The 54,118-nt window shown below is 61.8% G+C and carries 48 protein-coding genes; 23 read left to right on the top strand and 25 right to left on the bottom strand.

The features are described 5' to 3' along the window. Positions 1 to 375 precede the first annotated feature (375 nt). The gene (locus HX830_RS29310) at positions 376 to 849 is read right to left on the bottom strand and encodes a Panacea domain-containing protein (RefSeq protein WP_152736645.1); all 474 of its coding nucleotides are present in this window, start codon (positions 847 to 849) and stop codon (positions 376 to 378) included. 508 nt (positions 850 to 1,357) lie between these two features. Here HX830_RS29310 and HX830_RS29305 point away from each other — a divergent pair. Beyond that, positions 1,358 to 1,780, top strand: a complete 423-nt coding sequence (locus HX830_RS29305; RefSeq protein ID WP_152736644.1) for a hypothetical protein — start codon at positions 1,358 to 1,360, stop codon at positions 1,778 to 1,780. 104 nt (positions 1,781 to 1,884) lie between these two features. On the opposite strand, the gene HX830_RS29300 is transcribed toward HX830_RS29305, so the two are convergent. Continuing rightward, a complete protein-coding gene (locus HX830_RS29300; protein WP_177104165.1) occupies positions 1,885 to 2,352 on the bottom strand; it encodes a helix-turn-helix domain-containing protein in 468 nt (155 codons plus the stop codon). A 172-nt stretch (positions 2,353 to 2,524) separates the two neighbouring features. On the opposite strand from HX830_RS29300, the gene HX830_RS29295 reads away from it, so the two are divergent. The 3 genes from HX830_RS29295 to HX830_RS29285 all read left to right on the top strand — a co-directional run bounded on the left by HX830_RS29295 (position 2,525) and on the right by HX830_RS29285 (position 7,850). Continuing rightward, complete coding sequence (locus HX830_RS29295; RefSeq protein ID WP_247263079.1) at positions 2,525 to 2,863, top strand: hypothetical protein; 339 nt, start codon at positions 2,525 to 2,527, stop codon at positions 2,861 to 2,863. Between the two features lie 257 nt (positions 2,864 to 3,120). Further along, entirely contained in the window at positions 3,121 to 7,566 is a 4,446-nt protein-coding gene (locus HX830_RS29290; protein ID WP_177104155.1) for an RHS repeat-associated core domain-containing protein, read from the top strand. Between the two features lie 2 nt (positions 7,567 to 7,568). Continuing rightward, positions 7,569 to 7,850, top strand: coding sequence for a hypothetical protein (locus HX830_RS29285; protein ID WP_177104153.1), 282 nt, complete (start codon positions 7,569 to 7,571; stop codon positions 7,848 to 7,850). 468 nt (positions 7,851 to 8,318) lie between these two features. Here the strand turns inward: HX830_RS29285 and HX830_RS29280 are convergent, their stop codons facing one another. From HX830_RS29280 to HX830_RS29270, 3 genes are all read right to left on the bottom strand, one after another. Then, the gene (locus HX830_RS29280) at positions 8,319 to 8,594 is read right to left on the bottom strand and encodes an HU family DNA-binding protein (protein ID WP_040071769.1); all 276 of its coding nucleotides are present in this window, start codon (positions 8,592 to 8,594) and stop codon (positions 8,319 to 8,321) included. A 188-nt stretch (positions 8,595 to 8,782) separates the two neighbouring features. After that, positions 8,783 to 9,931, bottom strand: coding sequence for an NAD(P)/FAD-dependent oxidoreductase (locus tag HX830_RS29275; RefSeq protein ID WP_177104151.1), 1,149 nt, complete (start codon positions 9,929 to 9,931; stop codon positions 8,783 to 8,785). A 43-nt stretch (positions 9,932 to 9,974) separates the two neighbouring features. Continuing rightward, complete coding sequence (locus HX830_RS29270; protein WP_103499396.1) at positions 9,975 to 10,142, bottom strand: rubredoxin; 168 nt, start codon at positions 10,140 to 10,142, stop codon at positions 9,975 to 9,977. A 203-nt stretch (positions 10,143 to 10,345) separates the two neighbouring features. On the opposite strand from HX830_RS29270, the gene HX830_RS29265 reads away from it, so the two are divergent. Both HX830_RS29265 and ubiA read left to right on the top strand, forming a co-directional pair. Further along, a complete protein-coding gene (locus HX830_RS29265) occupies positions 10,346 to 10,909 on the top strand; it encodes a chorismate lyase (protein WP_177104150.1) in 564 nt (187 codons plus the stop codon). Next, positions 10,909 to 11,799 (top strand): 4-hydroxybenzoate octaprenyltransferase, encoded by an 891-nt coding sequence (gene ubiA, locus HX830_RS29260; RefSeq protein ID WP_177104148.1) that lies wholly within the window; start codon positions 10,909 to 10,911, stop codon positions 11,797 to 11,799. The genes HX830_RS29265 and ubiA overlap by 1 nt, the downstream gene beginning before the upstream one ends. A 139-nt stretch (positions 11,800 to 11,938) precedes the next feature. Here the strand turns inward: ubiA and HX830_RS29255 are convergent, their stop codons facing one another. Beyond that, positions 11,939 to 12,316: a COG4315 family predicted lipoprotein gene (locus tag HX830_RS29255; protein ID WP_177104146.1), complete on the bottom strand. Its 378-nt coding sequence runs from the start codon at positions 12,314 to 12,316 to the stop codon at positions 11,939 to 11,941. 154 nt (positions 12,317 to 12,470) lie between these two features. Here HX830_RS29255 and phoB point away from each other — a divergent pair, with 154 nt between their 5' ends. From phoB to HX830_RS29240, 3 genes are all read left to right on the top strand, one after another. Continuing rightward, on the top strand, positions 12,471 to 13,160 hold the full coding sequence (phoB, locus tag HX830_RS29250) for a phosphate regulon transcriptional regulator PhoB (protein WP_003176964.1): 690 nt from the start codon (positions 12,471 to 12,473) through the stop codon (positions 13,158 to 13,160). Between the two features lie 106 nt (positions 13,161 to 13,266). Further along, positions 13,267 to 14,589, top strand: a complete 1,323-nt coding sequence (phoR, locus tag HX830_RS29245) for a phosphate regulon sensor histidine kinase PhoR (protein ID WP_177104144.1) — start codon at positions 13,267 to 13,269, stop codon at positions 14,587 to 14,589. 137 nt (positions 14,590 to 14,726) lie between these two features. Next, positions 14,727 to 16,070, top strand: coding sequence for a hemolysin family protein (locus HX830_RS29240; RefSeq protein WP_177104142.1), 1,344 nt, complete (start codon positions 14,727 to 14,729; stop codon positions 16,068 to 16,070). 6 nt (positions 16,071 to 16,076) lie between these two features. On the opposite strand, the gene HX830_RS29235 is transcribed toward HX830_RS29240, so the two are convergent. The 9 genes from HX830_RS29235 to HX830_RS29195 form a co-directional block, all read right to left on the bottom strand. Further along, a complete protein-coding gene (locus HX830_RS29235) occupies positions 16,077 to 16,970 on the bottom strand; it encodes a peptidoglycan DD-metalloendopeptidase family protein (RefSeq protein WP_177104140.1) in 894 nt (297 codons plus the stop codon). A gap of 64 nt (positions 16,971 to 17,034) precedes the next feature. Beyond that, positions 17,035 to 17,340, bottom strand: a complete 306-nt coding sequence (locus tag HX830_RS29230; RefSeq protein ID WP_177104138.1) for a helix-turn-helix domain-containing protein — start codon at positions 17,338 to 17,340, stop codon at positions 17,035 to 17,037. Then, positions 17,337 to 17,669, bottom strand: coding sequence for a type II toxin-antitoxin system RelE/ParE family toxin (locus HX830_RS29225; protein WP_177104136.1), 333 nt, complete (start codon positions 17,667 to 17,669; stop codon positions 17,337 to 17,339). The genes HX830_RS29230 and HX830_RS29225 overlap by 4 nt, the downstream gene beginning before the upstream one ends. A 247-nt stretch (positions 17,670 to 17,916) precedes the next feature. Next, positions 17,917 to 18,843: a response regulator gene (locus HX830_RS29220; protein ID WP_177104134.1), complete on the bottom strand. Its 927-nt coding sequence runs from the start codon at positions 18,841 to 18,843 to the stop codon at positions 17,917 to 17,919. Between the two features lie 160 nt (positions 18,844 to 19,003). Further along, positions 19,004 to 19,765, bottom strand: coding sequence for a phosphate signaling complex protein PhoU (gene phoU / locus HX830_RS29215; RefSeq protein WP_100939820.1), 762 nt, complete (start codon positions 19,763 to 19,765; stop codon positions 19,004 to 19,006). A 114-nt stretch (positions 19,766 to 19,879) separates the two neighbouring features. Continuing rightward, positions 19,880 to 20,713 (bottom strand): phosphate ABC transporter ATP-binding protein PstB, encoded by an 834-nt coding sequence (pstB, locus tag HX830_RS29210; protein ID WP_103499406.1) that lies wholly within the window; start codon positions 20,711 to 20,713, stop codon positions 19,880 to 19,882. A 160-nt stretch (positions 20,714 to 20,873) separates the two neighbouring features. Then, positions 20,874 to 22,544: a phosphate ABC transporter permease PstA gene (pstA, locus tag HX830_RS29205; RefSeq protein WP_103499407.1), complete on the bottom strand. Its 1,671-nt coding sequence runs from the start codon at positions 22,542 to 22,544 to the stop codon at positions 20,874 to 20,876. Positions 22,545 to 22,559: 15 nt separating this feature from the next. Then, positions 22,560 to 24,593, bottom strand: a complete 2,034-nt coding sequence (locus HX830_RS29200; RefSeq protein ID WP_177104163.1) for an ABC transporter permease subunit — start codon at positions 24,591 to 24,593, stop codon at positions 22,560 to 22,562. Positions 24,594 to 25,009: 416 nt separating this feature from the next. After that, complete coding sequence (locus HX830_RS29195; protein ID WP_103499409.1) at positions 25,010 to 25,999, bottom strand: phosphate ABC transporter substrate-binding protein PstS; 990 nt, start codon at positions 25,997 to 25,999, stop codon at positions 25,010 to 25,012. Between the two features lie 340 nt (positions 26,000 to 26,339). On the opposite strand from HX830_RS29195, the gene HX830_RS29190 reads away from it, so the two are divergent. Continuing rightward, complete coding sequence (locus tag HX830_RS29190; RefSeq protein WP_152736632.1) at positions 26,340 to 27,398, top strand: helix-turn-helix domain-containing protein; 1,059 nt, start codon at positions 26,340 to 26,342, stop codon at positions 27,396 to 27,398. Beyond that, the gene (locus tag HX830_RS29185) at positions 27,395 to 27,886 is read left to right on the top strand and encodes a type II toxin-antitoxin system VapC family toxin (RefSeq protein WP_152736631.1); all 492 of its coding nucleotides are present in this window, start codon (positions 27,395 to 27,397) and stop codon (positions 27,884 to 27,886) included. The genes HX830_RS29190 and HX830_RS29185 overlap by 4 nt, the downstream gene beginning before the upstream one ends. Before the next feature lie 20 nt (positions 27,887 to 27,906). Here the strand turns inward: HX830_RS29185 and HX830_RS29180 are convergent, their stop codons facing one another. Further along, positions 27,907 to 29,196: an MFS transporter gene (locus tag HX830_RS29180; protein ID WP_177104132.1), complete on the bottom strand. Its 1,290-nt coding sequence runs from the start codon at positions 29,194 to 29,196 to the stop codon at positions 27,907 to 27,909. 372 nt (positions 29,197 to 29,568) lie between these two features. Here HX830_RS29180 and HX830_RS29175 point away from each other — a divergent pair, with 372 nt between their 5' ends. Further along, positions 29,569 to 29,967: an acyl-CoA thioesterase gene (locus tag HX830_RS29175; RefSeq protein ID WP_040071787.1), complete on the top strand. Its 399-nt coding sequence runs from the start codon at positions 29,569 to 29,571 to the stop codon at positions 29,965 to 29,967. Positions 29,968 to 30,018: 51 nt separating this feature from the next. Beyond that, positions 30,019 to 30,921 (top strand): D-hexose-6-phosphate mutarotase, encoded by a 903-nt coding sequence (locus HX830_RS29170; RefSeq protein WP_177104130.1) that lies wholly within the window; start codon positions 30,019 to 30,021, stop codon positions 30,919 to 30,921. A 151-nt stretch (positions 30,922 to 31,072) separates the two neighbouring features. On the opposite strand, the gene HX830_RS29165 is transcribed toward HX830_RS29170, so the two are convergent. The 5 genes from HX830_RS29165 to HX830_RS29145 form a co-directional block, all read right to left on the bottom strand. Beyond that, entirely contained in the window at positions 31,073 to 31,609 is a 537-nt protein-coding gene (locus HX830_RS29165) for a DUF3299 domain-containing protein (RefSeq protein WP_177104128.1), read from the bottom strand. An 80-nt stretch (positions 31,610 to 31,689) separates the two neighbouring features. Beyond that, entirely contained in the window at positions 31,690 to 31,935 is a 246-nt protein-coding gene (locus HX830_RS29160) for a GlsB/YeaQ/YmgE family stress response membrane protein (RefSeq protein ID WP_103499413.1), read from the bottom strand. 106 nt (positions 31,936 to 32,041) lie between these two features. After that, positions 32,042 to 33,124, bottom strand: a complete 1,083-nt coding sequence (locus tag HX830_RS29155) for a 5-(carboxyamino)imidazole ribonucleotide synthase (RefSeq protein ID WP_103499414.1) — start codon at positions 33,122 to 33,124, stop codon at positions 32,042 to 32,044. Between the two features lie 11 nt (positions 33,125 to 33,135). Further along, the gene (gene purE / locus HX830_RS29150) at positions 33,136 to 33,627 is read right to left on the bottom strand and encodes a 5-(carboxyamino)imidazole ribonucleotide mutase (protein WP_040071792.1); all 492 of its coding nucleotides are present in this window, start codon (positions 33,625 to 33,627) and stop codon (positions 33,136 to 33,138) included. Between the two features lie 211 nt (positions 33,628 to 33,838). Further along, positions 33,839 to 34,756: a LysR substrate-binding domain-containing protein gene (locus HX830_RS29145; protein WP_177104126.1), complete on the bottom strand. Its 918-nt coding sequence runs from the start codon at positions 34,754 to 34,756 to the stop codon at positions 33,839 to 33,841. A 181-nt stretch (positions 34,757 to 34,937) separates the two neighbouring features. Between HX830_RS29145 and aspA the strand changes: the two genes are divergently transcribed. The 5 genes from aspA (at position 34,938) to HX830_RS29120 (ending at position 41,475) form a co-directional block, all read left to right on the top strand. After that, complete coding sequence (gene aspA / locus HX830_RS29140; protein WP_103499214.1) at positions 34,938 to 36,362, top strand: aspartate ammonia-lyase; 1,425 nt, start codon at positions 34,938 to 34,940, stop codon at positions 36,360 to 36,362. 395 nt (positions 36,363 to 36,757) lie between these two features. Next, positions 36,758 to 38,203 carry an alanine/glycine:cation symporter family protein gene (locus HX830_RS29135; protein ID WP_103499213.1) on the top strand — a complete coding sequence of 482 codons (1,446 nt, stop codon included), beginning with the start codon at positions 36,758 to 36,760 and terminating at the stop codon, positions 38,201 to 38,203. A gap of 133 nt (positions 38,204 to 38,336) precedes the next feature. After that, a complete protein-coding gene (locus HX830_RS29130; RefSeq protein ID WP_152736624.1) occupies positions 38,337 to 39,332 on the top strand; it encodes an asparaginase in 996 nt (331 codons plus the stop codon). 531 nt (positions 39,333 to 39,863) lie between these two features. Further along, entirely contained in the window at positions 39,864 to 40,259 is a 396-nt protein-coding gene (locus HX830_RS29125; protein ID WP_177104124.1) for a hypothetical protein, read from the top strand. A gap of 223 nt (positions 40,260 to 40,482) precedes the next feature. Then, the gene (locus tag HX830_RS29120) at positions 40,483 to 41,475 is read left to right on the top strand and encodes an AraC family transcriptional regulator (RefSeq protein ID WP_177104122.1); all 993 of its coding nucleotides are present in this window, start codon (positions 40,483 to 40,485) and stop codon (positions 41,473 to 41,475) included. 15 nt (positions 41,476 to 41,490) lie between these two features. On the opposite strand, the gene HX830_RS29115 is transcribed toward HX830_RS29120, so the two are convergent. Next, positions 41,491 to 44,025: an autotransporter outer membrane beta-barrel domain-containing protein gene (locus tag HX830_RS29115; RefSeq protein ID WP_177104120.1), complete on the bottom strand. Its 2,535-nt coding sequence runs from the start codon at positions 44,023 to 44,025 to the stop codon at positions 41,491 to 41,493. A gap of 300 nt (positions 44,026 to 44,325) precedes the next feature. Here HX830_RS29115 and HX830_RS29110 point away from each other — a divergent pair, with 300 nt between their 5' ends. Both HX830_RS29110 and HX830_RS29105 read left to right on the top strand, forming a co-directional pair. Then, positions 44,326 to 45,357, top strand: a complete 1,032-nt coding sequence (locus HX830_RS29110) for a histone deacetylase family protein (RefSeq protein WP_103499208.1) — start codon at positions 44,326 to 44,328, stop codon at positions 45,355 to 45,357. 12 nt (positions 45,358 to 45,369) lie between these two features. Continuing rightward, entirely contained in the window at positions 45,370 to 46,470 is a 1,101-nt protein-coding gene (locus tag HX830_RS29105) for a polyamine ABC transporter substrate-binding protein (RefSeq protein ID WP_152736621.1), read from the top strand. A gap of 38 nt (positions 46,471 to 46,508) precedes the next feature. On the opposite strand, the gene HX830_RS29100 is transcribed toward HX830_RS29105, so the two are convergent. Both HX830_RS29100 and pdxR read right to left on the bottom strand, forming a co-directional pair. Continuing rightward, positions 46,509 to 49,859 (bottom strand): dermonecrotic toxin domain-containing protein, encoded by a 3,351-nt coding sequence (locus tag HX830_RS29100; protein ID WP_177104110.1) that lies wholly within the window; start codon positions 49,857 to 49,859, stop codon positions 46,509 to 46,511. 86 nt (positions 49,860 to 49,945) lie between these two features. Further along, complete coding sequence (gene pdxR / locus HX830_RS29095; RefSeq protein WP_177104108.1) at positions 49,946 to 51,496, bottom strand: MocR-like pyridoxine biosynthesis transcription factor PdxR; 1,551 nt, start codon at positions 51,494 to 51,496, stop codon at positions 49,946 to 49,948. Between the two features lie 90 nt (positions 51,497 to 51,586). Here pdxR and HX830_RS29090 point away from each other — a divergent pair, with 90 nt between their 5' ends. Genes HX830_RS29090 through HX830_RS29080 form a run of 3 tightly spaced genes read left to right on the top strand, consistent with a single transcriptional unit; the run spans position 51,587 to position 53,355 of the window. Beyond that, positions 51,587 to 52,210 (top strand): FMN-binding negative transcriptional regulator, encoded by a 624-nt coding sequence (locus HX830_RS29090; protein WP_177104106.1) that lies wholly within the window; start codon positions 51,587 to 51,589, stop codon positions 52,208 to 52,210. Between the two features lie 9 nt (positions 52,211 to 52,219). Further along, complete coding sequence (locus HX830_RS29085; RefSeq protein WP_152736617.1) at positions 52,220 to 52,666, top strand: GNAT family N-acetyltransferase; 447 nt, start codon at positions 52,220 to 52,222, stop codon at positions 52,664 to 52,666. Positions 52,667 to 52,683: 17 nt separating this feature from the next. Continuing rightward, positions 52,684 to 53,355 carry a GNAT family N-acetyltransferase gene (locus HX830_RS29080; protein WP_177104104.1) on the top strand — a complete coding sequence of 224 codons (672 nt, stop codon included), beginning with the start codon at positions 52,684 to 52,686 and terminating at the stop codon, positions 53,353 to 53,355. 577 nt (positions 53,356 to 53,932) lie between these two features. Here HX830_RS29080 and HX830_RS31935 read toward each other — a convergent pair. Continuing rightward, positions 53,933 to 54,118: hypothetical protein (locus HX830_RS31935; RefSeq protein WP_218171429.1), on the bottom strand; the 186-nt coding region annotated here is incomplete at its 5' end.

The following is a 54,118-nucleotide window of genomic DNA, read 5'->3' as shown; positions in this document are numbered from 1 at the left end:
CCGGGGTTAGTAGACCACTACAGGACCACCTGCTTTCATGTCCTCAACCTTATAGGGCGTACAACCCAAACCCGCTTTATTCCGGCCCTTGCCTCCACTCCTGTATACGCTGTCCCACGTATGCCTACCTAGTGTTGCCAGAAAATTAGAAAATTGACCAAGCTCATCTTTTGTCCAAGCGGAGAAACACTCCCAATCTTTTTGGAAATACTTTAAAACCACGTACGGTTTTTATTTAATGGTCCCTCACGCGCGCCATCTTTCTTAAAGACGGGAAGGTCATATATTTTTCTTTCCAGCGCAGTGGTAGCAGCAACGTCTTCTTTCTCAATTATTCTTACTTCCTCGCTTACTTTATTCTTGGGTAACCTGCTGCTAGCCATCGATTTCCGCCGCATACTTCGCTCTGAAAAATTCGCAAATTTCAGATTTTGGCATAATGACCTCGCAGCGCTCCTCCGGGCTCAAACTACCTCGAGCTTTAACCCATGGCGCATCTTTGTGAGTCATGTCCTCAAGTGTTTTTGCAGGCAGGTCAGCGTAGGCGTCAAAAACCTGAACCAGTATGTCTTCGGCCTCAGCGGAAACGACTGGGATTTTTTGATCTTCGGGAGCTGGCAGAGGATTCCATCCGTGCTTCTTAAACTCCTGAAACACTTCAGGAACTACCGGCCCATGAGCCCAAGCCTGAATTTGTTCAGAAAAAAGTTCTTTACCAATAAGCGTCTGAGTCCAGGCTTCCGCATAATAAAGCAGCTTCTGAACTTTCAAATGTGTAATGAGATCGCCCGACTCAGCGCACTTCGCTATAAACCAATTCGCTACATCCAGAGCTTTGTGAAGCGCCATAATCATCCCTCCTGTTTACCACCACATATTCTCACCCACTCCATAGCGAGTCAATCTACCGAATTTCATGAGAGTCCTTTCTATTTTTTGCTCTACATTCCAGGAGCACTTATCCTACAAACCCTAGCGCCATCTCCTCAGCGAATCACAAATGACCGCTACGCCCCACTGGACAGGCGGCGAATCCTGATAACTCACGCCACGGCAATGAGTACCGCTCGCTATGCAAGTTTCATCACACGCTCACTTTGCGAATAAAAAAATGGGAGTCTGCGGTACAGACTTACCAATCCGACACCATGCTCGCCCCACCCGCCGCCAACAGATGAAACACCCCACAAAAAATATTCGTATTTCCCACATACTTCAGCGTATGAGGGATATCGCCTGCACCACCAGTGATAAGCTACCGTTTATTTGTCGCCGAAAACTCAGCGATACGGGGTTCGCAGCCCGGTTGTGAATAGGCACACAGCGTCGCAAAAGCGGCTGTTTAAGGAGCCTAACAATGACAAATAACATTACCCCCAATCTGCCTCTCACTCGCCAAGCACCTAGCACGGTCGAAAAGGCGGTATATCTGCGTAAAATCTCTGACGTCCCTTCCAGCGAGGCTGAGTCGGGTCCGGCAAATACGCCAGGATTACTCAGTGCCCTCGCCGTCACTTCCTCCAAACCCGTCATCCCCGAAGATCCCTGCAAGCCCACGCTGTTTGCCATCCAACCGGGCATCAATGCCCAGGATGCGCTGACCTACGTGTCGCGACTGCTCGAAACAGCGGAACTCAATGGCGACGAAATCAGCCTGCATACCAACCCCGTCGAACGAGCGCTGTTCTGGGGCATGCTGCATTCGGTGGAAGTGGCTCGGGCGGTGGTGGATGCATTGCTGGAGGGTTCGTCCTCGCCCAATCCTGCGTCGCCTTCATAAACTTCCCAGGCGGTAAGCAGAGTCTTATCCGCCCCCTCTGAAAATCCCGGTAACAATCAGCCTGTCATTTCTCAGCGCGTTATCGGGATAACACCTCGCTCAAACTAAACAACACCCTGCATAAAAAATTCAGCAGGGACTTTAAAAAACTCGGAAAATTTCTTTACCTGCGCAACAGTCATTTTTCTTTTATCGTTCAAAATCTCAGAAATCGCACTTTGAGTCGCAATGGCAGAAAGATCCTTTTGCTTAATCCCTCTTTCATCCATCAGAAATGCCAACGCTTGCGACTGAGAGGAATAAGGGACCAGAACCGTTTCGGTCTCATATTCATACACACGATCAGCCACCAACTCCGCAAAGCGCGCAGCCGCATGATCTTCGCTGTCCGCATGTGAGTAAAGCTCATCAATCAACGCCATTCGATCTTTAAGATCACTGTCATCTTTGATTTTTTCATGGCATTCGGATAACAACCGAGCAGAGCTTGCTACCTGATCGTTCAGCTTTTCAAACATGGCGGAAATACCCTCTACGAGAATCATATATTTTTCAAATATCCAAACCATCATCCTAAATGATCGAAACCCCGCGCGGCCCCAACGGAAAAACAATGAAACGCTCTGGTGCAGAGTGCTACTACCAGACCAGTCGTCGCTCACCCGCCCCTTCAAAAGCACCATCCCCAGCGTGGTCTATCCTTGAGTCGTCACTAGAGCCGGACCTCGACACAGGAGACAGCGAATGGATGCACGAGAAAGAGCGTTGATGCGGGCCAGCGTGGCCTTGGGGTTGCTGATCAGCACCCTGAAGAAGCACGATCTGGAAGCCCCCCTTTCCCTGGACGATCCACATTTCAAGGAGCTGATCACTCACCTGCGGGACAACTTGCTGGAGGCGCAGGCGGACGAGAGCGTTTCCAGTGTCATGGTCTCGATCAACAAGGCCTTCACCGATGGCGTGCGGCTCAATGCCCGCAGCGTGGGTAGCTTGTTGACGGCGCTGAAGAAGGTCGATGGGCTGCTCATCGAGGCCGGCGAGAGGCATGCTCCGTTGCAGCTGCTTCAGGTGAATGCAGGCTGAAATACAACCCTTGTAGGAGCCGGCTTGCCGGCGATGAGGCCCGCAAGCCTCGCGCCGTCTATCCGGACGTCATCGCCGGCAAGCCGGCTCCCACAAAAGCGGGTGCGGCGTTTGTGAGAGCGTGCGCCCGCTATTTGCTCGACAACTGTGATCCACCCCCGCAATCGCAGTAGGAATAATTTCCCACCAACATCAGATCATTCATACTCCGCACCGCTCTTGACCTGATGATGGACCACCTGTCTTGATGACCTTTCATGTCTGACCCGCTCTGGGCTGCCCGCCTGGGCGACGCGTTGTCCCATACCTCGATGATGGCCGATATTCTCGGCGGTGTGCTCGAGGTCGCGGCCAACGTCGCCATCGGCGCACTGGCCACCGCAGCCGTGGTTGCCGCCACCGGGATCACCGTCGCCACCGGCGGGCTCGGGGCCTGTGTGCTCGGAGCCGTGGTCGGGGTCATTGTCGGCGTGGCGATGAGCAAGACCGGCGCCGACAAGGGCCTGAGCAAGATGTGCGAGGGCATCGGCAACGCGCTCTTTCCGCCCACGGTGCAGGCCACCATCCTCACCGGCTCCACCGACACCCTGATCAACTCGATTCCCGCCGCCCGCGCCGCCGGTGCGGTGCCGTCCCATGTCGAAGCGGCCGGTACACCGGACAGCGAGGAACCCGCCCCTGAAGCCAGCTACCTGGATATCGCCAAGGGCTTCTTTGCCCAGATGTGGCGACCCACGGTGGCAACGCCCGCCCCCGGCGCCGTGCCCAAGCCGCTGGACCTGGTGACCTGCATGAAGCATCCGCCGATGCCGCCGCAGTTTCTCGCCGAAGGCTCGAAAAAGGTCAGCATCAACGGTCAGCCCGCCGTGCGCAGTGGCGACCGCAGCACCTGTGACGCCACCGTCGTTTCGTCCGGGCTGATCTCACCCAATGTCACCATCGGCGGCGGCTCGGTGGTGGTACGCGAAATCCGCAGTGGCAAGACACCCGGCATCGGCCTGGCGATCACCGCGCTGATGATGCTCAAGGGCAGCAAGGGCAAATTTCTCAGCAACCTGCCGTGCATGTTGCTGGCCGGGGTCAACTCCTTCGTCACCAGCCAGGCCATCGGCGCGCTGACCAATGCCATCGTCGGTTCGCCCAACCCGGTACACGCCGCCACCGGGGCCAAGGTGCTGGGCGGCCTCGACGACCTGGATTTCGCCCTGCCAGGGCTACTGCCCCTGGAGTGGCAACGCTTCTACAACAGCCATGACGAACGTCGCAACGGGCTGTTCGGGGCGGGTTGGAGCGTGCCTTATGAGGTTTGCGTCGAGATTACGGCTCACCCCGAAGGCGGCGAGCGACTGATCTATATCGACGAACAGGCCCGCCGCCTCGACATGGGCTCGATCGCACCGGGCAGCGCGGTGTTCAGTCCCGGTGAAGGCCTGAGCGTCCGGCGCCATGGCAACGGCCAGTTGCTGATCGAGAGCGACGAGGGACTTTACCGACTGTTCGATCCAGCCCCAGGCGAACCTGGCCGTCTGCGCCTGAGCCAATTGGGCGACCGTAACGACAACCGAATCTATCTCGACTACGACGAGTCGGGGCGGTTGATTCGGCTGCGCGACACTTTCGATCTGGTGCAAGTGGAACCGATCTACAGCTCCCAGCGGCCACGCCGAATCAGCCGGATCGAACGCGTCTATCCCGACCAGTCCCGCGAAGTGCTGGTGCACTACGACTACGACGTACAAGGTGATCTGGCACACGTTCGCGATATCACCGGGCAGGTGCAGCGAAGCTTCGCCTACAACGCCGAGCGACGTCTGATCGAACATCGACTCCCCGTCGGCTTGCGCTGTTTCTACCAGTGGGCCAGGGTTCAGGAGCGGGAATGGCGAGTCATCCGGCACTGGACCGACGATGGCGACGATTACCACTTCGACTACGACCTGGACGCTGGTATCACCCGTGTCACCGATGGCCTGGGGCGGGTCGGTACCCGGTATTGGAATCCGCAACACCAGATTACCCGCTACACCGACGCCCTGGGCCACACCTGGTCCTTCGAGTGGAACGATGAACGCCAGTTGCTCGGCGCGACCGACCCCGGGGGCGGGCAATACCAGTTCAGCTACGACGAAGCCGGCAACCTCAGTGAAACCGTCGACCCACTGGGTCGCAGCGAATCGACCGTGTGGCTGGAACACTGGGCACTGCCGCGAGTGGAAACCGATAGCGCCGGCAACAGTTGGCACTACCACTACGATCCGCGTGGAAATTGCACAAGGGAAGTTGACCCGCTGGGGCAGGTCACGCGCTATCGCCACGATGCCCACGGTCAGACGGTAGAAATCATCGACCCCGCCGGCAAGAGCAAAAAGCTACGCTGGAACAATTTCGGCCAGGTGGTCGAGCACATCGACTGCACAGGCCACCCCACGCGGTTGAACTATGACGCTCGCGGCTTGCTCAGCAGCGTCACCGACGCTCTCGGTGAACGCACGGAGTATCGGTACGATGCCCTGGGCCGCTTGCTTGGCAGCCAGTGGCCGGACGGGCGTGCCGATCAGTATCGGCGCAATGCTGGCGGGCAGGTCAGCAGCTATACCGATCCCGAGGGGCAAACCACGCACTACCGTCATGATCGACGCGGCCAGGTACGCCAGCGGATCGACGCCCAGGGACGGCAAGTGGAGTTCAGCTACGACCACTACGGCCGTTTGCTGGCCCTGACCAACGAGAACGGTGAGCGCTACCAATTTGCCTGGGATTCCAACAATCGTCTGACCGAGCAACGGGACCTGGACGGCAGCGCTCGTCGCTTCGATTACGATGCACTGAACCAGGTCAGCGTCGTGCAGCTCATCCCGGCACCAGTACCGCCACGCTCCATGGAGCCTGTGGTGCACCGGCTCGAGCGTGACGCCTGTGGGCGCCTGATCGCCAAGGTCACCGACGACGGGCGCACCGAATACAGCTATGACCCACTGGACCAACTGACCGCCGTCACCTTTACCGATAACGACGGCAACGCGCAAACACTCGGTTTCGCCTATGACGCCCTCGGCCAATTGCTGGAAGAACGGAGTTCGGCGGGCAACCTGCAGCATCATTACGACGAGCTGGGCAATCTGATCCAGACGCAGCTACCCGATGGCCGCTGGCTCAATCGGTTGTATTACGGCAGCGGTCACCTGCACCAGATCAACCTCGACGGGCAGGTCATCAGCGACTTCGAGCGCGACAGCCTGCACCGCGAAGTGCTGCGTACCCAGGGCCAGATCAACACCCGCAGCGAGTACGACCGCAGCGGACGCCTGCGCTCACGGTCGCGCCGTTCAGTCGGCCAACCCATGCAGCTGCCGGCAGCGGTGCAGCAGCATTTCGACTATGACCCCAGCGACAACCTGATCAGCCGTCGCGACCGACAGCCAAGCAGCGAACACCGTCAGTTGCTGCATTACGATGCCACCGGCCGGATCGTTGCCAGCCAGGACAACGTCCAGGGCCTGCGCGAAACGTTCACCTACGACGCCGCCGCCAACCTGCTCGACAGTCCGCCAGCCGGTATCGGGCGGGTCGAGCACAACCTCCTGTTGGCCTACCAGGACAAGCGCTATCGCTACGATGCCTTCGGGCGGATGATCGAAAAACGCAGCGCCGGACGTCGGCTACAACGCTTTGCCTATGACGCCGAGAGCCGTTTGATCGAAGTACGGAGCCAGGAGGGCACGCGGGAAACCGTGGTCCGCATGCACTACGATCCATTGGGACGGCGTATTGCCAAGACCGAGCATGATCACAACGGTTATCTGCTCGGCGAAACCCGTTTCACCTGGGATGGCCTGCGCCTGCTCCAGGAGCAGAAGAACAACCAGCGCAGCCTCTACCTCTATGCGGATGACAGCTACGAGCCGCTGGCCCGGGTGGATGGCCATGGCGCGCACCAACAGGTGCGTTACTACCAGAACGATCCCAGCGGCTTGCCGCAGCAACTGACCGAAGCCGATGGCAGCACGCTGTGGCAAGCGCGCTACCGGGTCTGGGGTGCCACTGTCGAAGAAGTCCGCGAGCCCTCTTACATCGAGGAGCAGAACCTGCGCTTCCAGGGCCAGTACCTGGACCGTGAAACCGGGTTGCACTACAACACCTTTCGCTTCTACGACCCGGATATAGGACGCTTCACCACACCGGATCCCATGGGCCTGGCCGGTGGCCTCAATGCCTACCAGTATGCCCCCAACCCGCAAGGCTGGAGCGACCCGCTGGGTCTGATGAAATGCGGTACACCGCCGCCCGGCCGGAAGGTCAAACGCACCGTGTATCGTTTCGAGGAACCCAGCCGGGTCAGCACCACCTGGACGGCCCACAAGTGGAACGTCGCCGCAACCCACCGCTATACCAACGCCGGACTGGGCGGCGTCTACGGGGCCAACTCGCGCAAGACCGCCATGGCGGAAGTTACCCACTGGAAAGTCGACCTGTCGACACGAATACTGGTGAGCAAGAAAGTCCAACTCGACAATGTACTGGACCTGACCAACGCCAAGGTCCGCAATCAGTTGGGCGTGTCACTCAAAGACATTACCGGCTCCAAATACGACGTGACCCATCAGGTGGGCAGTTGGGCCAAGGCCAACGGCTATGATGGAATACTCGCCCCTTCTGCCCGAAATCCCACCGGGTCCAACCTTATTGCCTTCGACGGGTTCTAATCATGGAACAATTGGAAAACGATTATCCCGGCGATGCCAGCTGGCAAGCGCTGGTCACCCTCTACGAGGAGGACTATCTCGATGAGCAGGCACGGCAGCTGGCCTCCGCCATGGACGGACATCTGGACATGGCCGTAATTCTCTATGGCAAGAGAGGGCTCAAGGAAAGCTTATGGTGGCTCGAGCAACCTGTCCCGGCACTGGATAACCTGACGCCCACACAATGCCTGGGCGACCCGATCCTGATTCGGCGCCTGCGCACGGCGCTGATGCGCATGCCCTGAATCGCTGGTGGACGATATTCAGGAACAACGGAACGGCTCTCGACCTGCCGGGCCATGGCGCAATACGGTGACTTTTCCCACGCAGAGGAGCGCCAGCTGGAAGTGGTGGTCGAGGCGGCAACCGCTTGCTTGGCAGCACTGCCGAGCCCCTGAGACCACCATCGCCGCGATGCGACATCCCGACAAGCCAGCACACAAAGGCTGGGCACGACGATATTCTGATGGCGGAACACGTACCTGAAGTGGGAGCGGAGCTTGCCCGCGAAGCTTTTAGCGTTCTCACCGGCCTCTTCGCGCGCAAGCTCCGCTCCCACATGGCCATCCGGTCGTCTGCAGATTGTTGATTCGACACTGAACAGTGGGGGGCCTTGCGACAGCACCGCCAGAATGAAAAATGGGCACCCGATCCTATCGGCGTGCCCATTTTTTCTACAGCGCTCCCGTTGCTCCGGGAGTGGTACCTGACGCTTACGGGTTGACGCTATCTTTGAGCGACTTGCCCGGTTTGAATGCGACGGTATTGCTGGCCTTGATCTTCACCGGCTCGCCGGTTTGCGGGTTCTTGCCGGTACGGGCACCGCGATGGCGCTGCAGAAAGGTGCCGAAACCTACCAGGGTGACGCTGTCTTTGCGGTGCAGCGCGCCGGTGATTTCTTCGAGGACGGCGTTGAGCACACGGCTGGCCTGTTCTTTCGTGAGGTCCGCTTTTTCAGCAATTGCAGCGGCGAGTTCTGGTTTACGCATAATGAAGCCTCTTTGACGGTTTTTTGTTGTTATGTCCGTGCTGTTCTTCCGGAACAGCGCCCAAGGCACCGCAGGCTCTACTCTGCGGCAGACGGGAGTGAGGATGGCACGAGGCAAGGCCCCGCGCCAGTCTCGTTACGACCTTTGTAGGGGCAAGAAGCGGGTGTTTACGACAGAAGGACCGGTATTTACGCCAGCAACGGCGGAAGCTCCTTGTTCAGGGCCAGTTTTTCCATCACCGCGCCGCCGGTCAGGGCATAACCCAGCAGCCGGCCGCCGGTGTCGCGGCACAGGGCCTTGATGTCGGCGCCCTGCCCTTCGACCGTCCACACGCCTTCGCTGCCACGGGGCGGTGGCGACACCACCAGCGGGCACACCGGCGTCTTCACGGTGATCGGCATCGCGCCGTAGCTCACTGCGGTGGCATTGCCGGCCAGGGTCTGGGCCAGCGCCCGGGCGCAGCTCATCAGCGGCATGACGTACAGCAGATTCAGGCCATCGACCTCGGCGCAATCGCCCAGGGCGTAGATATTGGCGTGGGAGGTTTTCAGGTAGCGATCGACCACCACCCCGCGATTGACCTGCAAGCCGGCGGCGGCGGCCAGGTCGATGCGCGGACGCAGGCCGATGGCCGAGACCACCACGTCGCAGGCCACGGTGGCGCCGTCCGACAGATGCGCCTCCAGGTGATCGCCGCTGCGTTGCAGGCGGGTCAGCACCGGGCCCAGGTGAAAACGCGCACCAAGGCTTTCCAGGCCCGCCTGCACAGCGGCGGCCGCCGCCGGGTGCAGCAACGTCGGCATGACCTGTTCGCACGGCGCGACCAGTTCCACCTGGTAACCACCAAGGATCAGGTCATTGGCGAACTCACAGCCGATCAACCCGGCGCCCAGCAGCAGCACACGCTGCTTGCCCGCCGCCGCCGCACGGAAACGCGCGTAGTCTTCCAGGTCGTTGATCGGGAAGATCGCCTCGGGGGCATCGCCTTCCACCGGCACCCGCACGGTTTCCGCGCCCCAGGCCAGGATCAGGTCACGGTAGTTCACCGCTTCCTCGCCGATCCACAGGCGTTTGTGGCCCGGGTCGATGCCGCTGATGCGGGTGTGGGTGCGGATCTCGGCCTTGAGTTGTTCGGCCATGGCCCCGGGCTCGGCCATGCTCAGGCCATCGGCGTCCTTGTTCTTGCCGAAGCCGGTGGAGAGCATGGGCTTGGAGTAGGAACGCCCGTCGTCGGCGGTGATCAGCAGCAGCGGGGTTTCGCTGTCGAGCTTGCGAAACTCCCGGGCCAGGTTGTAACCGGCCAGCCCGGTACCGACGATCACGACAGGTGCGCTCATTCCTTTCTCCAAGTCCATAGACATCTGTTTAAAAATTGATCGATCAGGCGATTTCGATCATTTCGAAATCCGTCTTGCCGACGCCGCAGTCCGGACACAGCCAGTCAGCGGGGACATCTTCCCAGCGGGTCCCGGGGAGGATGCCATCATCCGGCCAACCGTCGGCTTCGTTATAGATCAGCCCGCAAACCACACATTGCCACTTCTTCATCTCGTTACTTCCTCGGTTCCCAGGCTTTTAACGGCACGGACAGTCGATAGGCACAGCGTTGCCGTCCGGCTCAGGGCGTTTTGTACTGATCGAAGGCCGCCGATGCAAGCACGATCGACAGCGTTGATCAGCCTGGCGCTCTAAACGGCCGAACCGCCTGTGATAAGCTCGGCGCCTCACTGGCTGCCAATCAACTGCCCATCGTGCCGCACAAAGCCCCCGTTCCAGCGTCTCCCGCCTGGCTCACGCAGAGCCGGCTGACCACCCCGCCAGACGCACCAACCCTCGACTGGTTATTTGACGAAGGGTCTCTTACTCGTCGTCTGACAGCACTTTCCGATAACGCCTTCAGTGTCACGCCGCTGTTCGAAGGCTGGCAACCGTTGCGCGACGACGAGTGCGCGGCGCTGGAGTTGCCGGGTGAAAGCCTGGGTTGGGTGCGCGAGGTCTATTTGCGCGGTCACGGCCAGCCCTGGGTGTTCGCCCGTAGCGTCGCGGCGCAGAGTGCCTTGCGCGAAGGCGGCCTGAATATGGACGAGTTGGGTAGCCGTTCACTGGGTGAACTGCTGTTCTGCGATCAGGCGTTCGAACGCCAGGCCATCGAAGTCTGCCATTACCCGGCGCCCTGGCTGCCGCCGGAGCATCGCGCCGATCATCTCTGGGGCCGCCGCTCACGTTTCAATCGCGGGCCGCTGAGCCTGCTGGTGGCGGAGATTTTCCTGCCGAGCCTGTGGCACGCCGTCAGTACCTGTGGGGAGAACTGCTGATGTACCTGAACCTGCTCAAATCCATGAACCGCCTGCACCCACGGGCCTGGGACTTTCTCCAGCTGACCCGCATGGACAAGCCCATCGGCATTTACCTGCTGCTGTGGCCGACCCTCAGCGCCCTGTGGATCGCGGCCAAGGGTGTGCCGTCGCTGGGCAACCTGCTGATCTTCACCCTCGGCGTGATCCTGACCCGCGCCGGCGGCTGCGCCATCAATGACTTTGCCGACCGCAAGGTCGACGGCCACGTCAAACGCACCGAGCAGCGGCCCATCGCGGCAGGGCGGATCAGCGGCAAGGAAGCCCTGGCGGTGTTCGCCCTGCTGATGGGAATCAGTTTCCTGCTGGTGCTGTGCACCAACGCGACCACGGTGTGGTTGTCCTTCGGTGCCCTGGCGGTAGCGGCCTGCTACCCGTTCATGAAGCGCTACACCTATTACCCGCAGGTGGTGCTGGGGGCGGCGTATTCCTGGGGCATCCTGATGGCCTTCACCGCCGAGACCGGCAGCCTGCCCGCCACGGCCTGGTTGCTGTATATCGCCAATGTGCTGTGGACGGTGGCATTCGACACCTATTACGCCATGACCGACCGTGAGGACGACCTGAAGATCGGCGTGAAATCCACTGCCATTCTGTTCGGCGAGGCCGATCGGGTGATCATCCTGACCTTGCAGGGCCTGATGCTCGGCTGCCTGCTGCTGGCCGGGGCGCGGTTCGAGCTGGGGGGCTGGTTCCATATCGGGCTTTTAGCGGCCACGGCATGTTTTGTCTGGGAATTCCGGGTCACCCGAGGCAAGGACCCGCAGCTCTGCTTCAAGATGTTCCTGCACAACCACTGGGCGGGATTGGCGATTTTCCTGGGTGTGGTGCTGGATTACGCGGCGCGCTGAGCAACCCCGCTCGCCAGCCAGGCACCCGTTCCAGAGGACACAACGGAACCTGTAGGAGCCTGGCTTGCCAGCGAAGCTTTTAGCGGTCTCAAGGGCCTCTTCGCGGGCAAGCCCTGCTCCTACAAGGTATTGCGGTGAATCAGTGCTTGGCCATGTGCCACATGCCGCCTTTGCCATCACCCATGGCGTCTCCAGGCTTGGCGTCCATCTTGAAGGTGTACATCGGCTTGCCGTTATGCGCCCACTGCATCGTGCCGTCATCGCGCTTGATCTTCGTCCACCCACCCTCGTCCTTGGCATCCGCGGGAGCCATCATCGGCGGCCAGTTCTCGGCGCATTTGTCGTTGCACATGGATTTACCGCCAGCATCCTTATCAAAGGTGTAAAGCGTCATGCCCTTGCTATCGACCATCTTGTCGTGGTCCATCTTGCCCGGCTCAGCCGCGAAAACCAGGGTCGGCAGCGTTAACGCCGCCGTTACCATCAAGGCTTTCAACGAAAACGAAGAGTAAGTCATAAGAACCTTCCTTTTGTGGTTGTAGGATTCGAACCCCCAGCGTAGCCCATGAATATGACCATTGCGGCGTGCGGAAAAAAGCTGTCACATGTCTGCAATAATTTCGTTATCTAATGCGGCGCAAGACAGTTAAATGACAAGAGGGTGAAGGGATATGGTTGGCAGGAGCATTCTGATCGTCGACGACGAAGCGCCCATCCGCGAGATGATCGCCGTTGCGTTGGAAATGGCCGGCTATGACTGCCTGGAAGCGGAAAACTCCCAGCAGGCCCACGCGATCATCGTCGACCGCAAACCCGACCTGATCCTGCTCGACTGGATGCTGCCCGGCACCTCGGGCATCGAGCTGGCACGGCGCCTCAAGCGCGACGAGCTGACCGGTGACATCCCGATCATCATGCTCACCGCCAAGGGTGAAGAAGACAACAAGATCCAGGGTCTTGAAGTCGGCGCCGATGACTACATCACCAAGCCATTCTCTCCACGGGAGCTGGTGGCGCGCCTCAAGGCAGTGCTACGCCGGGCCGGCCCGACCGACGGCGAAGCCCCCATCGAAGTCGGCGGCCTGCTGCTCGACCCCATCAGCCACCGGGTGACCATCGACGGCAAACCGGCGGAAATGGGGCCTACCGAATACCGCTTGTTGCAGTTCTTCATGACCCATCAGGAACGCGCCTACACCCGTGGCCAGTTGCTGGACCAGGTCTGGGGCGGCAATGTCTATGTCGAGGAGCGCACCGTCGACGTGCATATCCGCCGCCTGCGCAAAGCCTTGGGCGATGCCTACGAAAATCTGGTACAAACCGTGCGCGGCACCGGCTATCGTTTCTCGACCAAGGGTTGAGAACGGCTGCAAACAACCCGCAATACATCGGTAACCGAGCCGCTTCAAACTGGCAGCGTTGAAGCTTGTCGCTCGAACGGCTTCGCCTCCAAGGACGCATGTTGAAGTGAATCAAAACTGGCATGGCACCCTGATCCGCCATTTGTTGTTGCTGGTCACCGGCTGCCTGGTGGCAGGCCTGGCCAGCGGGTATTACGGCTGGAGCCTGGCCGTGGGCCTGGGGCTTTACCTGGGCTGGACCCTCAAGCAACTGCTGCGCCTGCATCAATGGCTGCGCCATCACAAACCCGAAGAATCACCGCCGGACGGCTATGGCCTGTGGGGCGACGTATTCGACAGCATCTATCACCTGCAACGTCGCGACCAGCGCGTGCGCGGGCGCCTGCAGGCGGTGATCGACCGGGTCCAGGAATCCACCGCCGCCCTCAAGGACGCGGTGATCATGCTCGACAGCGACGGCAACCTGGAATGGTGGAACCGCGCGGCGGAAACCCTGCTGGGCCTCAAGACGCCCCAGGACAGCGGCCAGCCGGTCACCAACCTGGTGCGCCATCCGCGCTTCAAGGAATACTTCGAACAGGAAAGCTACGCCGAGCCGCTGGAAATTCCCTCGCCGACCAATGACCGCCTGCGTATCCAGCTCTATATCACCCGCTACGGCAACAACGAGCACCTGATGCTGGTGCGCGACGTGACCCGCATCCATCAGCTGGAACAGATGCGCAAGGACTTCGTCGCCAACGTCTCCCATGAGCTGCGCACGCCACTGACGGTGATCTCCGGCTACCTGGAAACCCTGCTCGACAACGTCCAGGAGGTGAACCCACGCTGGGTTCGCGCCCTGCAGCAGATGCAGCAGCAAGGCAGCCGCATGCAGACCCTGCTCAACGACCTGTTGTTGCTGGCCAAGCTGGAAGCCACCGACTACCCGTCGGACAACCAGCCGGTGCGCATCGACACGCTGTTGCAGTCGATCAAGAACGATGCCCAGGCCCTGTCCGGGCAACGCAACCAGACCATCACCCTGGAAGCCGATGGCGCCATCCGCCTCAAGGGCAGCGAGGCGGAACTGCGCAGCGCGTTCTCCAACCTGGTGTTCAACGCCGTCAAATACACCCCGGCCGAAGGCAATATCCGCATTCGCTGGTGGGGCGACGAGCACGGCGCGCACCTGAGCGTGCAGGACTCGGGCATCGGCATCGACAACAAGCACCTGCCACGCCTGACCGAACGCTTCTACCGGGTCGACTCCAGCCGCAACTCCAACACCGGTGGCACCGGCCTGGGCCTGGCAATCGTCAAACACGTGTTGCTGCGCCACCGCGCCCGCCTGGAAATCAGCAGCGTATTGGGCCATGGCAGCACCTTCACCTGCCATTTCGCCCCGGTCCAGGTGACGCGCAACAGCACCCACAACCTGCCCGCCTGAGGCCTTGCCGGGACACCGGTCGGGCCTGGCCACTAGGCAACGGGCGCATCTGCCGCTACATTGGTTGACTTGTGCCTGCCTTTCAGGCCTCAGCCCACCTACTTCAAATTGAAATACGGAACCCGTAAAACCCCATCATGGACCCTTCCCCTAGTAGCTTGACCCTAGCTTCGCTCTTCGCCGACTTCGGCATGATTCTTTTCGCTCTGATCCTGGTATTGCTCAACGGTTTCTTCGTTGCGGCGGAATTCGCCATGGTCAAGCTGCGCTCGACCCGGGTCGAGGCCATCGCCCACCAGAACGGCTGGCGCGGGCAGATCCTGCGCACCGTGCACAGCCAGCTGGACGCCTACCTGTCCGCCTGCCAGTTGGGTATCACCCTCGCCTCCCTGGGCCTGGGCTGGGTCGGTGAACCGGCCTTCGCCCACCTGATGGAGCCGCTGCTGAGTGCCGTCGGGGTGAACTCCGCCGAAGTGGTCAAGGGCGTGTCGTTCTTTACCGCCTTTTTCATCATTTCCTACCTGCACATCGTGGTCGGTGAGCTGGCGCCCAAATCCTGGGCGATCCGCAAGCCCGAGCTGCTGTCGCTGTGGACGGCGGTGCCGCTGTACCTGTTCTACTGGGCGATGTACCCGGCCATCTACCTGCTCAACGCCAGCGCCAACGCCATCCTGCGGATCGCCGGCCAGGGCGAGCCCGGCCCCCATCACGAACACCATTACAGCCGTGAAGAACTCAAGCTGATCCTGCACTCCAGCCGTGGCCAGGACCCCAGCGACCAGGGCATGCGCGTGCTGGCCTCGGCAGTGGAAATGGGCGAACTGGAAGTGGTCGACTGGGCCAACTCCCGTGAAGACCTGGTGACCCTGGACTGCAATGCGCCGCTCAAGGAAATCCTCGCGCTGTTCCGTCGCCACAAGTTCAGCCGTTATCCGGTCTACGACGCCGAACGCAACGTCTTCGTCGGCCTGCTGCACATCAAGGACCTGCTGCTGGAACTGGCGGCCCTGGACCATATTCCCGAGTCGTTCAACCTCGCCGAGCTGACCCGGCCACTGGAGCGGGTATCGCGGCATATGCCGTTGTCGCGCCTGCTGGAACAGTTCCGCCAGGGCGGCTCGCACTTCGCCCTGGTGGAAGAAGCCGACGGCAAGGTGATCGGCTACCTGACCATGGAAGACGTGCTCGAAGTGCTGGTGGGCGATATCCAGGACGAACACCGCAAGACTGAGCGCGGCATCCTCGCCTATCAGCCGGGCAAGTTGCTGGTGCGGGGCGATACGCCGTTGTTCAAGGTCGAACGCCTGCTGGGCATCGACCTGGACCATATCGAGGCGGAAACCCTCGCCGGGCTGGTCTATGACTCCCTGAAGCGGGTGCCGGAAGAGGAAGAAGTGCTGGAAGTCGAAGGCCTGCGCATCATCATCAAGAAGATGAAAGGACCGAAGATCATCCTGGCCAAGGTCCTCAAGCTCGACTGATGGGGGTTATTTCCCTCTCAAGGCAAAATTCGGCAACGCCTCCAGCGGCTGGCTGAACTGATAGGGAATCGACACCAGCCCCATCCCGGTGTTGCGCTGCACCACGAAGTGCAGGTGTGGCCCGGTGCTGTTGCCGGTGTTGCCCGACAGCGCCAGCGGGCTGCCCACTTCCACCCGCTGGCCTTCGCGCACGCTCACCGAGCCTTGCTTGAGGTGCAGGTACACGCCCATGGTGCCGTCGTCGTGCAGCACCCGCACGAAGTTGCCCGAAGGGTTCTTGCCGCCGCCGCTCTGGTCGTTCTCGGTCTTGATCACCACCCCGCCCCGCGCCGCGATGATCGGCGTGCCTACCGGCATGGCGATGTCCATCGCGTAACGGCTCTTGGCGCCGAAGTGGCTGTACTGCCCATTCGGCCCCTGGGTCAGGCGAAACGGCCCGCCACGCCAGGGAAAGGGGTAACGGTAGCCCTGGGCCTGCCCGGAAGGGTCGCCCAGGAAGTATTGGAACCTCGGGACGTAGCGCATCGGCTCGCCGGCCTGAATCGCCGTGAGCAGCGCCAGGCGCTGGTTGCTGCGGGCCGGCAGGACCTTGCGGATCGACTGCGGCGCACCGCTGACGTTCTTCAGGGCACCGAAACTCAGCTCGATCTCCACCGGGGCATAGAGGTCGTTGCGCACGTAGACCTCATCAACGCCCTTCTGCTTGCGGATATCCAAGCGTACCTGACGCTCCAGGTGCTCGACCATCCGATCACGAAACACGAATACCTGGGCGCCCGGCGCCGGGCGGTCACTGTAGGAGACCACCCCATTGGCATCGGTGTACTTGTAGATGGTCATGGCCGCAGCCGAGGTGGCGGCCATCAACAGACCACAGGAAAGCAGCAGGCGCAGGAGCATAAGCGAGAGTCGCCGAATAAAACATGGCGACCAGACTAGCAGGTGGCCAGGGCATTTGTGTGAATCACGCCAGCTGGATGGTCCCGGGGCCAAAGCACAGGTCGACGTTCAATTGAGCCGGCTCCGACAAGTTCACCAGCGCATCCAGGGAGAACTTGTCGATCTTGCCGTTCAGCAGGTCATTCAACCTCGGCTGGGTGATCCCCAGGCGCTTGGCTGCGTCCTTTTGCGACAGCTCCCAGGCGTTGACCCGATTGATCAGCTCCATCATCAGCTTGGAGCGCAGGCGCATGTTGGCGGCCTCCCGAGGAGTGTCCTCAAGGGCATCCCAGACAGAGGCGAAACGTTCAGTCTTGATGGCGTTGGTCATAGCGTTGCTCCTATCTCCTGCAGTCTGGCCCGCGCCAGCTCAATATCCCGGGTTTCCGTTTTCTGGGTGGTCTTTCTGAAGGCGTGAAGGATATACAGGGCATCGGCCCGGTTGACCACATAGAACACCCGAAATGCGCCACTCTCTTCACTCACCCTGATCTCATAGACACCCTTGCCTACCGTCTTCATGGGCTTCCAGTCGCAGGGCGCTTCACCCTGCTGCAGAAGATCCAGCTGAAAACCGACGGCTCTTCGCGCATCCAGCGGGAACGCCTTGAGATCCCTGAGTGAGCTCCCTACAAACACCACATCCTTGTGCCTTGGCATCGACTTCTCCTGTTGCTGACAGGAAAAGACTAATCAATGAACGGGATATCCGTGGTGCGAGGTTGTTTCAAAGCTTGGCGCAAAGGCGACCACCCACATGACTCTTAAATAGATTATATCGAAACAGATATAAAACAACCTGAGCGAAAGGATTCGGACGAAAGGCGTTCCGAGGGCAGGCGTCAGTATCGGAGGAAGGTCAGGCAAACGGCGCGGTGTGCAAAGCCACCACGCCGTCAGGCGGGTATCAAGCCCCGGGAACGAAGTGCTTCAGGGCGGTGCCACGGGCGATCAGGCGGGAGATATAGTCCAGCTTCTGGGCGTCCTGGTCGACAAAGCGGAAGGTCAGTTGCAGCCATTCGCTGTCCGGCTTCGGCTCGTGGGCGACGATGGCATGCAGATAGCCGTTCAAACGGGCGATCTCGGCGTTATCGCCCTGCTCCAGGTCCAGCACGGCGTTTTCCAGCACCTGTGGCAGGATCTCGGTACGCCGCACCACCAGCAAAGCTTCCTTGATGCTCAGCGCCTTGATCACGCACTGCTGAGTGCCGCTGGACAGGCGCAACTGGCCCTGGCCACGACCGCCCGAGGCCGCTGCTGCACCTGCCGGCGACGCGGCGGTGGTCGGACGCACGGGCGGGCTGCTGAGCAGGCCTTTGGACGCCGCCGCAGGGGCTTGCGCCGGCGCCGGGCTGACCACTTCAGCCCGGCCGCCGGTCAGGGCGCTCAGGGAGTCGTTGGCAAAAGCCGAGTTGGCCTTGGTCGGCGCGCTGTTCATCAAGGTGTCGAGCTTGCCGACCTTGTGCAACGCCTGCTTGACCTTGGTCAGCAGCTGTTCGTTGGTAAACGGTTTGCTCACATAACCGGAAACACCGGCCTGGATCGCCTGAACCACGTTTTCCTTGTCGCCACGGCTGGTCACCATGACAAACGGCATCGTCTTGAGGTTGTCCTGCTGGCGGCACCAGGTCAGCAACTCCAGACCGGACATTTCCGGCATTTCCCAGTCGCACAACACCAGGTCGAACGCTTCGCGAGCCAGTACCGCCTGGGCCTTGCGCCCGTTGACAGCGTCTTCGATCCGGATGCCCGGGAAGTAGTTGCGCAGGCATTTCTTCACCAGATCGCGGATGAACGACGCGTCATCCACCACCAAAACACTGACTTTACTCATTGACCATTCCTCTGAAAATCCCGGCTAGCATACTGACTAATGGCTATTTGCCAACAGCGATTGGTCACACCGGGACTTTTCGTTCGCGGGTGCTCGTAAAAATTCGTACGCCACAAACAAAAACGCCCGACCTTAGGCCGGGCGTTTTTCTCAGGCAATCTTACTTATCGTCAGCTTCGCCGGGAACATTAGCAGTTTCGGACAAGGTGCCCTCAACTTCCTGACGCATGCGCTTGAGGCCCATGTGCCGGACGTCGGTGCCGCGCACCAGGTAGATCACCAGTTCGGAGATGTTCCGTGCATGATCGCCGATGCGCTCCAGGGAACGCAGTACCCAGATGATGCTCAGTACCCGGCTGATCGAGCGCGGATCTTCCATCATGTAGGTTGCCAGCTCGCGCAGGGCCGTCTTGTACTCGCGGTCGATGATCTTGTCGTATTGCGCCACCGACAACGCCAGCTCGGCGTCGAAACGGGCAAAGGCGTCCAGCGAGTCACGAACCATGTTGCGCACCTGGTCGCCGATATGGCGGACCTCGACATAACCCCGCGGTGCCTCGCCTTCCTCGCACAGCTGGATGGCGCGACGGGCGATCTTGGTCGCTTCGTCACCGATGCGCTCCAGGTCGATCACCGACTTGGAGATGCTGATGATCAGGCGCAGGTCGGAGGCCGCCGGCTGACGACGGGCGAGAATGCGCAGGCATTCCTCGTCGATATTGCGTTCCATCTGGTTGATCTGGTCGTCGATTTCGCGCACTTGCTGGGCCAGGCCCGAATCGGCTTCGATCAACGCGGTGACCGCGTCGTTGACCTGCTTCTCGACCAGGCCGCCCATGGCCAGGAGGTGGCTGCGTACTTCTTCCAGTTCCGCATTGAACTGCGCGGAAATGTGATGGGTAAGACCGTCTTTATCAATCATTGTGTCGCTCCGCGAAAGCTGCAAGCTTCAAGCTGTAAGCTTCAAGCCGAATTATGAATATGCTCAGGCTGCCCGTGCTTGCCGCTTGTCGCTGACGACTTGCAGCTTCCTCACCTAGCCATAACGACCGGTGATGTAGTCTTCTGTCTGTTTCTTCGCCGGGTTGGTGAACAGGGTGTCGGTGTCACCGAACTCCACCAGCTTGCCCATGTACATGAACGCGGTGTAGTCGGAAACCCGAGCGGCCTGCTGCATGTTGTGGGTGACGATCACAATAGTGAATTTAGATTTCAACTCGTAGATCAGCTCTTCGACCTTGAGGGTCGAGATCGGATCGAGTGCCGAGCACGGTTCGTCGAGCAACAACACTTCCGGTTCGACCGCAATGGTCCGGGCAATCACCAGACGCTGTTGCTGACCGCCGGACAGGCCCAGGGCCGAGTCGTGCAGACGATCCTTGACCTCTTCCCACAGCGCCGCGCCCTTGAGGGCCCATTCCACGGCTTCATCGAGAATACGCTTCTTGTTGATGCCTTGGATACGCAAGCCATAGACCACGTTTTCGTAGATGGTCTTGGGGAACGGGTTGGGTTTCTGGAACACCATGCCGACCTTGCGGCGCAGCTCGGCGACGTCCTCGCCCTTGCGGTAGATGTTGTTGCCGTAGAGGTTGATTTCACCCTCTACGCGGCAACCGTCCACCAGGTCGTTCATGCGGTTGAAGGTGCGCAGCAGCGTCGACTTGCCGCAACCGGACGGGCCGATAAAGGCGGTCACGCGCTGCTTGGGGATATTCATGCTGACGTCGTACAACGCCTGCTTCTCGCCGTAGTACAGGCTCAGTTTCGGGACTTCGATGGCAACGGTTTCGCTCGCCAGGTCCAGGCTCTGCTTGCTACGGCCCAGGGCGGACATGTTGATGCCGTGGGTTTGGGGTTCATGCTGCATGGGGTAACTCCCTGCGCTAACAAATTCGGTTCAATGAGCCGTCGACACAACGCCTGGGTCAACGGTAACGCCGTTCTGTAGGAGCGTGGCTTGCCCGCGAAGGGGGCCTCAAGACCGCCAAAAGCTTCGCGGGCAAGCCACGCTCCCACAGGGACGGCAATCAGCTATCCAGCGCCTTGTACTTCTCGCGCAGGTGGTTGCGAATCCATACGGCCGACAGGTTCAAGGTGGCGATCACCAGCACCAGCAACAACGCCGTAGCGTAGACCAACGGACGAGCGGCCTCGACGTTCGGGCTCTGGAAGCCGACGTCGTAGATGTGGAAGCCCAGGTGCATGATCTTCTGGTCCAGGTGCAGGTACGGGTAGTTGCCGTCCACCGGCAGCGACGGCGCCAGTTTCACCACCCCCACCAGCATCAGCGGGGCCACTTCGCCGGCGGCGCGGGCCACGGCGAGGATCATCCCGGTCATCATGGCCGGACTGGCCATCGGCAGGACGATCTTCCACAAGGTCTCGGCCTTGGTCGCCCCCAGGGCCAGCGAACCTTCGCGCACGGTGCGGGGAATCCGCGCCAGGCCTTCCTCCGTCGCCACGATCACCACCGGCACCGCCAGCAGCGCCAGGGTCAGGGAGGCCCAGAGCAGACCCGGGGTACCGAAGGTCGGTGCCGGCAGGGCTTCGGGGAAGAACAGCCGGTCCAGCGAGCCGCCCAGCACGTAGACGAAGAAGCCCAGGCCGAACACGCCGTAGACGATCGCCGGGACACCGGCCAGGTTGTTCACCGCGATGCGGATAATCCGGGTCAGCGCGTTCTGCTTGGCGTATTCACGCAGGTAGACCGCCGCCAGCACGCCGAACGGGGTCACGATCATCGCCATGATCAGGGTCATCATCACGGTGCCGAAGATCGCCGGGAAGATCCCGCCTTCGGTGTTGGCTTCACGCGGGTCGTCGCTGAGGAACTCCCAGACCTTGCTGAAGTAGAAGCCCAGCTTGGTCAGCTTGCCCATGGCGTTCGGCTGATAGGCGTGGACCACTTTGCCGATGCTGATTTCCAGTTCCTTGCCGTTGGCATCGCGGGCCGTCAGGCTGTCGCGGTTGAACTGGGTGTGCAGATCGCTCAGGTGCGCTTCGATGTCCTGGTAACGGGCATTCAGTTCGGCACGTTCGGTGGCCATGTCGGCTTGCGCGGTGGCGTCGAGCCGGCCTTCCAGTTCCAGCTTGCGGCCGTGCAGACGAATCCGCTCGAGGCCGGCGTTGATCGCGCCGATATCACTCTTCTCGAGTGTCTTGATCTGCGCCGCCAACCCGTTCACGCGCTGGACACGGGCCTGCAACTCGGGCCAGGCGGCTTCGCCTTCGGCGATCACCTTGCCGTTCTCCTTGACGTTGACCAGGGTGCCGTAGAAGTTGCCCCACTCACGACGCTCGATGGTCATCAGTTCGGCCGGGTAGGTCTGGTCCTGCAACCACTCGCCGACGATCCAGGTGAAGTCGTTGCCGTTCAGGTCGCGGTTACCGACCTTGATCAGCTCCCGGGTCATGAACTCGGGGCCTTCGTCGGGCACCGGCAAGCCGGCGGTCTTCAGACGCGCGCGCGGCACTTCTTCCTTCTGTACCACTTCGCCGACCACGAGCTGGTTGGCCTGGCCCGGCACGTTGTACTGGGCATGCACCAGGTCGGCCGGCCAGAAGTGGCCCAGGCCGCGCACAGCGATCACGGCCAGCAGGCCGATGGTCATGATGACCGCGATGGATACCGCACCACCGCTGATCCAGACGCCGGGGGCGCCGCTCTTGAACCAGCTGTTCAGGGAGTTCTGTTTCACAGACTTCTACCTTTCTTAAAGCGACGAGTATTTCTTGCGCAGACGCTGACGAATCAGTTCCGCGAGGGTGTTCATGATGAACGTGAACAGCAGCAGCACCAGCGCCGAGAGGAACAGCACGCGGTAGTGGCTACCGCCGACTTCCGACTCCGGCATCTCCACCGCGACGTTGGCCGCCAGGGTGCGCAGGCCCTCGAACAGGTTCATCTCCATGACCGGGGTGTTGCCGGTGGCCATCAGCACGATCATGGTCTCGCCGACGGCGCGGCCCATGCCGATCATCAGCGCCGAGAAGATCCCCGGGCTGGCGGTGAGAATCACCACCCGCGTCATGGTCTGCCACGGCGTGGCGCCCAGGGCCAGCGAGCCCAGGGTCAGGCCGCGCGGCACGCTGAACACGGCGTCTTCGGCGATGGAGTAGATGTTCGGGATCACCGCGAAGCCCATGGCCAGGCCGACCACCAGGGCGTTGCGCTGGTCGTAGGTGATGCCCAGGTCGTGGGAGATCCACATGCGCATGTCGCCGCCGAAGAACCAGTTCTCCAGGTGCGGGCTCATAAACAGCGAGAGCCAGCCGACGAACAGGATCACTGGGATCAGGATCGCGCTTTCCCAGCCGTCCGGCACCCGCAGGCGCAGCGAATCGGGCAGGCGGCTCCAGGCGAAGCCGGCCACCAGGATGCCGATCGGCACGAGCATCAGCAGGCTGAAGATCCCCGGCAGATGCCCTTCTACATAAGGTGCCAGGAACAGGCCGGCGAAGAAGCCGAGGATCACCGTCGGCATCGCTTCCATCAGTTCGATCACCGGCTTGACCTTGCGGCGCATGCCCGGGGCCATGAAGTAGGCGGTGTAGATGGCCGCGGCGACGGCCAGCGGTGCAGCCAGGAGCATGGCGTAGAACGCGGCCTTCAGGGTACCGAAGGTCAGCGGCGACAGGCTCAGCTTGGGTTCGAAGTCGGTGTTGGCGGCGGTCGATTGCCAGACGTACTTGGGTTCGTCGTAGTTCTCGTACCAGACCTTGCTCCACAGCGCGCTCCAGGACACTTCCGGGTGCGGGTTATTGAGGACCAACGGCTGGATCTTGCCACCTTGCTCGACGATCACCCGGTTGGCCCGCGGCGACAGACCGAACAGGCCCTGGCCGTCGACCACCTGGTTGACCAGCAGGGTCCGGTGCGCGGTGCTGTGGAAAATGCCGAGCTTGCCGGAGGCGTCCATGGCGACAAAGCCCTTGCGACGCTCTTCGGCGGTGATTTCGACGATCGGCGCGGTGCCCATCTGGAAACCGCGGATATTTTTCAGGCGCAGTTCACCATCCGGATCGCGGGCCATGAACCACTGGGCCAGGCCGCCGGTGGAGTCACCAATGATCAGCGAGATACCGCCCACCAGTTGGGTACTGGCGGTCACTTCGGCATTGGCGCTTTCCAGCAGTTTGTAACGACCGTTCAGGCTCTTGTCGCGCAGGCTGAAGACATCGGCCTGGGCGCGCCCGTTGATCACATACAGCCACTGCTGGCGCGGATCGATATAGATCGCCTTCACCGGCTCGGTCATCTGCGGCAGCTCGATGCTCTTCTGCTCGCTGGTGACCTCGCCGGTCATCATGTTTTCTTCTTTGGTCAGCGCCAGCACGTGCAGTTGCGCGCCGGTGGAGCCGGCCACGACCAACGTGGTGTCGGCGGCGTTCAGGTTCACATGCTCAAGGGCACGGCCCTGGTCATCAAGAATGATCGGTGCCTCGCCGTAGGGGTACTCGACCGCGGGGGAAATGGTTTTCTTGCCGTCCGGATACGTCACTTTATAGGTGTGACGGAACACCAGCGCCTGGCCATTGGACAGGCCGACAATCACCAGCGGGATACCCGGCTGGTCCTTACTGATAGAGGTGACCGTGGTGCCGGCCGGAATCGGCAGGTCGACCCGCGACAGTTCGCTGGCGTCCTGGACATTGAAGAACAGCACCTGGCCTTTGTCGGAAACCCGCATGCCGACCTGGTTCTGCTCTTCCAGGGAGATCATCAGGGGTTTGCCGGCGTCCTGGATCCAGGCGGGGGTAATGCTTTTCTCGGCGGTCAGCGAGGCGCCCTGGAACAGGGGCAGGACCACATAACCGAGAAAGAAGAAGATCAGGGTGATCGCCCCGAGGACGGCGAGGCCGCCAATGAACACATACCAACGGGTCAGGCGATCCTTCAGCGCGCGGATACGGCGCTTGCGTTGCAGCTCAGGCGTATTGAAATCAATGCGCTTGGGGGGTGAAGTCGTAGTCATGGTGGAATTGGCCAGATCGTTCATGCGCACACCCTAGCGGTCCTGTATGACAGAAAGATGACAATGCGGTGACGCACTGAAGCCGCCGCCCAGCAAGGCTGGCAGCGGTTTCGGAATGAGGGGCGCGGTCGATTGGGATCAGACCGCGCCTTGGTGTTGCTGCCGGGACTGGCGTCCCGGCCGAAGGCTTACTGCTTGCCTTCGCTCAGGCCCAGGTCAGCCAGTGCCTTGGCGGCAACTTTGGCGGGCAGTGGGATGTAGCCGTCTTTCACAACCACTTCCTGACCCTGCTTGGACAGAACCAGTTTCACGAACTCGGCTTCCAGCGGAGCCAGAGGCTTGCCCGGGGCCTTGTTGACATAGACGTAGAGGAAACGCGACAGCGGGTATTTGCCGTTCAGGGCGTTTTCTTCGCTGTCTTCGATGAACTCGGTGCTGCCTTTCTTCGACAGGGCAACGGTTTTCACGCTGGCGGTCTTGTAGCCGATACCCGAGTAGCCGATACCGTTCAGCGAGGAGCTGATGGACTGCACAACGGAAGCCGAACCCGGTTGTTCGTTCACGTTAGGCTTGTAGTCGCCTTTGCACAGGGCTTCTTCCTTGAAGTAGCCGTAGGTGCCGGATACCGAGTTACGGCCGAACAGTTGCACTGGCTTGTTGGCCAGGTCACCGGTCACACCCAGGTCAGCCCAGGTCTTGACTTCGGCTTTGGCGCCGCACAGACGAGTCGAGGAGAAGATCGCGTCGACTTGTTCCATGGTCAGGTGCTTGATCGGGTTGTCCTTGTGCACGAACACGGCCAGGGCATCCACGGCGACCGGGATAGCGGTCGGCTTGTAGCCGTACTTCTGCTCGAAGGCCGCCAGTTCGGTGTCCTTCATCTTGCGGCTCATCGGGCCCAGGTTCGAAGTGCCTTCAGTCAGGGCGGGCGGCGCGGTAGCGGAACCGGCGGCCTGAATCTGAATGTTCACGTTCGGGTATTCTTTCTTGTAGCCCTCGGCCCACAGGGTCATGAGGTTGGCCAGGGTGTCGGAACCAACACTGGACAGGTTACCCGATACGCCCGTGGCTTTTGTATAAGACGGAATGGCCGGGTCCACACCAGCGGCGACCGCGTGGGCAGTTGCAACGCCAGCAGCGACAAAAGTCATTGCCGCCATCAAACGCTTCAGTTTCATGCCTTGCTCCTAGCAGAGAGGGTTTATCAGATCGGGGCCAAGTATCAGTAGGCCGGATGAACACTCTATGACTGTTATATGACAGTTAGATGAATGGCCATCATGCGCAAACCGCTGGTTTTCTGAACGCAAAAGCGGGCAAACGCCCGCCTTTACTGGACTACGCCGCCGTCGCGCGGCACTGAATCATGTCAAGACTGAAACAATTTGAAACCCTCTTCCTTTATATGGAGGCGACGCACCTCCAGTGCCGCCTCAATGCCAGCAAATACATCTTGAAATGCTCGATAGGTTGACAAAACATGAATAAAATACAAATTTGTCAACCCGAGGGGATTTTATGATCAGCGACCGAATCCGCCGTGCCCGCTTGCTACGCGGCATGTCTCTGGAGGCTTTGGCCCTCCAGCTGGGTGACATCACCAAACAAGCGCTCAGCAAATACGAGAAAGGCTTGAATACGCCGAACTCCACGCGCCTGCTGCAAATAGCGGCGGTCCTGGAGGTGAGCCCGGAGTATTTCTTCCGCGTGGATGCCATTCCGTTGGCGCCCCTGGAATTTCGCAAGCTGGCGAAGATGCCTAAATATCGCCAGGTCCAGATAGAAGAGCAGATGCGTGAATACCTTGAGCGCTACATCGCGCTGGAGGAATGCTTCGACCCGCGAGAGATTCTGACGGCCACGACGCCCGCCGGGATGATTGATGTCAGCTCACTGGAAGAGGCGGAGCACGCCGCGCAGGCGCTCCGTGAGTTCTGGGGACTGGGCGGCGATCCGATCTTTCACCTGACCGAGCAACTGGAAGAGCACGGCATCAAGGTGGCCATGCTGTCGGGGTCGGATGACTTCGATGGAGCCTGTGCCGCCACCGATGACGGTCACCATGTGCTGATTGCGCTGAATACCGAACGACCCGGCGAGCGTATTCGCTTCACCGCCGCCCACGAGCTTGGGCACTGGGTCATGCGGCTACCCGCCAACATGCCCGAGGCGGACAAGGAACAGTGCTGCCATCGTTTTGCGGGCGCCTTTCTGTATCCGGCCAAATGCGTCACCGGCGACTTTGGCAGCCACCCTCGCTCCAGGGTCCATCCTCGCGAACTGTTGATCGCCAAGCGTCACTATGGGCTGTCGATGCAGGCAGCGCTGCGCCGGCTGAAAGACCTGAATCTGCTTAGCGAAAGCGGCTACAAGACCCTCACCATTCAATTCAGCGCCAATGGCTGGCGCAAGTCTGAACCCGAACCTATGCCCTGCAAGCCCCCGCAGCGTTTCGAGTCGTTGGTCTTTCGTGGGTTGGCGGAGGGTCTGATCAGCAAATCCCGCGCGGGTGAACTGCTGCGCCAACCAGTGAGCTCCCTGGACCCCAACTTCCTGGGCCCGCTGGAGAGTCCATGAGCCTCATCTATATCAGCGATACGAACATCTGGATCGACTTCAGAAACGCCGGATTGCTGGAGCAACTGTTCAAGCTGCCCTTCACTTTTTGCTGTACCGACTTCGTACTTGAAGAGCTCAAGGACTTCTCACGCGAGCAACTGCTTGGCCATGGGCTGTTGATCGAGTCATTCGATGGTAACGGCGTGATGCGCCTCTTCACGCTCAAGGTTGAACACAACAACAGCTCCCTGGCTGATGTCTCCTGCTACCTGCTCGCCCAGGAAACCGGGCGCCCGCTGCTCACCGGCGATGGCCGGCTCAGACGCCAGGCCCAACGCGACGGACTACAGGTGCGTGGCGCGCTCTGGCTGCTGGATCTGATGGTGGAACACCTCGTGGTGACACCTCAAGAAGCAGCCAACGCACTGGAAACCATGACCGAGAGCGGAGCGCGACTGCCGGAGAGAGAATGCCACTCCCGGATCAGTCGCTGGCGACAAGACTGACGCGCGCTTTTAACCGCCGCTTAACGCCCCTTCGACCACAGATACCCGCCCACCAGCACACCGATGCCGCAAATGATCGCCACATAATAGGCGGGGCCCATCGGGCTTTCCTTGAGCAGCAGGGTGACGATCATCGGGGTCAGGCCGCCGAAGATCGCGTAGGCCAGGTTGTAGGAGAACGACAGGCCACTGAAGCGCACCACCGCCGGGAACGCCTTGACCATCACGTAAGGCGTCGCACCGATGGTGCCGACGAACAGGCCGCTCAGGGCATACAGCGGGAACAGCCACTCGGGGTGAGTCGGTACGGTGCTATAGAAGGTCCAGAACGTCACCATCAACCCCAGGCTGCCGAACACAAAGACCCGCCCGGCACCAAAACGGTCGGCCAGCGCACCGGAAAGGATGCAACCCAGGGTCAGGCAGATCGTCGCCAGGCTGTTGGCTTCCAGCGAAATGGTCGGGGAAAAGTGAAAAGCCGTTTGCAGCACGGTCGGGGTCATCAGGATCACCACCACCACGCCAGCGGACAGCACCCAGGTCAACAGCATCGAGATCAGGATCGCGCCGCGATGATCACGCAGCACCGCGCCCAGCGGGATGCCGTCGGACAGCGCCTTGCGTTGCTGCAACTCGGCGAACACCGGGGTCTCGTGCAGCCAGCGGCGCAGGTAGACCGAGAACAGGCCGAACACACCGCCCAGCAGGAACGGGATCCGCCAGGCGTAATCCGCCACTTCCAGCGGGGTATAAAGGCTGTTGATCAGGGTCGCCACCAACGAACCGAGCAGGATGCCGGCGGTCAGGCCCGAAGTCAGGGTGCCGCAGGCAAAGCCGATCTTGCGCTCCGGCACGTGTTCGGCGACGAACACCCAGGCCCCCGGCACTTCACCGCCGATGGCCGCGCCCTGGATCACCCGCATCAGCAACAGCAGGATCGGCGCCCAGATGCCGATCTGCCCATAGGTCGGCAGCAGGCCCATGATCAGGGTCGGCACCGCCATCAGGAAAATACTCAGGGTGAACATCTTCTTGCGCCCCAGCAGGTCGCCGAAGTGCGCCATCACGATGCCGCCCAGTGGCCGGGCCAGGTAGCCGGCGGCGAAAATCCCGAAGGTCTGCATCAGGCGCAGCCACTCGGGCATGTCCGCCGGGAAAAACAACTTGCCGACCACTGCGGCAAAAAACACGAAAATGATAAAGTCGTAGAACTCCAGCGCACCGCCCAGGGCAGACAGCGATAAAGTCTTGTAGTCGTTACGGGTCAGCGGGCGCGCGGGTTGCGCAATCGGGGTGGACGCGGTGGTCATGGGCTTCTCTTATTGGGCACGTCTATGAGCCACGCAAGGCTCGACTCAGGCTGGGAGCAGGTCTGGCACGATAGCAAATTGTTCGTAAAAGCACATGGATCGGCGCATTCGTCGGCAAAAATGAGAACCGGGAGGTCGTCTCGCGGTCTACCGACCGATATACTCGTGCCCTGCGCCGGGTAAAACCCGCAGGCTAGAGGGGTATTGTGCGAAAACGCCGTTGGGCCGAACCAGCCGCTTTCGCAGAGTTTCCCTTAGTGCGGCTTACGAGAAACGTAACGAACGTAGTATGTTCGGGCTGAATCGTTTTTCTTGAAGACGGCTATTCACCTGCAGTACCAACGTAGCGTTACGGGTCAGAGGCACCCCGGCATGATCGAACTCGAACAAGAAGATCCAATCCCGCAAGGCGATCTCGCCCTGCAAATCACCGCGCTCCCGCGTGAAGCCAACGGTTTCGGCGACATTTATGGCGGCTGGCTGGTCAGCCAGATGGACCTGGCCGGCACCGCCATGGCCAGTAAAGTGGCCGGCGGCCGGGTGGCCACGGTGTCCATCGACCGCATGGCATTCCTGGTCCCGGTCGCCGTCGGCGCGCAACTGTCCTTTTATACCCATACCGAAGAAATCGGCCGCAGCTCGATGCGGATGATGGTCGAGGTGTGGAGCGACGATCCGCTGACCAGCGAATGGCGCAAGGTCACCGAAGCGGCGTTTGTGTTCGTGGCCATCGACGGCAGCGGGCGCACCCGCTCCGTGCCACGGCGTTAATCCGGCCGCCCGCGCGCGGCCCGTTACAACTCCCTGTCTTGCGAGAACACCATGACCACGCCCCATGTTGAAGCGGTAAAACTGGATGAGCTGAACGGCTGGCGGATCAGCCACGGCCAGGCCGAATTGCTGGTGGCGCAACAAGGCGCGCAGATCCTCAGTTACCAGTTGGCCGGGCAACCGCCGCTGATCTGGCTCAACAACGAGGCCGTGTTCAAGCAAGGCCAGGGCATTCGCGCTGGGGTGCCGGTGTGCTGGCCGTGGTTCGGCAACTTTTCGCGTAATCCGGACAGCGTGCAGGCCATGCGCCAGAGCAGCGAGGCCGCCACGGCCCACGGTTTGGTGCGGACAATGAACTGGACGTTGCAGGGCATCGAAGCCGAAGGCGAGGCGGTGAACGTGACGTTCAGCCTGCCGCTGCCCGAAGGCGGTCTGCCGGGCTGGCCGCACAAGGTTGGTCTGAGCCTGCGTATTCGCCTGGGTGAGACCTTGCATGTCGAGCTGACCAGCGAAAACCAGGACGATCATCCGGTCAGCATCAGCCAGGCGCTGCACACCTATTTCGCCGTCAGCGATGTGCGCAATGTGCGGGTCGAAGGGGTCGAGGGCCTGAGCTATATCGATACGCTGGAGGACTGGCAGTCGACGACGCAGATGGGCAGCTTGCACTTTAGCGGCGAGACCGACCGCATCTACCAGGATGCGCCATCGCAGTTGAGCATTGTCGATTCGGACTGGCAGCGGCGTATCCAGCTGACCAGCAGCGGTTCGCGGACGGCGGTGATCTGGAATCCGTGGATTGGTCGGGCCAGCCAGTTCAGCGATATGGCCGACGATGGTTGGCAGAAGATGCTCTGCATCGAGACCGCGAACGTGATGGATGACGTGGTGACGCTGGCGACGGGGGCAAGTCATACGTTGGGTGTGACCATCGGTAGTCAGCGCCTGGCTTGAGACCGCGTCGCGGCCTTCGCGGGCAAGCCCTGCTCCTACAGTACGTCGTCGCTCACCGATCTTGTGCACGACACAACACTGTAGGAGCAGGGCTTGTCGGATCGCCGCACCGCCGCGAAGACGATCTGACAAGCGCCGAAGATCTCGCGCCTTACAGATCCGACTCCTTCACCACCCGCACCTTCCCCGCATCCAGCGCATACGCCGCGTCGGCCAGGTCATTGCTGACCTTCTCGATCTTCAGCGTGCCGGTCACCCACAGCGGCGTATAGATATCATCCAGCTTCAAACCCCTGGGATACCGCACCAGCACCAGTTGATTGGGCGGCGGTGGCGGCACGTGGATGCAGGCGCCCGGGTACGGCACCAGGAAAAACAACGTGCTGCGGCCCTTGGCGTCGGTCTCCAGCGGCACCGGATACCCACCGATGCGAATATCCTTGCCGTCCATCGCCGCCACGGTCTTGGTCGAATACATCACCGCCGGCAAACCCTTGCTCTGCTTCAACCCACCCTTGGCGGTAAAAGTACCGTCGCCCTCGGGCGTGTTGTGGGTGATTTCCGGCATTTGCTCAAGGGCTTTCTGGTCCGACTTGGGCATCAGTTCCAGCCAGTCGGTTTCCGGAAGTTCACCGGCATGGGCCAGGCCACTGCCCAGGAAAACAAGGGTCAAAAGAAGACGGCGCATGGGGAGACTCGAAAACAGAGAGGATGTCGCACATTCTAGCCCTCTCCGCCATGGCGGCAGAGAGGGTTTGATCGCCTGGATCAGTTTCTTCTGATCAGGTTGTAGATCACCAGCAAGACAATCGCGCCCACAACCGCACCGATAAAGCCGGCACTCTGACCCGCGTGATAGATCCCCAGCGCCTGACCACCATAGGTCGCCGCCAGCGAACCACCGATACCCAGCAGGATGGTCATGATCCAACCCATGCTGTCGTCACCTGGCTTGAGGAAACGCGCCACCAGGCCAACGATGAGGCCGATAAAAATTGTCCAGATAATGTGCATGGCATTTCCCTCGGTGAGTGTGCACAGTCAAAGCCTAGTCAGCACTTTGACATCCTGCCATCAGAGGCCGGCGGCAACCGTAGGTTCCCGCCGGCACTGACTATCTTTATTCGGCGATCAACGCCTCGACCCGCAGGATCTGCTCCTGCAGCGTGGCCTTGTCCGCGCAGCGCAGCGTCGCGTGACCGACCTTGCGGCCGGCCTTGAACGCCTTGCCATAGTGATGCAGATGGCAATCGGCGATGGCAATCACCTGCTCCACCGGCGGCACGGCGCCGATAAAGTTGAGCATCGCGCTTTCGCCGACCTTCGCGGTCGAACCCAGCGGCAGCCCGGCAATCGCCCGCAGGTGGTTTTCGAACTGGCTGCACTCGGCGCCTTCGGTGGTCCAGTGCCCGGAGTTGTGCACCCGTGGCGCGATTTCGTTGGCCTTGAGGCCACCGTCGACTTCAAAGAACTCGAACGCCAGCACACCGACATAATTCAGCTGCTTGAGCACCCGGCCGGCATACTCTTCGGCCAGGGCTTGCAGCGGATGGTCGGTGCTGGCCACGGACAGGCGCAAGATGCCGTTGTCGTGGGTGTTGTGCACCAGCGGGTAGAAGCAGGTTTCGCCGTCACGGCCGCGCACGGCGATCAGCGAGACTTCCCCGGTGAAGGGCACAAAGCCTTCCAGCAGGCAGGCGACGCTGCCCAGTTCGGCGAAGGTGCCGACCACATCGGCCGCGCTGCGCAGGACTTTCTGGCCCTTGCCGTCATAGCCCAGGGTGCGGGTTTTCAGCACGGCCGGCAGGCCGATGCTGGCGACGGCGGCATCCAGGTCCGCCTGGGACTGGATATCGGCGAAGGCCGGGGTGGGAATCCCCAGGTCCTTGAACATGCTCTTTTCGAACCAGCGATCACGGGCGATGCGCAGGGCTTCGGCGCTCGGATAGACCGGCACGAACTGCGACAGGAAGGCCACGGTTTCCGCCGGGACGCTTTCGAACTCGAAGGTCACCACGTCCACTTCGTCGGCCAACTGGCGCAGGTGATCCTGATCGCCGTAATCGGCGCGCAGATGCTCACCGAGGGCAGCGGCACAGGCATCCGGCGCAGGGTCCAGGAAAGCGAAGTTCATCCCCAGCGGCGTACCCGCCAGCGCCAACATGCGGCCCAACTGGCCGCCACCGATTACACCGATCTTCATCGTCATCAACCTCAGGCGACGCGTGGGTCTGGATTGTCCAGCACGCTGTCTGTCTGTTCTGCACGGAATTTCTTCAGCACGGTGTGGAAATGCGGGTGCTTGGCGCCCAGGATGCTCGCCGAGAGCAGCGCGGCATTGATCGCGCCGGCCTTGCCGATGGCCAGGGTCGCGACCGGAATACCGGCCGGCATCTGCACGATCGACAGCAGCGAGTCGACGCCCGAGAGCATCGCCGACTGCACCGGCACGCCCAGCACCGGCAGGTGGGTCTTGGCCGCGCACATGCCTGGCAGGTGCGCCGCGCCGCCGGCACCGGCGATGATCACCTCGATCCCACGGGACTCGGCCTCTTCGGCGTACTGGAAGAGCAGGTCCGGGGTGCGGTGGGCGGAGACCACTTTCACCTCGTAGGGGATGCCGAGCTTTTCCAGCATATCGGCGGTGTGGCTAAGGGTGGACCAATCGGACTTGGAGCCCATGATCACGCCAACCAGTGCACTCATCGTCGTGCCTCTTCTCTTGGGCGCCCGCGGGCGCGTCAAAAAACAACAAGCCACGCGGGAGACCGGCGTGGCTTGTCATGCGAATCGGGGCCGGGCAAGCCGGCCGAAGGCCGCGCAGTATACCGAAAAAAGTGCGTTAAACGCACCTTTACCGACCATCTGTCGTTTGCCGGATTTTAGCCGCTGAAGGCCGGTTTACCTGACTTCCAGGTCAATTCGGACTCGGCGTCTGTGCCGCCGCGCCTTCGAGCTTGCGCCACAACAAACGCACATTGGCCTTGCGCACCAGCGCACAGCGATACAGGCGGATTTCCAGCGGCACATGCCATTGCGGGCCGCCACACACCACCAGTTCGCCCCGCGCCAACTCGGCCCGGACACTGAGATGCGGCACCCAGGCAATGCCCAGCCCTTCCAGCGCCATGCTCTTCAAACTGTCAGCCATCGCGGTTTCATAGATAGTGGTGAAACGCAGATTGCGCTGGCGCAGCAACAGGTTCACCGAGCGTCCGAGGAACGCCCCCGCGCTATACGCCAGCAACGGCACGCTCACCTCGCCCTCCAGGTCGAACAGCGGCTGGCCATCCGGCCCCGTCGCACAGACCGGCAACATCTCGGTCTGCCCCAGGTGCATCGACGGAAAGATCTCCGCATCCATCTGCAACGCCGCATCCGGGTCATAGAACGCCAGCATCAAGTCACAGCCACCCTCGCGCAACGCATGCACCGCGTCGCCGACGTTGGTCGCCACCAGCCGCGTGGCGATATTCAACCCTTCATTACGCAACTGCGCGATCCAGCGCGGAAAGAAGCCCAGCGCCAGGGAATGCGCCGCCGCCACCTGCATGACTTCGCCCTGCCCGCCCTCCAGGTGATGCAGATGGCGCACCACCTCGCCCAGTTGCTCGACCACCGTGCGCGCCGTCACCAGGAACAACTGCCCCGCCGCCGTCAGCTCGATCGGCGTGCGCGAGCGGTTGACCAGGGTCAGCCCCAGCGCCGACTCCAGGCTGCGGATCCGTCGGCTGAACGCCGGCTGCGTGACAAAGCGCCGCTCGGCCGCCTGGGAAAAGCTGCGGGTCGCCGCCAGGGCACTGAAATCTTCCAACCATTTGCTTTCGAGATTCATCGGCGCCTCCCACCATGCGCACCATTTTGGTTCACACGCTCGTCATACACAACGCGTCACATCCACATTATGCCGTTTGTGCATAGGCCAGTGCTGAACAGCATTGGCCCAAAAATTCCCTCAAGCCTAGCATTGCCAACGTTCCGGCACCGACCGGGTTCTTATCGAGATGATTTCTATCATGTCCTCCGCTGCATCTTTCCGCACAGAAAAAGACCTGCTTGGCGTACTCGAAGTACCCGCCGACGCGTATTACGGCATCCAGACCCTGCGAGCGGTGAACAACTTCCGTCTCTCCGGCGTCCCGATCTCGCACTACCCGAAGCTGGTCGTGGCCCTGGCCATGGTCAAACAAGCTGCCGCTGACGCCAACCGCGAGCTCGGTCACCTGACCGAAGCCAAACACGCGGCCATCAGCGAAGCCTGTGCCCGTCTGGTGCGCGGCGACTTCCACGAGCAGTTCGTGGTCGACATGATTCAAGGCGGCGCTGGCACTTCGACCAATATGAATGCCAACGAAGTCATCGCCAACATCGCGCTGGAGGCCATGGGCCACAGCAAGGGCGAATACCAGTACCTGCACCCGAACAACGACGTGAACATGGCGCAGTCGACCAACGACGCCTACCCGACGGCCATCCGCCTGGGTCTGCTGCTGGGCCACGACGCCCTGCTCGCCAGCCTCGACAGCCTGATCCAGGCCTTCGCCGCCAAGGGCCAGGAGTTCAGCCACGTCCTGAAAATGGGCCGTACCCAGCTGCAAGACGCCGTGCCGATGACCCTCGGCCAGGAATTCCGCGCCTTCGCCACCACCCTGAGCGAAGACCTGGCCCGCCTGAAGACCCTGGCTCCGGAACTGCTGACCGAAGTCAACCTGGGCGGCACCGCCATCGGCACCGGCATCAACGCCGACCCGCGCTACCAGCAACTGGCGGTCGACCGCCTGGCCCTGATCAGCGGCCAACCGCTGGTACCGGCCGCCGACCTGATCGAAGCCACCTCCGACATGGGCGCCTTCGTGCTGTTCTCCGGCATGCTCAAGCGCACTGCGGTCAAGCTGTCGAAGATCTGCAACGACCTGCGCCTGCTGTCCAGCGGCCCGCGCACCGGCATCAACGAAATCAACCTGCCAGCGCGTCAGCCCGGCAGCTCGATCATGCCCGGCAAGGTCAACCCGGTGATCCCGGAAGCGGTCAACCAGGTGGCGTTCCAGATCATCGGCAACGACCTGGCCCTGACCATCGCGGCCGAAGGCGGCCAACTGCAACTGAACGTGATGGAACCGCTGATCGCCTTCAAGATCTTCGACTCGATCCGCCTGCTGCAACGCGCCATGGACATGCTGCGCGAGCACTGCATCGTCGGCATCACCGCCAACGAAGCCCGCTGCCGCGAACTGGTGGAACACTCCATCGGCCTGGTCACCGCGCTGAACCCCTACATCGGCTATGAAAACGCCACCCGGATCGCCCGCATCGCCCTGGAAAGTGGCCGTGGCGTACTGGAACTGGTGCGCGAAGAAGGCCTGCTCGACGACGCCATGCTCGCCGACATCCTGCGCCCGGAAAACATGATTGCTCCGCGTCTGGTGCCCCTGAAGGGCTGAACTTCACCGGACTGCAACACGCTCACCAGGTCGAGGGACTAGACACCTCTCACCTTTTGAGGGCCTGAAGGTCACTCTTCAGGCCCTTTTTTTTACAACCGAAAGTAGGACGAAGGCTCTATCCCGGCCCCTGCCTTCACCAGAAATACCCTGCGCTTCGTCGTTTGTACTACAAACGAGTACAGACGACTGCGGTGCTCATAGGTATAGTGCCGCCCCTCTTCGCGTAAGCGATCCGCGGTACAGCGGCACTGAAACACGCGAAACAACACTAAAAACAACCCGCGCAAGCTCGGGATGAAAGATCGCCAGCCCACACTGCCCAGTGACATCGGGTGTAACGCGATATTTCGAACGAGCCGCCTTTGCATCAAAAAACAGCGAGGAACCATTCCATGCTTGAGGTCATCAACGACTTCCTCTCAGGGAAATTACTGATCGTGCTCATTGTCGGGCTCGGTAGCTACTTCACGATTCGTTCGCGATTCGTCCAGTTCCGCCATTTCCGCCACATGTTCACCGTCTTCAAAGAGTCCCTTCGTGGTCAAGCTGGCCAACTGAGCTCGTTCCAGGCCCTGATGCTGAGCCTCGCCGGCCGCGTCGGCGCCGGTAACATCGCCGGTGTCGGCATCGCCGTGACCCTGGGTGGCCCAGGCGCCGTGTTCTGGATGTGGGTCACCGCACTGGTGGGCATGTCCAGCAGCTTCTTCGAATGCACCCTGGCCCAGGTCTACAAGCGCGCCGATGGCGACGGCCTGTACCGTGGCGGCCCGGCTTACTACATCCAGCACGGCCTGAAGCTCAAAGGCATGGCGGTGGTGTTCTCCATCCTGCTGCTGGTCACCTACGGCTTCGCCTTCAACGGCCTGCAGTCCTACACCGTGACCCACTCGCTGCAGAACGCCTTCGGCTTCTCGCCGAACCACACCGGCATCGCCCTGGCGGTCCTGCTGGCGATCGTCTTCGTCGGCGGCATCAAGCGCATCGCCTCGGTTTCCGACCTGCTGGTTCCGGTCAAGACCCTGGCCTACATCGGCGTCACCCTGTACGTGATCTTCAGCCAGATCGAACACGTGCCGGCCATGCTGGAAACCATCTTCAAGAGCGCCTTCGGCCTTGACCCTGCGTTCGGCGGCCTGCTCGGCAGCGCCATCGTCATGGGTGTGAAACGTGGCGTGTTCGCCAACGAAGCCGGTCTGGGCAGCGCGCCAAACGTCGCCGCCGTGGCCGCTGTGAAGCACCCGGGCGCCCAAGGCGTGGTCCAGGCGTTCAGCGTGTTCCTCGACACCTTCGTGATCTGCACCTGTACCGCCCTGCTGATCCTGCTGTCGGGTTTCTACACCCCGGGTTTCGAAGGTGACGGTATCGTCCTGACCCAGAACTCCCTGGCCGCCGTGGTCGGTGACTGGGGCCGCCTGTTCGTCAGCGTCGCCCTGTCGCTGTTCGTCTTCACCTGCATCCTCTACAACTACTACCTGGGTGAAACCAGCCTGCAGTTCCTGACCCGCAACCGCATCGTGTTGATGGTGTACCGCGCCCTGGTGCTGGCCCTGATCGTATGGGGTTCGGTGCAGAACCTGTCGACCGTGTTCGCCTTCGCCGACATCACCATGACCTGCCTGGCCTTCGTCAACCTGATCGCCCTGGCCATGCTGTTCAAGGTCGGCCTGCGGGTGATGCGCGACTACGACGCACAGCGCCGTGCCGGCGTCAGCCAGCCGGTGTTCGACTCGAGCAAGTTCGCCGATCTGGACCTGGACCTGGCAGCCTGGCCAACCCCGGGCCAAGCCGCGCCACGCGAGCAAGACGCTGTCCAGGGCGTGCCTGCCACGCAACGCTGATCGCTCCCACGGGCGGCGCCCTGCCGTCCGACGCGACAGACCTTACCAGGTGGCGTCCTGCCACCTGACGTGACACACCTTGCGCACGCAGGCATGCTGCGGCGCACGGTGCATTCGTCCAGGAGAACCCGCAATGACTTCCGTCTCTTATCCTGCCGCACAACGCGTCATGGTCCTCTATACCGGCGGCACCATCGGCATGCAGGCCAGCGCCAACGGCCTGGCCCCGGCGTCCGGTTTCGAAGCGCGGATGCGCGAACAGCTCAGCGGCCTGAAAGTGCCGGACTGGTGTTTCCGTGAAATGGCCCCGCTGATCGACAGCGCCAATATGACCCCCGAGTACTGGCTGCGCCTGCGGGATGCGGTGGTCGATGCGGTGCAGGTGCAACAGTGCGACAGCGTGCTGATCCTGCACGGCACCGACACCCTGGCGTACAGCGCGGCGGCGATGAGCTTCCAACTGCTGGGGTTGCCGGCTCCGGTGGTGTTTACTGGTTCGATGTTGCCGGCAGGCGTGCCGGACAGCGATGCCTGGGAGAACGTCTGCGGTGCGCTGGTCGCGTTGGGCCAGGGCTTGGCGCCGGGGGTGCACCTGCATTTCCACGGCGAGATGCTTTCGCCGACCCGTTGCGCGAAGATTCGCAGCTTTGGCCGGCATCCGTTTGCGGCGCTGAAGCGTACGGGCGGCGTGGCCAAGGCGCAGACCTTGCCGGTGCAACTGGGCTACGGTCAGGCCCGACAACTGACGACGGTCGGTGTGTTGCCGCTGGTTCCGGGCATCGCTGCCGCGCAGTTGGATGGCCTGATCGACAGCGGTATCCAGGCACTGGTGCTGGAGTGCTTCGGCAGCGGTACCGGGCCGAGCGATAACCCGGCGTTCCTCGCCAGCCTCCAGCGCGCGCAGAAGCTGGGGATCGTGGTGGTCGCGATCACCCAGTGCCATGAAGGCGGCGTCGAGCTGGATGTGTATGAGGCGGGTAGCCGTTTGCGTGGTGTCGGCGTGCTGTCCGGCGGCGGCATGACCCGTGAGGCGGTGTTCGGCAAGCTGCATGCGTTGTTGGGGGCGGGCCTGGAGCAGGCTGAAGTGCGGCGCTTGGTCGAGCTGGACCTGTGTGGCGAGTTGAGCTGAACCACCTCGTTGACTGGGGTCCTGCTTGATCTCAAGAACACAAGGAACCTGTAGGAGCAGGGCTTGCCCGCGAAGCTTTTGGCGTCCTCAAGGGCCCCTTCGCGGGCAAGCCCTGCTCCTACAAGGTCCGTGTTCGGCCCCAAGACGGCAGTGTTGAGGCCAACCCATTCACTCACCGGGATTGAAAAAACCTGGGCAGAACAACCTCAGCACCAGACAAATCGCTTTTTCTTGAGCGACATTTCCTAGAAAATCCCAACGCCTTGCGCCTGTCCAGCCACGTGACTAGTCTCCGTTTGTCACTGCCCAATTGCAGTGAACGGGTTTAGCAGCTCGTGTCCAATAGGCGCACAACGCCTCCATTTTTCATGGCCGGCGTTTTCAATGCCCCCAGGTTTATGGTGGCTGTGCGTGGGGCACCTTCGGGTGCGCCGGTTTCCTATTGGCCGGTCTGCTAACCCGCGTACAGCTGCCACCCCCATCGTTTAGCAGCGACCGGTGTCGGCTCCCATGCGCCAATAGGAGTACATCATGGACAAGCTAATCCCTGATCCGCCCAGCAGGACCGCCCGCGCCCGGATCACCGCCATTCTCAAGAAAGCCAATGCCGACCTCTTGCAGGTCCTCAACAGCCAACGCCACGAACCGCCGTTGCTCGCCGCCCTGAAAGAAACCGCCGCCCGCCCCGGCTGCGTCAACGACGGCCGTCACCTCTCGCTGTTCAACGTGCAGGAAGGCATCAGCGCCGAGCAGGCGCTGATCCATGTGTCATTGATGCTGCGCTGCGCCGAGGAGGTCTCCGATGAAATCACCGAATACGGCAGCGGCGTCGAACGCGGGCTGATCTGGTCGATGATCCATTCGGTGGAAATGGCTCGGGCGGTAGTCGATGCGTTGTTGGCGGGGTCGCAACCGACACCGACCTGAAACGCCCCCCTAGCTTTTGTGGGAACGGAGCCTGTGTGGGAGCGGAGCTTGCCCGCGAAGAAGACGCCGCGGTTTTTCAGAGACACCGCGTTATCGTTCTTCGCGGGCAAGCTCCGCTCCCACATCAGATGGCACCACACCACAAAATCCGTGCTGTCCCCATCCGTCAGCCGTCGGCACACAACTTGCTCGATTCCCATACCTCGCAAGGATGGAATCGAGCATGCTCCACTCTCACCTCACCACCCTCAACGCCGTCTCCCTGGTGCTCAACGCCTTCCGCGACAAGGGCATTGCCAGCGATGCACTGCTGGCCGGCAGCGGCATCAGCGCCGCCGACCTGAGCCGCGCCGACACCCGCATCACCACCAACCAGGAGATGCAGGTGTGCGCCAATGCCGTGGCCCTGCGCCGGGAAATCGGCCTGGAGCTGGGCCGGCGCATGCATGTGTCGGCCTACGGCATACTCGGCTACGCCCTGCTCACCAGTGCCACCTTCGGTGACGCTTTGCGCCTGGCCCTGCGTTATCCGGCGCTATTGGGAACACTCTTCGAACTGAGCCTGGAAACCGACGGCGAGCGCATCTGGTTCACCGCCGCGGACTATCGGGAGAACCCGCAGTTGGCGGTGTTCAACACCGAGCTGTGCCTGGTCTCGCTGAAAGTCATCTGCGACGACCTGCTCGGCCACCCACTGCCCTTGCTGGCGGCTCGTTTCGAGCACGAAGCACCGGACTATCAGGCCAACTACAGCGACAGCTTCGACTGCCCGCGGCAATTCTCGGCCGACAGCAACGCGTTCGCCTTCGACCGGCACTGGCTGGAACAACCCTTGCCCCTGGCCGACGCCATTACCCACCAGGCCATGGCCGAGCGTTGTCGCAAGCACAACCTCGAATTCACCGGCCGCCAGGCGTGGCTGGGGCGCATCCGCCAGTTGCTCGCCGCGCAACTGCACACCGCGCCGGGCCTGGAAGGTCTGGCCGAGCAGATGAAGTGTTCGGCCCGCACCCTGCGCCGCCACCTCAATGACCTCGGTTGCAGCTACCAGGAACTGCTCGACGAACTGCGCTTCGAACGCGCCAAACAACTGCTCGGGGAAGCCCGGCTACCGATTCACCGCATCGCCGATGAGCTGGGCTTCAGCGAAACCGCCAGCTTCCGCCACGCCTTCGTGCGCTGGAGCGGGGTCAGCCCGAGTCAGTTCCGCCCATAAGACGCGAACAGCGGCTCAGAAGCGCAAGGTCCATTCACCCTGAACACCGTGCAGTTGGCGATTGTCGGCGATTTCCCCGGTATAACCGACGCCCAGGGCATGGTTCTCGGAGAACCGCCAATCCAGTCCCGCGTCCACCACCAGACTGTCGCGATCCAGCGTGGCGCTGCGGATCTCGAACGCATCGCCGCCCAACGCCGACGACTGCATCACGGCATGGGTAAGGCCACCATACCGGTGTTTCCAGCCGGCGCTGAGGCGCGGCGCCAGGCTCATGCCGCGATCCAGCTGGTGCTGCTGGGCAAACCGCGCGCCCAGGGTACTGCGCAGATTGCCTTGGGAGTGGGCCTTGACGCTCAAGGCCGCATCGCCGCCTTTTTCCGTGTAGCCGCGACGGTGATAGCGCTGATAGTCGAGGCCGGCAAAGGGTTCCACACTCAGGGTGCCAAAGCCCAGGGCGTAGCCGATCTCGCTGAACACCTGCTGGCTGCTGGCCTGGTGCCTGCCCGATAGACGCTCACTGAACCCCGCGAAAGCCACATCACGCCGGGTGTTGCCATCATGGCGACTATGAACGGCACCGAGACGGGTCGCCCAGGGACCGCTCTGATGCAGCGCGTACGCCCCCAGATGCCAGCTGTCGATCGTACCCTTGAAATGGCTGCCATCCAGGCGCGTCTGCGATTGACCGCCCACCACCCCGAAGCGCCAATCGGCGACCCGTGCCCAGTCGCTGCCGATCAGCAAGCCTTGGGTCTTGCGCTGCATGGCCTGATCGTTCTGCTGGCTGCTCTCGAATTTACCCGCGTTACCCAGGCCGTGAACCCACACCCGGCCCTTTGCGCCACGGCTATCCGCATCGAACGCCAGCGTCGCAGGTCTGCCGGAGGAGGTCTCGAAGCCGGGCAAACGACGGTCGTCGCTCCACTGGCGCATCGCCGAGAGCATGCCGCCACCGACCTGGCCGACACCGCCCAGGGTCGCATTGCCCAGGTTGGCATTGTGGCTGCCCGAAAGCTGACTCATGGCGATTCTCGCCGTCGCGGCGTTACTCGTGATCAGGCTGGAGACCAGGGCCGGAGGCTGCGGCGTCTGCCCGGCCGAGGTCATCGTCGCGGCCGTGGTGTCATCGACCTTCTGCCCGTCGGGTGCAGCGGCCGGGGCGAAGTAGGCGGTCTGCCCGAGGCTCGCCGCCAGGCGCTTGGCGTTCCCGGATTCGGCGATCTGCTCCAGGGGCACATAGTTGCGGCTATAGATCAGCCCGACGTCGGTGGGGGTATAGGACAGTCTGTAAGTCATGAAAGCCAGATCGCTGGTCACCTTGTGAAAGGCGCCTTCAACCTGGCCGGCCCGCAGGACCGTATGCGCACTGGTCGAGGGCACACTCTCGGCCGTTGGTCGCAGGACCAGCGTTGCCCCTTGCAGATAGGCCGTGCCACCAACGTCGACGGTCGAACTGCCGCCATCGTGGTCAATGCCATACACCAGCACCGAGGAAGGGCCCATCGTGAGATCACGCGTGACGACAGGTGCACCCGACTGGGAGTTGGCGAACATCGTCCCGTTGACCACCAGGCTGTCGGTACTGCCGCTGCCGGAATAGACACCAAACTGATCAACCCAGGTGGCGCCGGTGATCCCACCGTTGTTGATCAACGCCGCGCCGTTGCCGACACGGGCCTGGGTGCTGAAATCCGCCGGGCCGGTCAAGGTCCAGGTGCCCTGGTTGACCGACAGTGATTCAAAATTGCGCGTGTTCCCCAACATGCCGCTGCCGCCCTCGAGGAGCAACAGGTCCGAGCCGCTGCCGCCGTCGATGGCCCCGAACACCTGGGAGCCGCTGTACAGCGCCAAGGTATCGTTGCCGCCTCCCAGGTCTATCGCCGTGCCGGCGCGGTAGGCACCTTTCATATAGGCGCTTGCGGTCGAGCCATGGGGGTCCTGGTTTTGTATGTAGGTGGTTTCGATCAAGCCATGGTTGGTCACGCTGTCATCGTGATTGCCATTGAGCCTGATCCCCCGGTGCCCACGAATAATGCCGCGGTTCACCACATTGATCGGACCTTTGCCCTGGCCCAGGATGCCAAAGCTGGGCCCCTGGATCAGTGCATCCTCGGCGTTGACCACCAGGCCGCGGCCTATCGAGATCCCTGAAGAGGTGCCGACACCCTTAGGCACATCGGCCTCGATAACGCCGTAGTTTTCTACCCGCGCCAGCCCGTCGATCCTGACCCCGTTGTACCCCGTGAGAAAAACACCCTCGGTACGATGGCCGGAGATACGCCCCCAGTTCAACACCGCGCCGTTACCGTAGGCACGGACACCCGAGCCACTCAGGCCTTTCACCACGCCATCGTTGCGCAGGGAGATATTGCGCCAGGTAAAAAGCCCATCGGCGCTCGACGCCATGATCGACGAGGCATCGCCCAGATGCTCCACATACAGCGTGTCGCCCCGGCTCACCCGGCTGGAAGCCAGCAGGGGTGGCGCGAAGGCAGTGCAAAGGGCTAGCGCAACGGCCCAGCCAAGGGGGTGTTGTATCGGCGGCATGTCATTCCCTACCTGGAGTTATCGGAGGCGAGAATGTATCCATCCTTATCAAGGACCACTGTCGGGCAAAGCGGATCGCGGCGGCAGGTTGCCTCTGTAAGGCTGTCCGAAAAAATCCGTAACAACTAACCCCCGTGCGTGCGCCTTTTCAGGCCACGGCGTCGCCCTTCGCTCCGTTCAGGGGCGAAATCAGGACATATATTTTGGCCATATTGATCCCCTTTTGGCCGCTCCCACCGTTCTCCCAAAGGCGCCGGGCATCAAGAATGACGCCAAGCCCACGCTATCGGAGAACAATAAATGCTGACGGTCTATTCCGACGATCACCACCTGCACCACGGCCGCTGCGAGCTGATCGACGGGCAATTGATGCCCTGCTTTGAAATGCCTTCGCGGGCCGACCATGTGCTGGCCCGCGTGCAGCATCAGGCCCTGGGCCCGGTGCGCGAACCGGAGGATTTCGGCCTGGAGCCGATCCGCCGCGTGCACGACGAGGCCTACCTGAATTTCTTCCAGGGCGCCTGGGAGCGCTGGGCCGCGCTAGGCCATGACGGCGACCTGCTGCCCTTCACCTGGCCGGCCCGCACCTTGCGCCGGGTGATCCCGAAAAACCTGCACGGCGAACTCGGCTACTACAGCTTCGACGGCGGCGCGCCGATCACCGCCGGCACCTGGCAGGCAGCCTATAGCGCGGCCCAGGTCGCCCTCACCGCCCAGGCCGAAATCCAGCGCGGCGCCCGCAGCGCCTTCGCCCTTTGCCGACCACCGGGACATCACGCCGCCAGCGACCTGATGGGCGGTTACTGCTACCTGAACAACGCCGCCATCGCCGCCCAGGCCTTCCTCGATCAAGGCCATCGGAAGGTCGCGATCCTCGACGTCGACTACCACCACGGCAACGGCACCCAATCGATTTTCTATGAGCGCAGCGATGTGCTCTTCACCTCGCTCCACGGCCATCCGGAAGCCGAGTTCCCATTCTTCCTCGGTTATGCCGACGAGCTCGGCGAAGGCGCCGGCGAAGGTTTCAACTTCAACTATCCGCTGGCCGCCGGCACGGCCTGGGACCAATGGAGCGCGGCGCTGGAACAGGCCTGCGGCGAGATCGAACGCTACGCACCCGATGTGCTGGTGGTTTCCCTGGGCGTGGACACCTTCAAGGACGATCCGATTTCCCAGTTCAAGCTCGACAGCCCGGACTACCTGCGCATGGGCGAACGCATCGCCCGCCTGGGCAAGCCGACGCTGTTCGTGATGGAAGGCGGCTACGCAGTAGAAGAAATCGGCATCAATGCCGTGAACGTACTCGAAGGTTTCCAATACGCTCAATGAGGAATTAGAACAATGAACAAGCTCAAGCGTCTTATTGCCCCAGCCCTTTGCGCCGCCGTGCTCAGCACCGCCGTCCATGCCGAGGAGCGCACCCTGCGGGTCTACAACTGGTTCGACTACATCACCCCCAAGGCCCTGGACGACTTCAAGGCCCAGAACACCCAGGTCAAGCTGGTCTACGACATCTTCGACACCAACGAGGCCCTGGAAGCCAAGCTGCTCACCGGCAACTCCGGCTATGACGTGGTGGTGCCGTCCAACGTGTTCCTCGCCAAGCAGATCGAGGCCGGCGTGTTCCAACCCCTGGACCGCAGCAAGATCCCGAACTGGAACCACCTGGATCCCAAGCTGATGAAGCTGATCGAGGCCAACGACCCGGGCAACAAGTTCGCCGTGCCCTATATGTACGGCACCATCCTGATCGGCTTCAACCCGGCCAAGGTCAAGGCGGCACTGGGCGACAACGCGCCGGTGGACAGCTGGGACCTGATCTTCAAGGAAGAGAACATCAGCAAGCTCAAGCAGTGCGGCGTCGCCCTGCTCGACTCACCGTCGGAGATCCTGCCGCTGGCCTTGCAGCACCTGGGCCTGAACCCCAACAGCAACAACCCCAAGGACTATGAAAAAGCCGAGGCGCTGCTGCTGAAGATCCGTCCGTACATCACCTATTTCCACTCGTCCAAGTACATGGCGGACATTGCCAACGGTGACATCTGTGTGGCCGTCGGCTATTCCGGCAGCTTCTCCCAGGCCGCCAACCGCGCCAAGGACGCCAAGAACGGTGTGGTGGTGGACATGCGCCTGCCCAAGGAAGGCGCGCCGATCTGGTTCGATATGCTGGCGATCCCCAAGGGGGCGAAGGACACCCAGGACGCCTACACCTTTATCAACTACCTGCTGCAACCCCAGGTGATCGCGCCGATCAGCGACTTTGTCGGGTATCCGAACCCGAACAAGGACGCCACCGAAATGGTGGATCCGGCGATCCGCCACAACGCCAACCTGTACCCGACCGAAGCGGCGATGAAGACCCTCTACACCTTGCAGCCCCTGGACCAGAAGGCCGAACGGGCCCGCACGCGGGCCTGGACCAAGATCAAGTCCGGGATCTGAGTGTTGCCCCCGCCCCCTACAGGGGGCGGGGGCGATCTTCAGGCACTCGGTGGCAGGAACAACGCCGCTGCCAGCTTGGGGCCGATGTCTCCACGCCAGATAGCATCGACTTTGCTTCCGGCGCTCTCCTGGGCCCGCTGAAAACTGAGCCCTTTAAACCGTTGCTCGCGGGTCTTGAGGTGAGCCTTGGAAAAACGGGCCGCCGGCGTGGTCGCGCTCAGGTAATGGAAATGCGCGTACCACAGCGGCCTGCCCTGCCGGTCGCGAATCTCGTACTCATCGAGGAAGTCGTTGCCCTTGCCGCCGGAGATATCCCGGCGCTCACCCAGCTTGTGGACCGTGATCTGCTCTTCCTGCGCCAGGAACTCAACGGCGGCGGCGCTCGGCAAGCGCTTCTTGGTCAGGTTGACCCGCAGACTCAGCCCCTTTTTGTTCAAGGTGCTCGCGGTCTGCTCCAGGTCGGCAATCAAAAACCGCGGAGACTGTGAAAGCCCCTGGGTCAAATCCCGCAGTTCCCTGCCGAGCGCTGAAAATGGCTGCGCCTTCATCCCGAGCATGTCCTCGATATCACGCGGGACCTGCACCAGGCTCGCACTGCGTTCGGCGTCCGCCAGCAGCGTCGGCACGCTCTCCAACAGATCACGGGCCTTCTTCTCCAGCGACTTGAGCTTCTTCGCGGCACGTACACTCAATTCGCCCACGCCGCCCAGCAGGCGCAGGCCGCGATCCAACTGCCAAAGCCCCGAGCTGTCGCGCCTCAACCAGGGACCCTGTCGCGCCGGGTGGAGGTCATCAATGATCACCACCCCATCGAGTTTGCGCGACACCCGAAACCAGGCATCGTCGACCCGGGCATAGAAAAGCTTGTCGCGCCGATACAGACCTTTCCAGTCGCCCGACTCCAGCAAGGTGCCGGGCGCCTCGGACAGCGACAGCTTGAACTTCTCCAACCGGACCAGCTCGGAAGCCGTGAACTGACGCCCCGGGCGGGTCCAGGCAAAGACCAGTTGATTCGTCGCGCTGGCGACAGGCTCCTTGATCACCGCGTTACTGAGGACAGGCCTGGGGCCCACGGCCCCGGCTTGCCCGATCAGTGGCCGACGGTGATACACCAGCACGACCGCCAGGTTCAGCAAGACGTCGGCGAACGCCACCCAGGGATGGGACGCATGGGAATCGGCCAAGGCCTTGAGGCTGGAGAGCAATTGCACAAGCCAGCCGAAACCCGCCAGGGGCCCAGGCAACAAGGGCTGTAGCAGGCCGAACAAGGCCCAACCCAGATCGACGAAACGGCTCCAGCGATCCTCGGCATTGGACACCGAGTCCGCCTCGGCCTGCGCGATCAACGCCTCGACGCTGGCGGCGAACAGTGCCGCGCAAAACGACCCGGACAGCGGCGTGGTGTCCAGCGCAGCCGGCTCAGGGGTGTCCGGGATATTCCAATCGGAGTTGGTCACCCGGGTCAGGTGCGGCTCCTTGAATCCGCCATCCTCATAGGTTGAACGCCTTGCGCTGTCCAGGCCGTCGAGCACCGACTGCTGCAAAGGTCCCTCCTGCTGGATGGCCGTCAACAAGCCGGCCCAGGATGGAAACTCAAGCAAGAGCACCCTGGCGCTGGGGCGGCACAGCACCTGCGGGCCCTGGGCCGTCGCCTGCGGGCCAATCACAAACATATTGCGCACCCGGTCCGCCGTGGCACCGGGATGCGCCAGAAAAGCCATTGGCCTGACCACGATGGGCTGCCCCAGCACCTCACGGACGCCAACGTCCCGGGTCACCACCGCCTCGACATAAAGACGGGCGGTCTCCGTCAGTTTCCGCTCGAGCCGCAGCTCCAGCGCCCACATCGGCAGCAGGACCCGCAGGTAGTCGGTAAACAGCCCTTCTTGCCGGGCTCGTTCGGCCTGATCGCGCTGCAATTTCTGCCTGAGCAACTCGGGGTAGGTCCTGCCGATATCGGCGTCGCTCACCGCCGTGCGCAGCGCGTCATAGCTCATCCAGGGAGGCGCTGTCCGACCCTGGTAATGAACCTGCGCCAATGCGCCAAGAGGAAAGGCCTCAAGGTTCTTCAGCGCCATGGCGACATAATCCTGGGCCTGTGACTCATAGCGAGCGTCAAGCGCACTGTCGACCATTTCGGAGGGGCTGTTGGCGATACGCGTCAGGGTCACGCTGATATCGCTGACCGACACGCTCGCGGCCGCTGGATATTTCGCCTGCAAACTCGCCCGCAACGACTGGCCGGCAAAGGTCCGGATATCGGGAATGCCATCGAGAAACGCCTTGCCGGCATGACCCCGATGCACCGTCGCAAGCGCCGCCACGTAACGACCATAACGCGTGCGATCCGCCGCCGACGCCTTGCGCAACGCCTCGGGGAGCAAGTCATCCAGGCTCGCCAATTTCGCCTCGTGACCGGAACGAAAGGCACCGAACAAGGCCTGCAAACCAGTCAACTCACGCAGGTGTTGCTCAAGGGCCTCCGGGTCGCGATAGTCACTTGGCTTGATCGCATCGATGGCCTCCAACTGGCGTACCAGCAGGCTCACGGTCAGGGCATCGAAGATATGATGGTCCGGCGAGTAACTCCTGAAACCCGAGTCCTCGCCGCTCAATGTCACACTCAGGGACTCTTCAAGCGCTCGGGTGGAATCGAAGGTTTCGATCCCGCCGAACAGGCTGTAAAGCAAGACGATCTGACGCTTGCCGACCCAGTGGCTGATAACCAGTGCCTGGATGCGCAAGGGCTCGGGCCCCTTGATGCGGCTATCGATGATAGGGATATAGGCCTGCGCGCAATCACTGCCGAACTTGGCCTCGCGCGCCTTCAGGTCGGGATAGTCGAGCACTGCACTCACACCGGCCAATTCATCGCCCGACAGCGCCGCGCACGCCAGGCGCAATTGCGCCGCGAAGAATTCGGAAAGGCGCTGCCAGGGGGCGACATCCCCCGCCAGTGGCGAGTTCCAGAAGTCCACCAGACCCTGTTTGTACGCCTCCAGCAACAACGGAGCCCACTCGTCCAGCAGCGTATCGAGCATCTCAACGCTCAGGGACAACTGCTCCGGATGCTCCGCGCCCGGATAGAGCGTCACATAGCTGCCGGCCGGACATATCCGCTTTTCTTCGCCCAGGAAGCGCTCGATCAACAAGTGCGCCAGGGTCAGGACCCGGTATTCCACCTGAATGCCGCACGGTTCCGGCTCGATCAGCGCGGCATGGGTCAGCCGCTCGCCCTGCGCCGGGTAGTGGTCTTCCAGCATGTCGCGGACCAGGCCGGGCGCCACGCTTTCCAGGGTCGGTCGCTGGGCAAAATAATCACTGAGGGTGTAGACCCTCTCAGCCTGTTCGCTTTCGCTCAAGACTGCGCGCGCAAGGGGGGACGTCATGTCGATTTATCCTGGTGGCGGGTTCCGGGAATAAATAAACATCGACCGCGCGACGGCCTGCGGTAGCCGGTTACTACCCTTTGCGACTAAAGCTTCCAGGCTGTGCGCAAGCGTGCCAGCGCCGACTCGATATCCACCTCCGGTACCGCCGCGAACCCCAGTACCAGGCCGGCACGCCGGTCTTCGGGCGGTTCGGGCTGAGTGATCCAGTAGCTGCTCAAGGGGCTGATTTCGACACCGACGCTCTCGGCCTGCGCGATCAGTTCCCGCTCCCGGGCCAGACTCTCCACCGGCACCGTCAGGTGCAGGCCCGCCGCAACCGCCGGCAAGTCGCCACAGCCCGGGATATTCGCCGGCCAATGGGCCAACAAGGCATTGCGCCGACTCAGCGCGGCCCGGCGCATGCGGCGGATATGCCGCTGGAAGTGCCCGGCGGCCATGAACTCGGCCATCACCGCCTGGGTGCTGACCTCCGAGTGCCGCATATCCAGGGCGCGGCGCTGGGCAAAGGCCTCGACCAGCGTCGGCGGCAGCACCAGGTAGCCGAGGCGCAACGCCGGAAAGGCGATCTTGCCGAAGGTCCCGACATACAGCACCCGCCCCTGCCGATCCAGCGCCGCCAAGGGTGCCAGCGGCGCGCCGCTGTAGCGGTACTCGCCGTCGTAGTCGTCCTCGACGATCCAGCCGCCGCTGCGCTCGGCCCAGGCCAGCAGCTCCAGGCGCCGGGCCAGGCTCATGATCACCCCGGTGGGGTATTGATGGGAGGGGGTCACATAGGCCAGCCGACAGTCCGGCAATTGCGCGAGTTCGACGCAATCGAGCCCCTCATGGTCCACCGTCACGCCATGCAGCGTGGCCCCCGCCACCGCGAAGGCCAAACGGGCCGCGCGGTACCCGGGATTCTCCACCGCGACGCCATCGCCGGGGTCCACCAGCAACTGTGCACAAAGGCTAATGCCCTGCTGCGCGCCACTGGTGATCACAATTTGCTCAGGCGTGCAGGACAGGCCCCGAGAGCTGCGCAAGTAAGCCGCGATCAGGCCGCGCAAGCGCGCCTCCCCCGCCGCCTCGCCGTAACACAGCAACTGCAAATCCGGTTTACGCCAGAAAGCCGCCTGCAGCTTGGCCCAGACGCCAAAGGGAAACAGGTCGAACGCCGGCACACCCACCCGAAAAGCCCGAGGCGGACCGCTCGGTGGCTTGTGCATCGGGTTGCTCTCGATGCGCTCCATGGCCAGATTGTGGATAACTTTACTGGATGTAACCCCAGCGGTTTCGGGTGATTTTGTGGATAACCCTGTGGGTAAGCCTGTTGAAAACTCTGTGGATAGTTTTGTGGACAACTTTTTGATCGGCAGGGCTTTTTCCGGCAACTGCGCCACGTAGGTGCCATCGCCGATCCGGCCCTCGATAAAGCCTTCGGCGTAGAGCTGGTCATAGGCCCGCACCACGCTGTTGCGGGAAATCGCCAGGGCGCTGGCCAGGTCGCGGCTGGCCGGCAGACGGCTGCCACTCGCCAGGCGCCCGTCCAGCACCCGCAGGCGCAAGGCCTGATAGAGCTGGCGACTGAGTCCCTTGGCCGGATCGAGGTAGATCCCGGCGGGGTCGAACGGCAGGGGCAACGATGGACTGGGCATGGCATTGGACCTATGAAAATCGCCGACAATGGCTCTTACAACCAACCAATAGCCTGCCTAGGATGCAGGTATTCGCCAAGGAAAATTTCCATGTACACACCCAGCGCCTTTTCCGAACAAGACCTGCTCACCCTGCAGCAACATATCCAGGGCACTCGCCTGGCGACACTGGTCACCCATGGCAAGCTCGGCCTGCAAGCCATCCATGTGCCGCTGTTGCTGCGCCCCGAGCAAGGTCCCAATGGCACGCTCTATGGCCATCTGGCCCGGGCCAATCCGCAGTGGCAGGAACTGGCGGAGGGCGGTGAAGTGCTGGTGATCTTCCCGGGGGCCGATGCCTATGTCAGCCCGTCCTTCTATCCCGCCAAGGCAGAGCACGGCAAGGTCGTGCCGACCTGGAATTACGTGGCCGTGCACGCCTACGGCCAGGCCGAAGTATTCGATGACGCTGATCGCCTGCTCAACCTGGTCAGCGCCCTGACCGACCGCCATGAAGCGGGCCGGGACAAGCCGTGGAAAGTTGCCGACGCCCCCGCGCCGTACATCGAGAGCATGCTCAAGGCCATTGTCGGTTTTGCCATACCGATCCAGCGCCTGGAAGGCAAACGCAAGCTCAGCCAGAACCGCAGCGCCGCCGACCAAGCCGGCGTGCAACAAGGGCTGGCGGCCAGCGCCGACAGCCAGGACCAAGCCCTCGCCCAATTGATGCGCTAAGGAGTCACCATGAGTTCCATCGAGATCCGCCCGGTCAGCGCCGCCGACCAGGCCGTTTGGCGCCCGCTATGGCAGGCCTATCTGAAGTTCTATGAAACCGAGCTGCCGGACGCGATCTACCAGTCGACCTGGCAACGTTTTCTCGACCCGGCCGAAACCACCCACGCCGCCCTCGCCTGGCAGGACGGCAAGGCCGTGGGCCTGGTGCATTTCATCTACCATCGGTCGAACTGGAGCGTGCAGAATTCCTGCTACCTGCAGGACCTGTTCGTGGCGCCCGGCCAGCGCGGGACCGGGCTGGGACGGCTGCTGATCGAGCATGTCTATGCCACGGCGGCCGAGGCCGGGTGCAATAAAGTCCACTGGCTGACCCACGAGACCAACGCCACGGCCATCCAGCTGTATGAACGGATTGCCGAGCGCCCCGGTTTCATTCAATTTCGCCAAGCGTTGTAAGCCTCAAGGAAAGCCTCATGTCGATATCCCTAGCAAACTGGAAAGGCGCGCCGGCACCTTCGGCCCAGCGTCTGGAGGGGCGTTTTATCGTCCTGGAAAAACTCGATCCGGCCCGCCATGGCGACGATCTCTGGCAGGCCCTGACGGGCCCCGGCGCCGATCCCAAGCTCTGGGATTATCTGCCTTACGGTCCATTCCCGGAGCGCAGCGCCTTCAATGACTGGCTGAACAACCATGCGGCCAATAGCGATCCGTATTTCTTCAGCGTGGTCGACAAGGCCAGCGGTGAGGTCCAGGGCATTCTCAGCCTGATGTCAATCGTCCCGGCCCAGGGACGTATCGAAATCGGCCACGTCACCTTCGGCGCACCGATGCAGCGTTCGCCCAAGAGCACCGAGGCGGTCTACCTGCTGGCCAAGGAAGCCTTTGCCACGGGTTACCGGCGCCTGGAGTGGAAGTGCAACAACGACAACGCCCGCTCGCGTACGGCGGCCGAGCGCTTGGGCTTCAGCTTCGAAGGTGTGTTCCGCCAGCATATGGTGGTCAAGGGCAGGAACCGCGACACGGCGTGGTACAGCATTATCGATTCGGAATGGCCGGCGGTGAATGCTGGATTCGAGCGCTGGTTGTCGGAAGAGAACCTGACCGAGGTCGGGCAAATCAAGTCTCTGGTCGAGTGCCGGGGTTAACCGGACAACCTGAAAGCGCAGTGCCCCTCGACCTAAAAATACGGTGGCTGACGCGTCGGCCACCGTAAGACCACAGGGTCATAAAACACACCTCGAATCGTCACCAAACCGGTGACATATCTTGCAAAAGACGGGTAAAAATCCCGACATTTATCGATTACATGGATAGATACATTTCGGCCTCAATTTTCCAGGAGGTCGAAATTCCATGCCAACACCCCTTAATCGACTCGCCATATCGGTCGCACTGGCATCCAGTGTTATTGCCAGTCAGCAGGTACTAGCCTATCCGCAGACGCCAATACTCAGCCGACCTATCGACCCGAATGCTACCTATCTCGGAACGACCCCAGAGGGCGGCACCGTGTGGGAGGCTCCCATTGGTTCCGGTCAACAGCCACCAGTCCCTCAGTACCCACAAGGTCTAAGGCCCAATACCTATACGGTCGTCGACCCAAACCCCACCGCTCCCGGCGTTTTTTGGGTCAAACCTAACAACGGGAATACGGCCCCCTTTGAGGCATACATCCAGCCCGACGGCTCTGCTGTTGGGATATACGTGTCGCCCCTCCCGCCACTATGCCCGCAATGCGCTCCCGGTCAACAGCCACCGCTCCCTCAGGTGCCACCGCTGCACCGGCCTACCACCACGAGCACCGGTATTGTCGAAACCAATCGGAACAATATCGCTGCCAACACGGCCGCTCACAAAACTAACGCCGCTGCCATCGCTGACAACGCAAACAAGATCACCGACAACACC

This window comes from Pseudomonas gingeri (genome assembly GCF_013385425.1).
Classification (GTDB): domain Bacteria; phylum Pseudomonadota; class Gammaproteobacteria; order Pseudomonadales; family Pseudomonadaceae; genus Aquipseudomonas; species Aquipseudomonas gingeri_D.
The sequence above is the reverse complement of the archived record's forward strand: the minus strand, read 5'-3'. Positions and strand labels throughout refer to the sequence as shown.

Excerpts from the sequence above, each read along its gene's own strand:
- ubiA (WP_177104148.1), top strand. The coding sequence starts at position 10,909 with ATGTACCTGAACCTGCTCAAATCCATGAACCGCCTGCACCCACGGGCC.
- HX830_RS29280 (WP_040071769.1), bottom strand. The coding sequence starts at position 8,594 with ATGCGTAAACCAGAACTCGCCGCTGCAATTGCTGAAAAAGCGGACCTC.
- phoU (WP_100939820.1), bottom strand. The coding sequence starts at position 19,765 with ATGATTGATAAAGACGGTCTTACCCATCACATTTCCGCGCAGTTCAAT.
- HX830_RS29180 (WP_177104132.1), bottom strand. The coding sequence starts at position 29,196 with ATGACCACCGCGTCCACCCCGATTGCGCAACCCGCGCGCCCGCTGACC.
- HX830_RS29100 (WP_177104110.1), bottom strand. The coding sequence starts at position 49,859 with ATGACGTCCCCCCTTGCGCGCGCAGTCTTGAGCGAAAGCGAACAGGCT.
- HX830_RS29235 (WP_177104140.1), bottom strand. The coding sequence starts at position 16,970 with ATGCTCCTGCGCCTGCTGCTTTCCTGTGGTCTGTTGATGGCCGCCACC.
- HX830_RS29300 (WP_177104165.1), bottom strand. The coding sequence starts at position 2,352 with ATGATGGTTTGGATATTTGAAAAATATATGATTCTCGTAGAGGGTATT.
- HX830_RS29085 (WP_152736617.1), top strand. The coding sequence starts at position 52,220 with ATGAGTTCCATCGAGATCCGCCCGGTCAGCGCCGCCGACCAGGCCGTT.
- HX830_RS29120 (WP_177104122.1), top strand. The coding sequence starts at position 40,483 with ATGCTCCACTCTCACCTCACCACCCTCAACGCCGTCTCCCTGGTGCTC.
- purE (WP_040071792.1), bottom strand. The coding sequence starts at position 33,627 with ATGAGTGCACTGGTTGGCGTGATCATGGGCTCCAAGTCCGATTGGTCC.
- HX830_RS29115 (WP_177104120.1), bottom strand. The coding sequence starts at position 44,025 with ATGCCGCCGATACAACACCCCCTTGGCTGGGCCGTTGCGCTAGCCCTT.
- HX830_RS29295 (WP_247263079.1), top strand. The coding sequence starts at position 2,525 with ATGGATGCACGAGAAAGAGCGTTGATGCGGGCCAGCGTGGCCTTGGGG.
- HX830_RS29185 (WP_152736631.1), top strand. The coding sequence starts at position 27,395 with ATGAGCCTCATCTATATCAGCGATACGAACATCTGGATCGACTTCAGA.
- HX830_RS29195 (WP_103499409.1), bottom strand. The coding sequence starts at position 25,999 with ATGAAACTGAAGCGTTTGATGGCGGCAATGACTTTTGTCGCTGCTGGC.
- HX830_RS29225 (WP_177104136.1), bottom strand. The coding sequence starts at position 17,669 with ATGCCAAGGCACAAGGATGTGGTGTTTGTAGGGAGCTCACTCAGGGAT.
- HX830_RS29310 (WP_152736645.1), bottom strand. The coding sequence starts at position 849 with ATGGCGCTTCACAAAGCTCTGGATGTAGCGAATTGGTTTATAGCGAAG.
- HX830_RS29190 (WP_152736632.1), top strand. The coding sequence starts at position 26,340 with ATGATCAGCGACCGAATCCGCCGTGCCCGCTTGCTACGCGGCATGTCT.
- HX830_RS29105 (WP_152736621.1), top strand. The coding sequence starts at position 45,370 with ATGAACAAGCTCAAGCGTCTTATTGCCCCAGCCCTTTGCGCCGCCGTG.
- HX830_RS29290 (WP_177104155.1), top strand. The coding sequence starts at position 3,121 with ATGTCTGACCCGCTCTGGGCTGCCCGCCTGGGCGACGCGTTGTCCCAT.
- HX830_RS29165 (WP_177104128.1), bottom strand. The coding sequence starts at position 31,609 with ATGCGCCGTCTTCTTTTGACCCTTGTTTTCCTGGGCAGTGGCCTGGCC.
- HX830_RS29160 (WP_103499413.1), bottom strand. The coding sequence starts at position 31,935 with ATGCACATTATCTGGACAATTTTTATCGGCCTCATCGTTGGCCTGGTG.
- HX830_RS29175 (WP_040071787.1), top strand. The coding sequence starts at position 29,569 with ATGATCGAACTCGAACAAGAAGATCCAATCCCGCAAGGCGATCTCGCC.
- HX830_RS29230 (WP_177104138.1), bottom strand. The coding sequence starts at position 17,340 with ATGACCAACGCCATCAAGACTGAACGTTTCGCCTCTGTCTGGGATGCC.
- HX830_RS29125 (WP_177104124.1), top strand. The coding sequence starts at position 39,864 with ATGGACAAGCTAATCCCTGATCCGCCCAGCAGGACCGCCCGCGCCCGG.
- HX830_RS29090 (WP_177104106.1), top strand. The coding sequence starts at position 51,587 with ATGTACACACCCAGCGCCTTTTCCGAACAAGACCTGCTCACCCTGCAG.
- HX830_RS29240 (WP_177104142.1), top strand. The coding sequence starts at position 14,727 with ATGGACCCTTCCCCTAGTAGCTTGACCCTAGCTTCGCTCTTCGCCGAC.
- pstB (WP_103499406.1), bottom strand. The coding sequence starts at position 20,713 with ATGCAGCATGAACCCCAAACCCACGGCATCAACATGTCCGCCCTGGGC.
- HX830_RS29305 (WP_152736644.1), top strand. The coding sequence starts at position 1,358 with ATGACAAATAACATTACCCCCAATCTGCCTCTCACTCGCCAAGCACCT.
- phoB (WP_003176964.1), top strand. The coding sequence starts at position 12,471 with ATGGTTGGCAGGAGCATTCTGATCGTCGACGACGAAGCGCCCATCCGC.
- HX830_RS29170 (WP_177104130.1), top strand. The coding sequence starts at position 30,019 with ATGACCACGCCCCATGTTGAAGCGGTAAAACTGGATGAGCTGAACGGC.
- HX830_RS29220 (WP_177104134.1), bottom strand. The coding sequence starts at position 18,843 with ATGAGTAAAGTCAGTGTTTTGGTGGTGGATGACGCGTCGTTCATCCGC.
- HX830_RS29135 (WP_103499213.1), top strand. The coding sequence starts at position 36,758 with ATGCTTGAGGTCATCAACGACTTCCTCTCAGGGAAATTACTGATCGTG.
- HX830_RS29110 (WP_103499208.1), top strand. The coding sequence starts at position 44,326 with ATGCTGACGGTCTATTCCGACGATCACCACCTGCACCACGGCCGCTGC.
- HX830_RS29285 (WP_177104153.1), top strand. The coding sequence starts at position 7,569 with ATGGAACAATTGGAAAACGATTATCCCGGCGATGCCAGCTGGCAAGCG.
- HX830_RS29255 (WP_177104146.1), bottom strand. The coding sequence starts at position 12,316 with ATGACTTACTCTTCGTTTTCGTTGAAAGCCTTGATGGTAACGGCGGCG.
- HX830_RS29145 (WP_177104126.1), bottom strand. The coding sequence starts at position 34,756 with ATGAATCTCGAAAGCAAATGGTTGGAAGATTTCAGTGCCCTGGCGGCG.
- aspA (WP_103499214.1), top strand. The coding sequence starts at position 34,938 with ATGTCCTCCGCTGCATCTTTCCGCACAGAAAAAGACCTGCTTGGCGTA.
- HX830_RS29275 (WP_177104151.1), bottom strand. The coding sequence starts at position 9,931 with ATGAGCGCACCTGTCGTGATCGTCGGTACCGGGCTGGCCGGTTACAAC.
- pdxR (WP_177104108.1), bottom strand. The coding sequence starts at position 51,496 with ATGCCCAGTCCATCGTTGCCCCTGCCGTTCGACCCCGCCGGGATCTAC.
- HX830_RS29130 (WP_152736624.1), top strand. The coding sequence starts at position 38,337 with ATGACTTCCGTCTCTTATCCTGCCGCACAACGCGTCATGGTCCTCTAT.
- HX830_RS29155 (WP_103499414.1), bottom strand. The coding sequence starts at position 33,124 with ATGAAGATCGGTGTAATCGGTGGCGGCCAGTTGGGCCGCATGTTGGCG.
- HX830_RS29080 (WP_177104104.1), top strand. The coding sequence starts at position 52,684 with ATGTCGATATCCCTAGCAAACTGGAAAGGCGCGCCGGCACCTTCGGCC.
- HX830_RS29270 (WP_103499396.1), bottom strand. The coding sequence starts at position 10,142 with ATGAAGAAGTGGCAATGTGTGGTTTGCGGGCTGATCTATAACGAAGCC.